Below are 57,671 nucleotides of genomic sequence, written 5' to 3' on the forward strand. Positions count from 1 at the left end.
GCGACCTTCATGCCGCAGACCGGGTCCGTCGCCTTTGGGCCAGTTGCCCCGGATTCATGCGCGCCGTGGGCATGACCGGAATGATCGTGAGAATGCTCTGCCATGGCCTGTTCCTGCGCTTGATGGCAGAATACCTAAAGCTTCCCGTAACTGGAAGGTCAAGGGTCAGCTTCGGTTTCGGCTTGACCTTCCTTTTGCTGGAAGGTCTATGGTTGCCTGCGTGCAAACCACATCCGTCCAATCGAAGCGCGGGAACAACAAAAAGAGAAAGTCGCCGCATGGACCAGATCACGCGCCGTCAGTTCAACCGGACACTTGACTCAACCGGACACTTGGCGCCGCAGCCGCCATGACCGTGGTCGCCGGGACCGGTCGCGCCGGTGCGCCGGATTTGCTAACCAAATAGCTTTTTATTATGCGCCTGCATGAAGAGCAGCGCGGAGAGGTAGGCCATGCGCGGGCATTTGGTGGTGCATCGTGTTTTGCGGCGGAATCGGGCGAGATGATGACGGACGTTGGCGTTGAGGCTTTCGAGCCGTTGCGTGTGCATCTTGCCGGTGAAATGTGCGCCTTTCGGCAGCACGGCCGCGTAGGCGGCGAGATCGTCGGTGAAGGTGATCCGACCTTGAGCCTGGGGAAACGATTTGAGAAAGCCCTTCAGGTCGTCGGCGCTTCGTCCGCCCACATGAACGCCGAGGATGCATCTTGTGAGATAACACATCGATATCCACAGCCAGCATTCGTTTTTTTGGCATGAACGAAGTGCCACATCTCGTCGATCATCGCGATCTTCGGCGGCGGACCGGGCCTGCGCATCCGCTCGACCTCCTCGCCAAAAGCCCGGATCCATTTGAGAACCGCGACATTTGAAACACCCAGAACCCGCCCGATCGCGCGAAAGCCCATGCCCTCGAGATAGAGCTGCAACGCCCGACGCCTGATCCCGTCACCCATCCCGTGCCTCGTACTGCGCGTATATTTGCAGCCGCACGACTTGCACAACCAACGCTGAACCTCACCGATAAACCCCGCCTTCGTCCGGACCTCCGAACCACATTTCGGACAATGCATCATATTCCCCCGCTCAGCCACTCTACGCGAAATGTAGCAAAAAATCAGCCGGAAGGCTATAACGTTAGCAAAGCCGGTGCGCCAGAGGCTCCCGGCCGGCCATTGTCACACGACCGATCGGGCACGGCCGGTGCGCTTGGCCTCATAGAGCTTCGTATCGGCGATCTCCAGCAGTTCAGTCAGCCCCATGTGACCATCTTCGCTACTTGCCCCTCCGATGGAGATTGTCAGGTATCGCCCGGATCCCAGATGGGGGTGGGGAATCCGGAGATCGAAAACCGCGTCGATGAAACAATCGGCGGTCGATTTGAGATCGAGGATATCGCGGTGCGTCAACAGGACGACGAATTCCTCGCCGCCCACACGTCCAACGAAACCATGTCCCAGACGATCCAGCGTGGATGTCAGAGCCTCGCCGATGCGGATCAGGGCTTCATCGCCTTTCAGATGCCCTCGACTATCATTGTATTCCTTGAAATGATCCACATCGCAAAATAAAATCGTCATATGGGAGCCGTTCGTCTTCGCTTCCTCAATCAAGGTGGCGGCCCGGTCAAGTATTGTCCTGCGATTACAGACACCCGTCAACGGATCCGTCGATGCGAGTTGCTCCAGCATCCTGTTGGCTTCGAGCAGTTCATGGGAGCGCTCCCGCACCGCATTCCTGAGCTCCACCTGCGGCGCCTCCATCCGGCGGGACCACCAGAGGTGGCCTCGGACGAGAGATACAATGGTCAGGATCACGATAATGGCGGCGAACCACCATGTTTCATAGTATTTCGGAAGTATGCGCAGGTTGATCTGCCGCAGAACCGGGCCCCAGTAGTGATTGGGGTCCCTGCTTCGGAGCTGCAACACATAGTTGCCGGCAGGGAGGGACGGCAAGGACAGCGTTCCCCAGGGTATATCCAGGATCGACCAGTTCTTTTCCGCGCGACCCCGCTCGAATATCCGATATCCGATCTGGCCGTTCCAGTCCGGCAGATGTCCGAGAGCTGCAAGATGCAGTCGAATTTCCCCATCGGAAGAACCGATCAGGATCGTCTCCGCATTCCAGGCCGGTGCTGGCCGTCCGGCCGCATCAAGCAGCGCATGAAGGTGTTCCGATTCGATGTCGACGATACTGACATCCGATACCGTATCGGGGACTTTCTCCTCAATGCGGGAAGTATTCATGACAGTCAAACCGAACGGCCGGCCGATGAAGACTTCGTCGCCATGCACTTCGCAATTGGCGTAGGAGGATACTCCGCTACCCATCCCCGATGCCGATGAATAGGTCGCGACCTCGTTGCGGTCCGGATCGAATCGCCCGATGCCGATTGCCGGAATGCTGAATATGATTCCACCGCGACTGTCAGCCACGATACAATAGGAAGCCAGCCGCGAGATGGATGGCTGGACATTGACCCTCGAAAGTTTTCCAGTCTTCGCATCGATCCGGGCGATACCCATTGTCGTCGCGGCCCAGATATTGTTCGACTCGTCTATCGCGATGTCGCGTACATAATCACTGTTGAGCGATGACGGATCATCCTTGTCATGGCGATAGTGGAGGAAACTTCCATCGTTCCAGTCGATCGAGATCAGTCCTTTGTTCTGCATCCCGACAAGTACGCGATGACTGGCCTCGTCGATGACCATCGCATTCTGGATGGTTCCCGACAGCAGGTCTCCGCCGCCGGAAATCGCCTGGATCTTCCGGCTTTTCCCCGTGTCCGGATCGACCTCCAGGACGCCATCCAGGCTTGCCAGCCATATCTTGCGATTGGGCAGTTCGACAGCCATCGTCAGATTGTCCAGTTCGAAACCGGACGGAGGATCGGCTATCTTCAGGCGAACGGCTTCAAGGCTGTCGACATCCATCTTCCAGGCGCCCCTGCCCTCCACGGTAAGAAGCAGTCCGCGATCCCGCAGGGGCCGCGCCTGGATTATCATGCCGTTGTCGATATTCCCGACGTCAACCTTCCTGAATGACAGATCATCGACCTGAGCGACAAATAGAGTGCCTCCGCCATTCACGATCCATATTCGTCCATCCTCCGTGAAGGTGATTTTCGTGACAAGGCCCAGAGACTGCCCGTTCTCGTCATTTATGAAATTGCTGAATATCGATGCCGAAGCATTGTAGTAGAACAGGCTGGGATGCACCCCGCCGAACCAGACCGTGCCATTGGCCGACGGCTCGATGGCAAACATCAGCGTCCTGATCGGCACGGGAAAATTGCTGTCTTCCAGAGGCATCCTCCGGATGGAATGATCCCCGAGACGATATTCCCCGATCCCTTCGTCATCCGCGAACCAGAGCCTGCCGGGTTCGACTTCCTCGATATGCCAGACCGCACCCGACGGGATCCGGTGCGGTGGAACGGCATGATTGGTCAGACGGTCGAAATGGAAGTCATGACAATCCACCCGATCGACATCCTGCGCGCAATTGACCCGATACATTCCTCCCCATGTGCCAATCCACAACTGGTCCGTTGAATCGATCTGGACATACAGGATGCGCCTGTCGAAAGGCGGAATCAGTTTCCGGTCGTCGGCAATCGGTTCCCAGCTGTAGTCATCGGGATCGAAACGGTACAGTCCTCCCCAGGTTCCGACCCAGATCTTCCCGTCGCGATCCTCTTTCATCAACCACACGCGTGGATCGACCTCACCGGGGGCTCCTGACGGAATACGCTCGAAGTGCTGCCCATCCGCTTCGAGCCGGGCAATTCCGCCACCGAATGTCCCAACCCAAAGCTGTCCCTTGTGATCGACGAGCAAATCCTGAGGATTGTCGCTCGGCAGGGACGCCGGGTCGTCGGCAGCATGGCGGAAGGATCTGAACCGGTCGGTCAACGGGTCGTACAGTTGCAGTCCCGCTCCCCAGCCGCTGACCCAGATGCGGCCATCCTTGTCCTCGATGATCTTGTTGATGAAATTCGCACCCAGATCCCCCGGCCTGCCATCGGGCCGGTAGGCACGGAACCGCTTTCCGTCCAGCCGGGCGAGACCGCCATCGGTCCCGATCCAGATCCATCCACGGCTATCCTCGAAAATATCGTAAATGATACCCGATGGCAGTCCATCCTCCGTCGTCAATTGCTTGAAGAACGGATGGGCAACCCTGGAAGCCTTGGACTGGCCCGCAAGGCAGGTACCGACGGACAGATGGGCCAGCAGCATGCACTGCAACCATACCGGTATGAGACGAAACACGCCCCGAGCGAATGCAAACATGCTCAACAGTGAATTTGAGCGGTGCATCATTGTCGTTGCGGCCCAATATCACCAATCATCGAAAATCGGCCTGCCTTCCCCGATCCGCTTCCCGGCAAGAATGGAGGCCGCCCTCAACAGATGACTGTCTCCAGTTCTTGATCGTTGCATGCGATCCTCGCCGTCGACGTTATCATTTGCTCCCACGCGAGTATCATGGTCAAGAGAGTGTTCAAAGATGTTGTTCAACTCAATGGCGCGAAGAGTGCCTGTATGTCAGCTTCGTCGAGGCCAATCCCTCCCCCCTGCGCTCCCTCGAAAAGGCTGTCCGCAAGCGCCTGCTTCCTGACCTGAAGCTCGCGGATGGCGGCCTCGACCGAACCTTCGGCGATAAGCTTGTAGACGAAAACCGGCTTGTCCTGGCCTATCCGGTGGGTACGGTCCATGGCCTGCCGCTCGACGGCCGGATTCCACCAGGGGTCATAGATGATGACCGTGTCAGCGGCGGTCAGGTTGAGACCCACGCCACCGGCCTTCAGGCTGATCAGGAAGACCGGTACCTCACCCGACTGGAAGCGCTCGATCTGTTCTGCCCGCTTCTTCGTCTGGCCCGTCAACATGGCATAGTCGAGCTTGCGCGATTGCAGGTCTTTCTCGATCAATCGCAGCATTTCGACAAACTGGGAAAAAATGAGGACCTTGCGGCCTTCGAGGAGCAACTCGTCCAGCATTTCCAGCAGACGTTCCCGCTTGGCGCTCTCCTTGACCTTCCTGGCCACGTCAAGATTGACCAGCGCAGGGTCGCAGCACGCCTGCCGCATCTTCAAAAGCGCGTCGAGAACCGTTATCTGGGTGGCGTTCAGCCCCCGGCTGGCAATGGCTTCCCGCACGCGCTGATCCATGGCGACCCGCACGGATTCGTAAAGATCGCGTTGCTTGCCGTTGAGCGTGATGATCTCGTCGATCTCCGTCTTGGGTGGCAGGTCGGTGGCGACATCTTCCTTGGTGCGCCGCAGGAGAAACGGCCGGATGCGGGTTGCCAGTACCTGTTGTGCGGCTGCGTTGCCGCCCTGTTCGATCGGGGAACGGAAGGTCGACCGAAAGGTCTTGCGGTTCCCCAGAAGGCCGGGGACAACCCAGTCGTAGAGCGACCAGAGCTCTTCCAGGTTGTTTTCGATCGGGGTGCCGGTCAGCGCAAGGCGCTGGCATGCCTTGAGGTTGCGGATGAGCTTTGCCCCGGCACTGGCCGGATTCTTCACGGCCTGCGCCTCGTCGAGAATGACGAGTTCGTAGGGATGCTCGGCCAGGGCCTCGTGATCGCGATGCAGGAGCGGGTAGGTCGTGATGACCAGATGGTGTCCGGGAATGGACTCGAACTTCTGCCTGCGATCGGGACCATGCAGGACCAGCAGCTTGAGATCGGGAGCGAAGCGCGAGGCCTCCCTTGTCCAGTTGCTGATGAGGCTGGTCGGGATCACCAGCAGGCTCGGTCGGTCGACACTCTCCTCGATGTGGCGCTGGCAAAGCAGGGCCAGGGCCTGCACCGTCTTGCCGAGCCCCATGTCATCGGCCAGGACGCCGCCGAAGCCGGTCTCGCGAAGCGCGGAGAGCCAGCCATAGCCGACTTTCTGGTAGTGCCGGAGTTCGGCCTTCAGGCTCGGCGGCGGCTGGACCTCCTGCATGACCGTCAGCGCCTGAAGCTTGCGCCCGAGTTCAAGCAGGGCCTCGCCGCCCTGCCAGCGCACGCCCGAGCCCTCCAGCGCCTCGGCAAGGCCCTTTGCCTGCCCGGCCTCCCCCGGGTGGAATCCGTTCAGGAGCGTGTAGGCCCCGAGGCAGGCACGCACGAGCGATGCGAGTTGGCTCCCCTCGACGGGCGCCCGGCGGCCGTCGGGAAGTTCGAGGAACAGGACCATTTCTTCCAGCAGATCCTCCAGCACCACGCCTTCGGGCAGCTCGCCATGAGAATCGAGCGGCAAAATGCTGATGATCGAAAGGACCACCGGCAGCAGGTCCGCCTCCTGGTCGCCTGCGCTGGCGGTCAACGAGAAGGCGAACCAGTCGATGCGGTTCTGGTCGACGCCGGCCCGGAAGTTCAACGGCCCGTGATGGAAGCGATAGGGCCAGCTCTCCTCCACCACGATCCGCCACCCTTCGGCCTCAAGTGACGGCAGCATGTCCCGCGACAACTCGAACGCCAGATATTGAATCTCGGGCTCTGGTTGTTGTTCGCTGGCGACTTCCAGCATGAAATCGCGCGGGCGCGTCTGCTTGAGACTGTAGAGTTCACGCTCGATCTCGCCGATCTCGGTAATACCCAGGCTTTCGAGATTATCACCAAGTCGGGAAAGAACTGCCTGTTCGAATGTCCTGTCGCGCCGAATGGTGACCAGCTTGTCTTCAATCCGGTAATCGGGATCGTCGTCATTATGGAAACCGACCAGATGGCCATCGTAGTCGAAGCCCAGCCGCAGGACCGGAACGACGACAGGCTCCGGACCGCCGTATTGGTCCCGGTAATAGCTGTACAATCGAGGCAAACTGAGCCTTCCCTCCATGGCAAAGAGGCGCAGGACCGGTGTCGGGCGGACGTCGTCGCGAACGCTCAGTTCGATATGCCGGGGCAAGGGAGTCCTCGTTCCGAGCCGACCGAGCGCCTTGCCGATCTGCCGGGCCGCTTTGGGCGGCACCGGCGGCATCGTCACCAGCGCATGGGCAACCCGTGGCGGAGCCTCGCTCACGAGTTCGCCACAGCAACCGTCACGGGGATCGACGAACAATGGCGGGATCAGGGGCAGCACCCCGAGTTCGCGACCGTCGCTGTCGGTTGCCACGAGCTTCTGGGTGTTGTCATCGCGTTCCTGCCAGACGAAACGGATCCTGCGCGGCTCGCTCCATGTCAGGGCGGGATGCTGCAAGGTGAAGGCCCTGGCCCGCCCGGTGGCGATGATCTCCCTGACCAGCCGCGTCAGGCTGTCGTCGGGTATGTCGCTCGCCTGAATCCGCAGTCCCGTACCACTCCCCGACCCGCGGCGCTGGAGGTGCAGCAATCTTCCCAGAATGCCGATATCCGCCAAGTCGAGAAAGGCTGCGGTCGGAATATTGGAACCCAGCGAATAGCGCTGGGACTTCTTGCTCAACCCTCCGTCCTTGAGGATGCGCACGCGCATGAGTTCGATCTCCAGCGCGCCGGTGGGCGTCGGCCCGAGCAGGTAGAAGAGCTGTTCCGTTGCCGGTTTCTTCTCGGGCGGTTGCGACGGCACCGACAGCTCTCCCAGACGGGCGAGCCACCCTCCCAGATATCCCGTGACATCGGGATCGGCTGGTGCTCCGGTTGTCGCGACGGCTCCGGATGCGGGCTCGTTCAGCTTTGACAGCAGCGCGAGCATGACCGCCGCAACATGCTTGCAATTGGTCCCGACAGGGCAGGTACAGGCGCCGCGGATGCGCAGCAGGCCGCCATCCTTCCTCCACTCAAGCCGTATATCCTGCTTGTAGGAAGGTTGCCCGCTGCCGCGTACCGTGCCGGCGGCATGCCGGCGATCATCATCGAGATCGGCCGAGACCACCATGTGGCGCCGGAAATAGTCCGCGCCACGAGAGAAATCGGGTTCGCCGATGCATCGGCGCAGATCGTCGCGGGTCGTTGGCGAATGGGACATCGGGGCGGTCAGGCATATTGTTCGTGAAATGGCCGGGATGGAAGGTTCATAGCATCTGCTTCCGGTCACGGCGAGACCGCCTGCCCGAATGACCCGGTAGCACGAATGCGGGTTCCCCGTCGATCGCTCCGCATCGGCATCGAACTGCCGGTATGCAGCCTGCATGCCGGCGGCTAATGTGCCTTGATCGAGGAGGAGCGGATAATGGGTGGGTATTCTGTAGCGGTGGTCGGCGGCGGTATCGTCGGCGTGGCGACGGCCCTGACACTCCAGCTCGACGGCCACGCGGTACGCCTGTTCGATCCGCGCGAACCGGGGACCGCCACATCCTACGGCAATGCCGGCGGCATCGTCACCAACGGCTTCATTCCCAATGCCACGCCGGGCCTGTGGCGTCGCCTTCCGTCGATGTTGCTCGACCGGGACGGACCGTTCTCGCTCCGCCTGCGTCACCTTCCGCGCGCCCTTCCCTGGTTCAGTGCCTTTCTGGCCTGCAGCAGCGGGAAACGCTCGACGGCGATTGCAAGGGACATGGCGCCGCTTACCACGGCAGCGCTCGACGCCCACAGGGTTCTCGTGGAGAAGGCGAACGCCCAGTCCCATGTCCGGCCCGTGGGTTGGCTCAAGATCTACCGCGACCCGGCGACCGTGGCCGGAATGACGTTCGACCTCGGCCTGCTCGACCGCTTCGGCATGCGTTACGACATCCTCGGCGAAGACGAATTGCGCCAGCTCGAACCCGGCCTTTCCCGCGATTTCAAGGCCGCCCTGTTCTATCCGGACTCGGCCTTCGTCTCGACCCCGCTCGATCTGACCAGGGCCTATCTGCGCTGCTTCCTGGACCACGGCGGAAGCTGGATCCGCGAGAACGTCATCGATTTTGACGATGGCCCGGCCGGACCGCAGCAGCTTGTCACCGACAGCGGCCGGCACGGCTTCGACAGGCTGGTGATCTCGGCCGGTGCCTGGTCCGCACGGCTCACGCGAAAACTCGGGGTCCCGGTACCGCTCGACTGCGAGCGCGGCTACCACCTGCGCCTTGCATGGGATGGCGAAACACCGAAGCTCGGGCGTCCGGTGGTCGTCGGCGGACCGCAGTTCGTGCTCTGCCCGATGGCCAACGGCCTGCGCCTGACCGGCGGCGTCGAATTCGCCGGGATCGATGCCGTACCCGATTTCGCCCGCATCCGCCGCATGGTGCCCATCGCGCGCAAGGTTCTCCCGGGTCTTGGCGACGAAATTCTCGAGGAATGGATGGGCCATCGCCCCTCCCTGCCCGACTCCAAACCGGTCATCGGCCGCAGCACGATCCATGAACGGGTCTGGTTTGCCTTCGGCCACGGCCATACGGGATTGACTCTGTCGGCGATCACCGGCCGGATGGTTGCCGACGGGATTGCCGGCCGACAGGCGGGGATCCCCCTGGAACCCTTCCGCCCGGACCGGTTCAGGGGACCGCTGGCTCCGGCCGCCTGAGACGGGGAAAACAGCATCGGGGGAGGATTGTACATGCCGGATATCGTGATTGTCGGTGGAGGAATTTCGGGAACCTCGGCAGCTTTCGAACTTGCGCATGAGGGTCATGCGGTAACGCTGATCGAAGCCCGTGACCTGGCGGCCATGGCTTCGGGCTGGACCCTGGGCGGGGTCCGCCAGTCCGGCCGTCATCCCGCGGAGCTTCCGCTGGCCAGGGCAGCCGTGAAATTGTGGGAAACCATGGAGGAGCGGCTGGGTGTCCCTTCCGGCTACCGGCAGAAGGGCAATCTGCGCATCGCCCGCGACGAGGCCGAGGCCGGGGTCATCAAGGCCCTGGTCGAGGAACAGGGCAACCAGGGACTTGCCATCGAATGGCTGGATGATACGGCCGCCATTCGCGAGATCGCGCCTGCCGTGACAGGCAAAATCGTCGCCGCATCCTTCTGCGCCAGCGACGGACAGGCCGAGCCGTCCATGGCTGTGGCGGCTTTCGCGTCCGCCGCGCAGCGATACGGTGCGCGGATCAGGACAGGTACCCGCGCGGTCTCCTTGATGGTGGAAGGTGACCGTGTCCGCGGAGTCATGACGGACAAGGGGCCGGTGGAAGCCGATCGCGTTGTCGTGGCCGCCGGCGTTCACGCGCCGGAGTTGCTGCAGCCGCTCGGCCTGAACCTGCCGCTCGACCTGCGGCTGGTCTGTGCGCTCCAGAGCGAGCCCGTGGAACCGATGCTCGAACAGGTGCTGGGGGTCGCCAATGCCGATTGCGCGGGTCGCCAGCAGATGGATGGCCGCTTCCGGGTAACCTCCGGCATCGGCCCGTGGGGTGGCCGGCTCGATGGCTGGCGCGAGGAGGACCTGCACCCCCGCCCCGGCGACATCGCCGCCATCGCCGAACGGATCAGCGCGCTGATACCGCCTTTCGCGGAAATGCGCGTCGCCCGGATCTGGGGCGGCCTGATCGACATGACACCCGATGGCCTGCCCGTGCTCGATGTCGCGCAGGAGGTCGAAGGGCTCGTCATTGCCGCCGGCTTCTCGGGGCATGGCTTCTGCCTCGGTCCGGCCACCGGCGAAATCGTCGCCGACCTGGCGCTGGGACGGGAATGCCGCCATCCGATCGGGCCGTTCTCCTTGAAAAGGATGCACAATCTTGCGCCGGGAGGCGCGCCGCTCACGCTTCACGGGTGATCCGGCGTGCAGGTTCAGCGTTGCAATCCCCTTGCCGGATCGCAATACTCGCATCCATGAATTGGAAACTCAGGAGAGGAAGACATGCATACAAAAAAATTCCTCGGAGCCGTTGCCGCCGTTGCATTGCTGGCTTCGGCCGGAAGTGACGCATGGGCGGCCAAGACGACGCTCACCGTCGGCATGGCGTCCGCCGATGCCGGAAAGCTCGATCCGCACCTCACGGCCACCACACCGGACAAGGGCCTGCTGAACTGGATGTTCAACGGGCTGGTCCGCATTCAGCCGGGCCGGGCAAGTCCGGAGTTCATCGAACCGGACCTTGCCGAGAGCTGGGAGACGAGCGAGGACGGCCTGACATGGACATTCCACATCCGCAAGGGTGTGCAATGTCATCATGACTACGGCGAATTCACGGCGGAAGATGCCGCCTATTCGCTGCACCGTGCGGCCAACAAGGAAACGTCGAGCTTCTCCGCCGATTTCACGGCCATGGAGAGTGCGGAGGCAACGGACACCCATACCCTGGTCGTCACGTTCAAGGAGCACGTGCCGAGCGTGCTGGGCCTGCTCGCGAACTACCATGGCGGCAACATGGTCTGCAAGAAGGCCGCCGAGGAGGAAGGCGAGAACTTCATGAAGCGGCCGATCGGAACCGGTCCGTTCATGTTCGAGGAATACCAGCCGCAGCAATATGTGAAGCTGGTGGCCAACAAGGACTATTTCCGCGGGGAACCGCAGATCAAGGAAATCGTCTACCGCTACATCCCTTCCGATGCGAGCCGCGATCTGGCGTTCCAGTCGGGCGAGGTCGATCTGATCTACGGCAAGCAGGACCAGACCTGGGTCGACCGGATCAAGCAGATCGACGGGGCCGTGGTGGCCGCCATGGAGCCCGGCGAGCTTTCCAACATCAACCTCAACATCACGGTGAAGCCGCTTGACGACATCCGCGTGCGTCAGGCGATTGCCTATTCCGTTGATCGCGACGCCATGGTGGCCTTCCGCGGCGACGTGGTGACACGGCCGGCGGTGTCCGTGATCCCGTCGGGCTATCTGGGTACCGACGAGAATGCACCGCTCTACCCCTACGATCCGGACAAGGCCCGGGCGCTGCTGACCGAGGCCGGTTACCCCGATGGCCTCAGCATCAAGGCCATTCACACGACCCTGCCGGGCATGCTCACGACCATCGAGGCCATCCAGGCGCAACTGAAGAAGACGGGCATCGACTTGCAGATCGAGCCTGTCGAGCATGCGACCTTCCACGCACAGATCCGCGAGGACCTGTCGCCGGTGGTGCACTACTCGGCGGCACGTTTCCCCGTGGCCGACGTCTATCTGACCCAGTTCTTCGATTCCGCGGCAACGGTGGGAACGCCCACGGCCATCACCAACTTCTCGCACTGCAACGTCGCCGACGACGAGATCCGCGCGGCACGGGTCGAGACCGATCCCGACAAGCAGATAGCGCTGTGGAAGGAGGCGCAGGACAAGATCGTCAAGGCCGTCTGTGCCGTGCCGGTCTACGAGAACCTGCAGCTGTGGGCGTGGAAGGACGACCTCGACCTCGGCTACGAACTCAAGGGTTCGCTGAACCTGTCGCCGCCGATCACCGAGGCCACGCACTTCACCGACTGATGTCGCGGCCCTCCTGATCGGATTCCGTGCTGCTCCGTACAAGGGACGGGGCGGCACGGTTCCCCTGCAACCGTCGCGGTCCGGTTTGTTTTCATGACAGCCTTTATCATCAAGCGGTTATCGTCTGCCTTTGTCACCCTTTTCGCGGTGATGACGCTGGTGTTCGTGCTGGTGCGCATCGTTCCGGGCGATCCCGCACAGGTGGTCCTGGGCGACCAGGCGAGCAAGGAGGCCATCGAGGTCATGCGGACCCGCCTCGGCCTCGACCAGCCGATGTGGCAGCAATATGCCGACTTCATCGGCAACGCGCTCGTCGGCGACTGGGGCAATTCCATGGTCACCGGCCAGCCCGTGATCGGCGAGGTGCTCAAGGTGCTGCCATGGACCATCGAGCTCACCGTTGTATCGCTGGTGCTGGGTGCCGTCATCGGCATCCCGCTGGGGGTATGGGCCGCTGTCCGCCGCAACCGCTTCGTGGACTACGTCACCCGGGTGCTGTCCCTGCTGGGCCTGTCCTTCCCCGCCTTCGTGTCGGCGATCATGCTGCTGCTGTTCTTCGCCATCCAGCTGCACTGGTTCCCGGTGATCAGTTCGGGTGGCGATGGCAGCTTCGCCGACCGCCTGCGCAGCCTCGCCCTTCCGGCGATCAACCTGGGCCTCATCATGGCCGCCTACATCACCCGCGTGACGCGTTCGGCCATGCTGGAGGTGCTGGGCGAGGATTATGTGCGGACGGCAAGGGCCAAGGGCGTGCCGCAGGCGCCCGTGCTCTGGCGGCACGCGCTGCGCAATGCGCTCATCCCGGTGGTCACCGTGGTCGGTCTCTATCTGGGCATCCTCATCGGCAATTCGGTGCTGACCGAAGTCGTGTTCAACCGTCCCGGACTGGGCAAGCTCATCGTCGGCGCGCTGAACCAGCGTGACTACACCATGCTTCAGGGAATGATGGTCATCTACACCTTCGTCGTGGTGATCGTGAACCTCATCACCGATCTCACCTACGGGCTGATCGATCCTCGGGTGAAATTCAAATGAGCCAGCGCCGCCCCTCCGTCACGTCGAGCTTCGCCGCGGTCACGGCCTATGGCGCCCGCGCCACGATCAAGGCGTTCAACACCAACAAGACCTCATGGGTCGGTTTCGTCATCTTCATGGCCGTCGTGCTGATGGCCATATTCGCGCCGCTGCTGGCTCCGCACGATCCCCTCGAACAGGACCTTTTCTACCGCCTGAAGCCGCCCAACGAGACCTACTGGCTGGGCACCGACTATTACGGCCGCGACATCCTCTCGCGCCTGCTCTACGGCGCACGCATCTCGCTGGTCATCGGCCTGGTCGCCGTGCTCGCCGCCATGCTGATCGGCTCGGTCATCGGCATGGTCGCCGGCTACTACCGCGGCAAGACCGACCTGATCATCATGCAGGTCATGGACACGCTCTTGGCGTTTCCCTCGCTGATCCTCGGACTGATCATCGTCGCCATGCTGGGACCGTCGATCACCAACCTTGTGATCGCCATCGCCCTCACCGCCATACCGCCGTTCGCCCGCATCGCCCGGGCACCGACCATCAGCATGAAGGAACGCGAATTCGTCGAGGCCGCGCGATCGCTGGGCTTTTCCGATTTCCGCATCCTCATCCTGCATATCCTGCCCAACATCCTGCCCGAGATCCTGGTGATGGGTTCGCTGTGGCTGGCGACTGCCATTCGCGTGGAGGCATCGCTGGCCTTCATCGGCCTTGGCGTGCGCCCGCCGACAGCGACATGGGGCGGCATGATCCGCGAGGGTTTCGAGAACATCCTCGACTCCTACTGGCTGGCGCTGGCTCCCAGCGTCGCCATTCTCGTCATCGTCTTCGCCCTCAACCTCCTGGGTGATGGCCTGCGCGATGCCGTCGATCCCAAGCTTCGGAGCGGTGAATAGACGATGAGTGACACGGTCATTTCGCTGCGCAACCTCAAGACCTCGTTCCGGGTCGATGGCGTCTGGCGGCCGGCGGTCAACGATGTCAGCTTCGATGTCGCCAGAAACGAGACCGTCTCCGTCGTGGGAGAAAGCGGGTCGGGCAAGTCGGTCACCGCCCTGTCGATCATGCAGCTCATCCCCATGGCCAATGGCCGCATCGAGGGCGAGATCCGGTTCAAAGACCGCAACCTGCTGGAACTCGGCGAGACCGAGATGCGCAAGGTCCGCGGCAACGACATCTCGATGATCTTCCAGGAGCCGATGACCAGCCTCAACCCCGTGCTGACGGTGGGCTTCCAGGTGGCGGAGGCGCTGCGTTACCACCGTGGCATGGACAGGACCGAGGCGGACAGGGCGGCCCTCGAAATTCTCGATCAGGTACGCATTCCCAGCGCCAGAAGCCGGTTTCACGACTATCCCCATCTCTTCTCGGGAGGAATGCGCCAGCGGGTGATGATCGCCATGGCGCTTGCCTGCCGACCGGACCTGCTGATCGCCGACGAGCCGACCACGGCGCTGGATGTTACCATTCAGGCGCAAATCATCGAATTGATAAAGACGCTACAGCGCGAAATCGGCATGTCGGTCCTGTTCATCACCCACGACATGGGTGTGGTCGCGGAGATATCCGACAGGGTGATCGTGATGTATCACGGCGAGAAGGTCGAGGAAGGTCCCTCGGAGCAGATCTTCTCCAATCCGCAACATCGTTATACCCGCACCCTGCTGGCTGCCGTCCCGCGCCTGGGCTCGATGCAGGGTTTCAGCCGTCCGGTCAAATTCGCCGACATGGAAACGCCTGAACCTGCGGAAGAACCCGAACCCGAGGGATTGCGGAGTGCGGGCCCTCCCCTGCTTGAGGTGGCCGATCTGGTCACCCGCTTCGACATCACCGGCGGCGTCCTCAGCCGGCCGGTGGGACGCGTCCATGCCGTCGAGGGCGTGTCATTCACGCTTCATGCCGGCGAGACGCTGGCGCTCGTCGGCGAAAGCGGTTGCGGCAAGTCCACCACGGGCCGTAGCGTGCTGCGGCTGATCGAGCCCCGCTCCGGCGTCATACGCTTCGAGGGCGAGGATCTGCTCGGTGTCGACAGGGAGGCGCTCAAGCGCAAGCGCCGGCACATGCAGATGATCTTCCAGGATCCGTTCGCCAGCCTCAATCCGCGCAAGACGGTCGGATCGGCCATTGCCGAGCCGATGCTGGTCCATGGCGTGTGCGATCGCGAGGAGGCGGAGATCCGCGTCACCCGGCTGCTGGAACAGGTGGGACTGGACGCCAGCCATGCGCTGCGTTTTCCCCACGAGTTCTCCGGCGGCCAGCGGCAGCGGATCTGCATTGCCCGGGCGCTGGGTCTCTCTCCCCGGCTCATCGTCGCCGATGAATCGGTGTCGGCGCTGGACGTCTCCATCAAGGCGCAGGTCATCAACCTGATGCTCGACCTCCAGCGCGAACTGGGGCTGGCCTATCTGTTCATCAGCCATGACATCGCCGTGGTCGAGCGGGTCAGTCATCGGGTGGCAGTGATGTATCTGGGCGAAATCGTCGAGATCGGTCCGCGCGAGGCCATTTTCGAGCGTCCGGCCCATCCCTACACGAAAAAGCTCATGAGCGCGGTCCCCGTCCCTGATCCGGCCCGCCGCGGCATCCGCCGGGAAATCTCCAATGACGAAGTCCCGAGTCCCGTCCGCACGCTCGACTACCAGCCCCCTGCCCGCCCCATGATCGAGGTCGGGCCGGGTCATTTCATCCAGCAATTCGAGTAGGGCATCTCACCGCCGGATTGTCACGCCGATTGAGGATTCCGGCCGGACTCGTTACGCTGATGCGGTTCATCGAGTTCGAACCGGGTTCGAGGAAATTGCCGAAAGAGCCTCATAGACACGACGGGAATACCCTCCATAGGCGATGGTTGCCTATTGCCGTCATTCTTCTGCTCGTGTTGCAGAATGTCTCGTCGGCGGCAATGCCCGGTCGGATCGGCACTCCAGATGTGGATCGTGGGATTCCAGGACCCATCTGGATCTGCACGGCCGAGGGACTTGTTCCGCTCACCCCGAACCCGCCCGACCGTGACAACCGGGACCGCAGCGGCCACCAGGGTTGTCCCTGTTGCGTCCAGTCGACCTGCAACGGTGCCGGGCTGCTGCCTCCCCGGATCGACCAGTCCATCCGGCTGGCGGTCACGATGGCCGCCATGGTCGCGGTCCATCGATACCGCACGACCAGCCGGCGTGCTGTCGGCATTGCCCAGCCACGCGCTCCGCCATTTTCCGCCTTCGCTTGAATTTCCTCATTTCGACAGGACCAACGAAGGACGGGTCAATGAAGACAATCGTGCACGCAATCGCTGCTGGCCTGCTGCTGGCGGCAGCGACAACATTTCCGGTCAGGGCCCAGGAAGGCCCGGTGGCCACGGCAGGCGATCTGGCAATCAGTGCTCCATGGTCGCGCCAGACGGCGAAATCCGCCCGCAATGGTGCGGCATTCATGGCGATCACCAACAATGGCAGCGAGCCGGACCGCCTGGTGTCCGCGTCGAGCGATGTCGCCGGACGCGTCGAGTTGCACACTCACGCGATGGATAACGGTGTCATGAAAATGCGGCAGATCGAGGCGATCGACGTTCCCGCCGGGGAGACGGTGATGTTGCAGCCGGGTAGTCTGCACATCATGTTGATTGACCTCCATCAACCTCTGACGGAGGGGGAAAATTTCGAAATCGAACTGACCTTCGAGAAGGCTGGCAATGTGGAGACATCCGTCCCCGTGATGAGCGTGCGCTACATGCCCGACAGCCACACGGGCGGGGGCATGAAGCATGGCCACGGCATGAAGTCCGGCGGGAACTGACACTCCCCCGGATCACTCCGGCCGCTTGCGCTGCACGACAACACTCAGCAGCGCAAGCAGGCCGGAGCCGACCATCAGGAACACGGATACGGCGTTGAGTACCGGCGTGGAACCGACCTTGACCATGCGGTCATACATGGTGATCGTCAGGGGTGCTTCCGATCCGACCAGCATCAACGTCGTGTTGAAGTTCTCGAACGATACGAGAAAGGCGACAACGAAGGCCGAGAACAGGGCCGGGAACAGGAATGGCAGGGTAACGGTCGTCAGGACACGCAGGCGGCTGGCACCCAGGTTGAGGGCCGCTTCCTCAAGCGCCATGTCGAATTTCTGCAGGCGTGCGGAAATCACCAGCGAGGTAATGGTGGTGAGAAAGGAAAACTGTCCGAGGACGATCAGGGGGATGCCCGGTCGTAGCCACTGGGGGTTATACCCGGTCGCTTGATCGATGCCATTGGCGATCATGCTCGCAAAGACGAGAATCGATATACCGAGAATGACTCCGGGAATGACCAGCGGGATGACCATGAACACGTAGAGAATATTTTTGAATGGAAATGTTTTCCGTTCGAAGAGGAACGCATTGCAGGTCCCCGCCGCCACCGCCAGCGCCGAGACGATCGCGCCGATGAGCAGTGAGTTCTTCAATCCGCGCAATAATCTCTCGTCGTGGAACATGCCCAGCTTGGGTTCAGTGTCGTTGAAGAACCAATCCCAGGTGAAGCCTTGCCACGGAAGTGCAGGAAACAGCGAATCGTTGAACGCGAAAGCCCCCGCAGCAAGCAGTGGCGCGACGAGGTAGAGGAAGAAAATCACGATGTAGGCGCGATAGACCGCGGTCAGGAGCGGTGAGCGATTGGCCGTTGTCATCCGCCCTACTCCTTGGCCACGGTGGTTGCGAGGCTCTGGCCGGTCAGCCGCAGGCCCAGCCAGATCACCGCCGAGGTGAAGGCCAGCAGCAGGACGCCGAACGTGGCCCCTGCCTCCCAGTTGTACCGGGTGATGAACTGGTTGTAGATCTGCTCGGTGAACCAGCTCGAATTCTTGCCGCCCAGCAGGATGGGCGTCAGGTAACTGCCCGCCGTCAGCATGAAGGTGATGATGCAGCCTGCAACGATGCCCGGCATGGCATAGGGAACGATAATCCGGCGAAAGACCGTCAGGCGGCTGCCGCCCAGATTGTAGCCCGCCTCAAGCAGGGCATCGTCCATGCCTTCCAGCGTCGAGACCAGCGGCACGATCATGAACAGGATGACGGTGTAGACCAGACCGATCACCACCGTCACGTCGTTATAGAGGAACTCCACCGGCCCCGAGATCACGCCCAGCCACTGCAAGGCTCCCGATATCAGGCCGGTCTCGCGCAGGAGCACGATCCAGCCGAAGGCGCGCACCAGATCGCTGACCCATAGCGGGATCAGGCAGAGCAGGAACAGGGCGGCCTTGCTCCGCTGCCGGGCAATCTTGGCTATGTAATAGGCAACCGGGAATCCGACCAGCAGGGCAAGAGCGGTAACGAGGATGGACATCCACGCGGTTCGGAGCAAGGTGTTCCAGTAGATCGGCTCACGCAGGAAATCCATGTAGTTTCCGACGCCGAAGGTATATTGCCGCGGGCCGATCTTCTCGCGCAGGGAAACATATCCGATGCCGAGTTGTGGCAGCACGACGAGGAGCACGATCCACAGGGCGAAAGGTGTCATCAGCAGGATCAGCGAAAGCTTCGTGCTGTCCGAGCGCATTACGCCGCCTCTTTCGCAAAGCACAGGGCCTTTTCGCGAGGCCAGTGGATCCTCACCCCGTCACCTTCCGCGACACCGGCAAGTCCGCTCTGGTCGGCCACCTCGATCAGGCTCCCGCCGGCAGTACGCACGAGAATGCGGCTGTTGGCACCGTTGAACAGCAGGCTGTCGACCGTTCCGGACAATGTCGCCCCTTCGCTGCCCTCGCCGATCCCGATCACCTCGGGACGAACGAAGACTTCGACGGTACGGCGCTCGCCCAGCCCGCTCTCACCGATCCCGGCAAACACCTTGTCGCCATTGTCGAGCGTGACGGCCGCCATGCCGTCCGAGAGGTTGTCGATCCGGCCGGACCAGCGATTGCTGTCGCCGACGAAACCCGCGACGAAACCCGACACCGGACGGTCGTACAGCGCCTTGGGCGGGCCGACCTGTTCGAAACGGCCGGCATTCATCACCGCGACGTTGTCGGACATGACCAGGGCTTCGGACTGGTCGTGGGTGATGTAGAGGAACGTCGTTTCGAACTGGTGCTGAAGCTGTTTCAGCTCGATCTTCATATGCTCGCGCAACTTCAGGTCGAGCGCTCCCAGCGGCTCGTCGAGGAGCAGGACATCGGGTTCGAGGACCATGCAGCGGGCAATGGCGATGCGCTGCTTCTGCCCGCCCGAAAGCTGGGAGATCTTCTTGTCCTCGACACCGGGCAGCCCTACCCGTTCGAGGACATTCGCTACCTTGCGGGTAATGTCCGCGCGATTCTCGCCCCGGCAGCGCAGGCCGTAGGCAATGTTCTCGCCTACCGACATCATGGGGAAAAGTGCCAGATGCTGGAAGACCATCTTCACATTGCGCTTGTTGGGGGCAAGGTGAAGAACCGATTCGTCCTTGATGATGATGTCGCCCCGGCTCGGCGTTTCGAACCCGGCAATCATCCGCATGAGGGTCGTCTTGCCACAACCTGATGGACCCAGAATGGAGAAAAACGACCCGCTGGGAATATCAAACGAGACATCGGACACGGCCGTGAAGGTGCCGAATTTCTTGGTCACGTTGACACAGCAAAGGTCGTACATCGCCATCCTCCCGTCATGTCTTCAAGAAGGCCCGTGCCGCGGAAGGTGCGATGCACCTCCCACGGCTGCGGGTCCGGGGATATGCTTCCCCTTGCCATTTATTGGGCCGACGCGGCCTTGATGCGTTCGAGTGCGATACCTTCCATGTCCTCGAGTCCGGGAGGAATGTTGGCAAAGAACTTCAGATTGACCAGATCGTTCTCGTCGAATGCGGCCTGAACAGCGGCACGCTTGTCGTCGGGCAACAGCTCGATACCGTTCTTGACGGCGGAGATTGCACCGGTCGATGCCGACATGATGGTGACATTTTCGGGCCGGAGCACGAAGTTGATCCACTTGTATGCAGCATCGTCGGCCTCGCCGCCACGCGGGATGGCGAAGGTGTCGATCCAGGCGAGAGCCCCCGTCTCGGGCGGAATGAAGACGATATCCTTGTTCTGCGCGTAGAGCTTGAACGCGGTGGAATCCCATGTTTCAGAGACGATGACCTCGCCCGACAGCATGAGGCTGGAAAGATCGTCACCACCAGTCCAGTAGGTCTTGATGATGCTCTTGCAGGCGATGAGCTTGTCGGTGACCTTGTCGAGCATGTCCTGATAGGCAGCCGTGTCGGCATACAGCTCGAACGGGTTCATCCCCATGCCGAAGGCGGTGCCGAGCAGGATGGTCCGGCGAAGGCGCATCGAGGTGCGGCCCTTGTATTTCGGATCGCACAGATCGTTCCAGCCCTTGACGTCGGGAGCCTCGGCGATATTGGCCATGACGCCCGAGGTGCCCCACTGGTGCGGCACGGCATAGACATTGCCGTCGATGGTGGCGTTGGCCTTCACCCCTTCGAGCAGGCTCATTGCCATGACCGACGTGTCGATCTTCTCCAGATCGAGCGGTTTGTAGATGTCGTATTCCAGCTGGGCTGCGTAGATACGATCGTGGCTGGGCTGAGCCAGGTCGTAGCCGGAACCACCGGTGGCCCGCAGCTTGGCGATCATTTCCTCATTGTTGGAAAATGTCACCTCGACATCGATATCGGGGTTTTCGGCTTCGAACTTCTTGATCAGTTCTTCAGGTGCGTAGCTGCCCCAGGTGAGCAGGCGCAGGGTTTCCGCCGATGCCGACGATGTCATCAGCATCATGGCCGTTCCGGCAAGCATCAGCTTGAGTGGAGACTTCATCATGTCACTCCCGAGGTTATCGTCGTTGCTGGATTTGCGGTTCCGTCATGCGGATGACCGTATCGAAAATCGAGATTGCCGTCAGCGCCCTTTCCTCCTTGCTGTCCATTGGCACCGCCGCCCGCTCACAATCCCAGCCGGTCGCGCAGGCGGTAGAACTGGACCGCGGCCGGCAGGAACCACGGTTTTCCACTGTAAAACGGTCGTGTAGGGAAATCGGTCTCTCCCAGCCCGGTGGCGGCATCGGCCTGCCCGAGCACGGCCCGCCCCGTCTTCATGCCCAGGTAGCTGGCCATTCCGACGCCCGAGCCGCAATACCCCATGGCATGGTACACCCCGTCCTTCCTGCCGACATGCGCGAGGGTGTCGAACGTATAGCCGACCAGTCCCATCCAGGAGTGGGAAATCCTGCACGATTCAAGTTGCGGAAAGATGCGGACCATCTCCGCGTGGAGACGTTTCGCACTGGTGGCCGTATCGCTTTCGGCAGCGCTCACCCGTCCGCCGAAGACAATGCGACGCCGGTCGGGGGACGAACGGTAGTAGTAGACAACCTTTCTCGTATCGGAGAATACCCTGCCTTTGGGATCGAGTTCATCGACGAGCGCCTGCGGCAGTTCCTCGGTGGCGATGACATAGCTGCCGATGGGAATGATCCGGCGCCGGTGCCAGCCCGACACGGCATCCGTGTAGCCGTTGGTGGCGAGCACCACATCCCGGGTGCTGATCGTGCCGCGTGCGGTCTCGACCTTTGCGCCGGCGTCGCCGGTGGAAATGCGGGTCACGCGGGTCAAGGGCAGCATCGTCGCGCCTGCATGCCGGACAAGGTCGAGCAGACCGGCATGGTAGCGGCCCGGATCGATCGAGGCGTGCTCGTGGAAGACCACGCCGCCGTGATAGAGACCGCTGCCGATCTCCTCGCGTTGCGCATCCCGGCCGACCACCGTCACGCGTGTCTCAAAACCGGCGGGCTGGTTTTCGGCGTCGTGCCTGAGCTTCTCGAAACCGCGGGCCGAAAGGGCGGCATGAAACCGACCGCAGGGCGCAAAGGCGCAATCGAGGTTCTCGTCCGTGACGAATTTCTCGATGAACGAGCGGGACTGACGGCCATCGGCGAGAATGCGCCGCGCGGTCGCCTCGCCATATCGTCGCGTGAGCTCGCCATGGCCGGGCTTGACCGAATGGCTGATCTGGCCGCCATTGCGGGTCGAGCACCCCTCCCCGAGCCTCAGGGCGTCGACAACGACCACGCTGCGTCCGCCCCGGGCGATCTGCAGGGCCGCGTGCAGGCCGGTATAGCCGGAGCCGACGACCACCGCATCCGTGCTGGCCGGCACCTCGCCGGGAATGTCCTCGGCCGGGGGAAACCGGTCCCACCAATAGGGCGTCGTGCGGAAATCGGAGGTGAAAATGTCAGTCATGGGAAAAAATCCGAACGGCACCTTGAAACCATCCGCGAAATGGTCGTTTCGGCATCATTCGACCTCACTCACCTGATAACGGGATCGCGCCAGCCATTCCGGATCGATCTCGATTCCCCAGCCCGGAGCATCGCCGACATGCACTTTGCCGTCGACGACATCGTAGGGCGAGCGAACGAACAGACCTTCCTGCCAGGGGTAGTAATCCGGTCCCTCGATGGAGAATTCGAGATACCGGCCCGCATTCGGGATCGCCCGCAGGACATGCATGGTGAACAGCGTCACCAGCGAGAGGTTGGCGCAGTGTGGCGTGACCGGCAGCCCCGCCGCTCCGGCAAGGCGAGTGACCTCCAGCGTCCGCCCGATCCCCCCGATGTACATGACATCGGGCTGGACGATATCCACCGCGCGCATGTCGATCATCCGCCGCCATGTCGGGATCTGGCAATCCTGCTCGCCGCCCGTCACATCGATGGCCAGACCGGAAAGCGCCTGCGTGACCTCGCGGGTCTGCTCCAGTTCCCAGTAGGGGCATGGCTCCTCGTAGTGGCCGATCCCGTGATCATCGAGCATGCACCCGTATTCGATCGCCTGCTGCGGCGCAAAGCAGGAATTGGCGTCGGCCAGCAGTGCGATCCCCTCATCCCTGAACGCCCGGGAAACGGCGGGGATGATCTCCTCGGTTCGCCCTTCCCACTCGTCCCTGCCGCGCCCCACCTCGGCACCGATGCGGAACTTGAAGGCATCGAAACCGAACTCGCCGCGCAACCGGCGGAAGCGCTCGACCTCGTCCGCGGGCGTGATGTCGCGCTTCATCGACGACGCATAGGCCCGCAGCGGCCCCGGCGATCCTCCGAGAAGCGAGGTCACCGGCAGGCCCGCACGCTTGCCGCGCAGGTCCCAGATCGCGGTCTCCAGACCGCCCATCGCCCGGCAGACATAGGAGCCAGGAAACTTGTGCTCGCGTTCCTGAATGAAATTCAGATGATCATCGAGATCGTCGATCGGCCGGCCAAGGGTCCAGGGGGCCACCTGCCGGTGCAGCACCAGAGCCGTGATGTCCGAATGGTAGGTCGAGACCTGCCCCCAGCCGGACGCGCCGGTCTCATCCGTCACGCGGGTGAACCCGACGAATTCGTTGCAAAAGGTCTCGATCCGCCTGATCAGCATTCGCCTCGCCTCCGCCACAGGGTTTTGCCCAGAGAAGTGACGCAAAATCGTCCCGGTGAGAAGGTCCATTCGTCATGCGCGGACAATCCGGCGGGAAAGGATCCGTGTCCGGAAACACCGGCGACGCGTTGATCGCCATGCTGCCGGCCGATCGTGACGGTTCCGCGACAGTCGCCTCGACCGGCTTGTCACAATCACACAATTTTTACTGTAGAATAACCCCGCGCGAAGGCGTCAGGGAATGCCGGAGAGCGATTTTCCGAACACGGGGTGGGGTTTGCAGACCGGCAGCGGCCGCCTCGCCGACACGGGCCGCACGGGCGGCGGCGGCAGGTCGGGGAAATCGCCGGGCGGGAGCGCGCGGATGAGGCGCAGCTCGTCCGGCGCGAAGATGGCAAACGCTCCCGCCTGCGGGGTCGTCATCATCGCGTCGAGGATATGCTCGTGGAGACTTTTCAACAGGCGGGACCGTCCCCTTGCGCGGAGCCTTTCCTCCTCGCTGCGGGATTTCCTCGCCCTTGCGGGTTTCGCCGCTCCGGGAGTGTCCTTCGTGAGCGACCATGGCACCGGGCAGACATCCGGCACGTCGATCCCTCTGGCCACCGACTTCAGCAGCGAGGTGATGACATTCCCCATTCCCCTGCGTCCGGCACGATCCAGCCATGCCCTTTCGGCACCATCCGCCGAGGCGACGGATTGCGCCAGGGAGTTGTCCTGCAACCGACGGAACCAGTCGCGGGAGTGGAACAGCAGCAGACGGTGGAGGATCGCCCGAAGGCCATGTCCGCCATGTGGGGATAGTCCCGCCCGCATCGCCGACAGGACACCCGCCACATGCGGCAGATGTTCCAGCCCGTCGACCTCCGCCACATCAAGCCGGACCTGCGGCCCCGCCAGCACGCCGCGCCGCCCGGTCGCCACCAGCCAGCACACCTTCAGGAAACGAGGCGCGCCCCAGCGAAAGACCCGGCCGGCGAGTTTGCGCGGCGATGTGGGGGGTGTGGGAGAGGTGTGGGACATGGGGGGAGGTTATGATGGAAAGGTAGTACGAGAGTCAAGGAATTTTTTCATATAATGGTGCCGCTATACCTGCCTGTTTGCTGAACGCAGTCCTGCCAGCCTCATGCCTCGCCGATGTCTGAAAACTTTCAAGGGTACCACGCTGAGCCAAACTGCAATTTACACAAAATTTTATGTAACAATATTTGACGCGATGTAACACTCTGAGACAAACTCCTCATGTGTATAAATGTCACCTTATGGTTTAATGACGAGGTCTCGAATGGAATCGATCATCGACCAGATCATCGCCTGTGTCCGCCCCGGGCAGGTCATGGCCAATCCTGGCGGGGGCACCTCGCGAATCAAGCGCTCGGATCGTGAAACCCTGTCCTATATCCGCGGCCACTCCCGCATGTATCTGCCCATGGACGTGCTCGTTGCCGCCTATTGCAAGTGGTGCAACAAGCAGGTGACGTCGGCCGAACTGCGCGACTGGCGTCCCGATGTCTTCGATTCCTCCAGAGGCGGGCATTCCTGCAACTGCACGTTCTTCTTCATGGTCCTGCAGCAGGCCGGCCTTGCCGGCGATATCGAAGGTGCTGGAAAGGCGGGATCCCCCTTTTCGGTGAACGTGTTCGATCTTGCCGAGGTTGCAGCCGCCTGAGTCTCTGGCTGTTCAATTCCGCGGCTGTCTCCCTGCGACGGCCCTGCCCTGCTTCGAACCGCTCCGGGTCCTGTGAACCGGAGCGGTTTTTCATGATGGCGCACCCCATCGCCAGAGCGTTGACCATCGCCCGATCATTCCCTGCATCGAAAGACGGTCGCTGCAGTTTTCGGCGATATCAGCGATAGATGTGCGATGCCTGCAATTGTCCGGCCCGTACCCGTCATGCCGCCAACGGAATCGCGCACTGTCCGGCCCGAAGTGTTTCACTGTGAAACACTGTCGCTCCGAAAAGACAGCTCGACACGGCACAGCCAGGTGAACCGTCGAGCTGCTCGTGAACGACCGTGAATCTCTTTGGGTCCATTCCCGCTGCCTGCCGTCAAGCATTTGCCCTTGCGTTCAAGCGCCATGCAGGCTGTGCTCCCGGTCGGTCGCCAGAGTATCCCGTTCAGGCGGAATAGCCTGAACGATCAGGAAAGGCGTTGAAACAAACACTCTCGCCGCAGTCGCGGTTGTTTATCAGTGTCGAAAAGTTTTCCACAATATCTTGGATAGATCTGTCGATGAACCGGGGATGAACGGCGAATGGACGTGTTATTACGAGACCTTGCTGGCAAATGGGTCTCCACTGTATCCGACCGGCATGCGCCGAAGCGCGACTAAATCCCGAACGGCTGCCGGTGGTATGCTTAGGCCCGGCCCCGGATGAATCGGGCCTGTCCAGGAGGATGGGATCAGCCCCGGCCAGCGACGCGCCTGTGCGCCTTGTGTCCGGCCAGCGACACGACCGATCTCGGAGGTGCCGGAGGTGCGCTGGCATGGAGGATGACCCCCTCCTCGTCGACATCCACGCGCGCCTCCGGATAGACCAGGAGCGCATTCTGCAAGGCGTCGCGGAAGCGGTTGCGGAAATCCCGCTCGCGCGCATAGTTCGGGCCGAAGGCGCGATGCAGTGCCCTCCAGGAGATGGGTGTCGGGCGTGCGAGGACATGCAACCGGTAGGCCAACCACACATAGACATCCAGCGACAGGCTCTTGCCGGCCAGATGGCGTATGGCGGGCTCGAACAGGACGGCCGGATGCTGGAGCAAGGCGTTGTAGAAACTCTCCGACAATTCCACTGCCTGGGCAAACAGGTCGGGCTGGCGATCTTCTCCGATGTTGAAAGATCCGCGGATGATCGTGTCCTGCCACCGTTCGCGGGTCGTCTCGGTCTCGTAGGCCACGCTCACGAGGCACTGCTCGATACGCATGGCCTGCTCGCGTGCCGCCTTGTAGCCCTTGCCGCTGTTGTCGACGCCCATGGCACGCAGCCAGGCATGCATCGAATTCCCGAGTTCGACGCGTCTCGACCGGTTGCGGTAGGCTTCATTCTGCAGGAAGATCATCATCAGGCGTCCGGTAGGCCCGTAGGGGACGCCGCAATAGCGGCCACGCTCGTCCTTGGTCGGCTGGATCATCAAGGTCGCGCCATCGCCATTATGGCGCTGCCAGACGGCATCGGGAGCGGTCCTGCGATGGGGCAGGTAGATGGTGCAGAGAACGGAGTGAAGGAACGAGCGGGCTTCGGGACGTTCGGCGGATTGTTCGAGAATGTCGGCGGCAACGCGAAGGTTCGCACGTTCCTGACCACTCTGGGCCTCGCGCAGGGCATCGCTCAGACCCTTGTTCATGATCAGGTCATGCTCGACCGCCATCCACCGCTCCTCATGCCGCGTATAAAACCGTTGAGCGAATCGTCGCGACCGGGACGACGCAATCGCATCACCGATCACTCCAAGGACCGACTGACAGGATGAACCTAGCGGCTTTTTGCCTGCCGGTCGATTCGGGATTTTGTCGCGATTGGCAGGTAACATGCTGGACCCGCGACTGAATTCAATTTTTGAATCCATTTTGGATTCCCAGATATGGGGACCGCGACCATGTCCCGGACATTGCGCGACCATGTCCCGAAACCCCGCCTGCAAACGCGACCATATCCCGGAGGATAACCACGACATTCGCGACCATGTCCCGTGGGATGATCTACAGGCCGCGACGATATCCCGTGGGATAAGGATCGGGCCTTGCAGGCATGAACGGATGGAATGTGGCAATCGGATCGCAACAGGTGTGGTGATCATGTCTTGCGGGAGGAATCGGGATATCTCTCGAAGGCGATGTCTATGGCGTATGGATCTCGTGCCCTGCGCGACCATGTCCCGAGGTATAAAATCCGATAAAGTTGAGGCACGAGGAGCTGCGCGACCTGCCGGCGATGGCCGAACGGCCGGAGGTTTTTGCCGGGGCTCATGTCGTGCCGTTCGCTATCGAGCCTTGCGAATGCGTCGATGGCGGCGGAATCGTGGCGTTTCCTGACGATGCCGCAGCGTTGGAATCGTGCTTCGACGGTTGCCGATAACCGCTGTCGGCTCGCCGGTGCGGGTGTTTAACTGTTAAACACCCGGTGCGGGTCAGGTCGACGGCGCAGTGTCGATGGCGCGCCGGACGGCCTCGACGATCGATTCAATCTCTGCCGGTTCGAGGTCGGCGGCGAGATCGATGCTGTAACGTCCGTGGCGGTCGCGCCTGAACTGGCCGATGACCCGGCCGTCGGCCATGCGCAGCTGCCGCTTCTCCGATCGCTCGGCGGGGATGTGAGGCTGCGCCAGCTTGATGACCTGCCGGGCCCGCGCATCAGCGGAAGAGGCGGGCCTGATCTTGCCCCATCTCTCGGTGATGCGTTCGACACAGCGTTCGACATCCCCATCGAGGGCGGCCGCCAGGGCCTCAAGCGTGCGCATGCTCAAAGGACGTGGATCGCCGATGATCGCAATCAGCGGTTCCGGCAGTTCGGGCAGCCGGAGCAGGCGGCTGACATAGCCCGGCGAAAGGCCCATGCGCTTGCCCATCTGCCGGACGGAAAGATGCTCCGCCTGCCCGAGCGCGCGCATGAACCGGGCCCGCTCGTAGAGGCTCAGATCCTCCCGTTCCTCGTTTTCACGAATCATCAGACGGAGAAGTTCCTCATCGTCGAGCTGGCGGACCACAGCCCGGACCTTGCGTCCAAGCCGGCGGCAGGCCTCCCGGCGCCGACGGCCATAGGCAATCTCGAAACATTCCTCCCGCGAAGGATGGGGGCGGACCATGATGGGCTGGTCCTGACCATTCTCGTCAATGCTCTGGACAAGCGAATCGAAGGCCGAATCGGCGAATGCCTGAGGGACACGGTCGGCCGGGTAGCGATCGAGAACCCGCTCGGGATCGAGTTCGACGGTCACCTGGCCCTGTGAGCGCATTTCCTCCAGAGCGGCGCGCAGCTCGGCGTTCTCCTGAAGCAATCCCTGTCGCTGCTGTTCGACGAGGACGGCCGGTGCGCCGCCGACGCGCCCGAGCCGGTGGGGTCTGGATGCGTCGGCGGCGGCAGGCGCGGATTCGGCGCGCTCCGCAGTCTCCCCCGGGTCGGCGGGCGGGACGCTCCTTCCCGCATAGATGTCGGCCAGTCCGGCGCGGAGATCCTTGGGGCGTTTACGCTCAGGCATCGACTATGGTCTCCTGCGGCTGATGGTTGCGATTCGGCAGGCTGCGACGTCCCCAGGCCCGCCAGAGAATCGATTCGAGATCGAGGCAAAGCGCATCCAGCGCGTCCAGAGCCCGGTTATACGCCTTGCGCCTGCCGTCATCGGGTTCGTACTCGTAGAGCGTCTGCCACTGCGAGCCCGCATGCCCGAGTGCTGCGGTCTGGAGCATGGTCGTCCGGACGACCTGATCGGGCATGCGGGCCAGCATCCAGTGATAGCACTGCGCCTGGGCCGCCTGGGCCGGATCGAAACGGTTGACGATGAGCCGGACGAAATCGAGGTCGAGCTGCCGTTCATCGACACCGAGCTCCTGCAATTGCTCCAGCAGGAATGCCGAGAAGCGGAAGAATTCGCCCATGCTGGCAATGTCCAGCTGGCTCATGGTGACCGGTACGAAGATGCCACTGGACGCGACCAGCGCATTGAGAGTGCTCATGCCGAGGTCGGGACGGCAATCGAGCATGATCACGTCATAGGACTGGCTGATCTCGTCCAGTCCGCGCCGGAGGTAGTCGTGGATGGGCGTTGTCGCCTGAAGTTTGGCACGTCCGGCAATCTCGAAATCGGTCAGTGCCAACGCGAGATTCGCCGGAACGAGATCGAGGCCGGGCCAGTAGGTCCGGATCGGCAGTTCAGCGAACTTGCGATCCCCCGAAACATAGCCGTAAAATGTGGCGTCATCGGCCACGTCCTGCGACGGATTGAGACCGAAAAGGGTCGTTGCGGAAGCCTGCGGGTCGAGATCGACGAGCAGGACGCGATATCCGCGCAGGGCAAGGTATTGCGCAAGGTGCACGGCCAGCGTGGTCTTGCCCGTTCCACCCTTGAAGATCATCGACGCTATGACCTGACAGCGTTCGTCATCCCGCCGTCCCGGCTGGTAACGCGTGCTGCGGGGGCTGGCATGTGCCATGTGCCGTCGAACGGCTTCGATCTGTTCGGCGCTGAGCAGGAGTCCACCCCGTTTGCTCATGCGGCGCTGCTCTTCGGGAACCAGCCTTTCCTGCTCACAGACGTCACGCAGGCGAGGCACGCTCAATCCGATCCAGCGGGCTGCTTCCCGGGCCGTGAACAGGCGCAGGCGCTTGGTCGAGGCAGGTTCGAAGACCACTTCGAGAATGCGTTTCTGCAACTCGTTGACGTGATCTGCGACTTCCGCCAATTGCCGTGTCGTTGTCGTCATGCCGGCATCCGTCTCATCTGTGCAATGTTGTCTCGACGACAATGCAGCAGAAAACCGATAATCCGAAAACAACAACAATGGGCGCTGTTTTCGGAAAATGATAAAACGTGCTGGCAAGGCAACAGCATGCAACGGCCCGATCCGGGAAACCGGATCAGCGCCGGAATGCAGCGCACAACGGCATATTGATCTCAGCAATGCGCGAACGCGATGAGGATCATGGTACGGACAGGAACTGCCCGGCATCGGGACAAAATCCCGGGCGCGACAAAATCCCGAATCTAACTATCCGAAATTAAAGCATTCCTCGCGCGCGATACCATGCGGCCGTCTGCTCAAGGCCGTCGCGCATGCCGATCTTCGGCACATAGCCGAGCTCGTTGCGGGCCTTGCCGATGTCGTAACGGCGGTTGTTGATGAAGAAATCCACCCGGCGCCGGTAGATCGGCGGGTTGATGCCGAATGGCCGACAGATGATCTCGCAGAGATGCCCGAGCAGCCGAACCGGTTGTGCGGGGATCCTGATGGTCTTCTGATCCTTCCGCTCCAGCACATCGGCAAGCGTTGCGATCAACTCGTTGAGGGACGGTTGCTCCGCACCGCCGATGATATAGGCCTCGCCGGCCTTGCCGTGGCCGGTCGCCGCCAGCAGGAAAGCCTGAGCAAGGTCATCGACATGCACAAGATGATACCCCGCGCTGCCATCGCCGAGCATGACCAGGCGCCGTTTCCCGGCCATCCTGAACAACTTGAGAAGCCGGGTGTCGCCGGGACCGTAGATCGGTGTCGGTCGGAGGACGACCGTATCCACGCCGATCTCGCGGCCATACACACGGGCGATGCGGTCGCCTTCGGCCTTGGTGACCTCGTAGATGCCATCGGGAATGACGGGAGAGGCTTCAGTGGCCGGGGCGCCGGTGACGTTGCCGTGGATCCCGACCGTGCTGCAATGGACGACCCGGCGAACGCGGTGTCGCTTTGCTGCATCCAGCAACAGTCTCACTGCGTCGACATTGATCTGACGGTAACGATCGTCGGAAAGATTGGGCTCCCGGAAAGTGCCCGCGATTCCGAGGGCGCAGTCGACGCCGTCGACGGCCTTGTCCATCACCGCCGGATCGGTGATATCGCCGGTCACGATGTCGGTCACGCCGCCCAAGCCCACGGCGGCGAGCTTTGAGGGATCGCGAACGAGGACGCGCACATCATGCCCGTCGCCGATCAGCTTCCGTGCTACCGCCGAGCCCACGAAGCCGGTGGCGCCGGTGACGAGAACTTTCATCCGGACCTCTTCTGTCATGTCATTGCCTGCACATGGAAGGGAAGGGGAGTTCGGCTTCCCTTCCATGTGCGCCCGCTACATCCTGCGCGTGCGAAGCACCCGGGCAGGATTGCCAGCTGCGACGGAATAGGGCGGAATGCTCCTGTTGACAACGCTTCCGGCACCAATGACTGCGGCCTCGCCGATTTCGGCGCCGTCGAGCACGATGCAACCCATGCCGAACAGGCAACGGTCATGGATCCGGATCGGCCCCCTGGTGAAGCGCGCCTGGGCCCTTTGAGCCTGGTCGCCATCGGCGTCCTGTGGCGTGTCGTCGGCGTCGATCTGGAAAACGCCGCCACTGATCTTTGCTCCACCTCCGATGACGACTTCCTTGCCGATATAGGTGCCACCCTGGGAATGAACGATGCTCGAACTGCCGATGTCGCTATCGTCGCCGATATGCACCGGGCCGATCTTGGCCTGCACCATCACATCTCGGCTCAGGATGACCCGGGCGCCGATGACCACGCCTTCATGGCCGGCACCGCGCCCGTCGATGACGCATCCGTCGTCGAGAATGGTCTGGTCGCCGATCGATATGGACCGGCCATTGCGAATCACGAGGTCGCAGCCGAAAATCACGCCCCGCCCGCAATGTCTGAACAGCCTGGGATAGAAGATCCTGCGCAGGCCGAACCCCAGAGCGCCGGGGAGGCGGCCGAATAGCGTTGTGATGACCTCATGGATCAGGAGATCCCGATAGCTCGCGTCAACTCCCACCACCAGATCGGCGTAACGACGCAATGTCGACTTGTTTCCATCGAAAAGCTTGCCGCGTATGAATTCCTGCTCTTCGAGGGGCGATATTTCGGGGTCCGGTCCGGTCATAAGGGGCGTCGATCTCCATGCTGTCGGTCGCAGGGCCTTTCATCTCCCGATGACGGATATCATTTTGATCAATCTTCAGCTGAACAAGAGAAGAAAAATACACGCACAGATAGACAAAGGCCGATTTGACAACTAGTACCCACCCGACCTCCGCGCAATAGGGCGCGACATACGTGGTTGTGCGCAGGGGAATTTGCCGCAAGATTCGCCATGTTTGATTCTTGCGCCGGATAGGCTACCTGAGGGGCCACCATTCCCCGAATTGGCAAGGTGCAGATGTGGAATTTCGCTTCAGGCAGGATGAGCGGCGCTAATGTTCGCCTTTGCATACCTGGCGTGCCGATACGGGAGGCATATGCCGTTGCGCTCGAAGGGGTCGGCGCGCATTGTGCGGTGCGCCATGGCGAAAAACACGACCTTCCCACGACAGCCGAAGTGAGCGACACATGAACCAGGCGGCTTCGCTATCCGCGCATCACCTGCAGGCAGATCGCAAGTCCAATGCCGCAGCCAGGGTCGACGAACTGGCCAACATGGAGCTTGCCGCATGGTCCGAGCCGTTCGACTCCTTCTGGGAGGGGCCGGAGCACGACTTCGAGAGCGGGTATGGCAAGTTCTACCAGTTCTACAAGGTGAACTACCTGCCGCATGTGCCGGACAACCGGGACGCGCGCATTCTCGTGATTTCGTGCGGACCCGGCTATTTTGTCGAGATGCTGGCGAAGAACGGCTATCGGGATGTCGTCGGCATCGATTCCTTCGAGTCGAAGGTCGCGCATGCGCGGACCCACGATCTCGACTGCCGGCTTGAACGGGCGTTCCCCTTCGTCGCCCGGCATGAAGCCCATTTTGACGTCATCGTGTGCGAGCAGGAACTCAACCATCTCACCAAGGACGAGATGCGGGGCTTCCTCGAACTGGTCTACCGCGCGCTCAAGCCCGGCGGCCGCCTCATCTGCCACGGTCTCAACGGCGCCAATCCGATCACCGGACCCGAGGCGCTCGCGCAGAACATCGATCACTTCAACACGTTCACGGAATATTCGCTCCGCCAGATGCTGGATGGGGCGGGCTTCAAGGGGAGCAAGGTCTTTCCCCTGCACCTGTATGTTTTCTACAGGAACCCGATGAACTATGTCGCGTGGGGAATTTCCTCGGTCTTCCACATGTTCTTCAGGGCCTGCTTCGTTCTCTATGGAAAGCACAACAAGCTGTTCACCAAGAAGATCGCCGCTCATGCCGACAAGCCGGCGTGACCCGGGATTGCGGCGATGCCACAGCACCAGCCATCGGTCGCCATCCGATTGAACGCAGGATCGGGTCCTTCCCAGCCATGACTGAATCGACCGGGCCATCATCCCAGTGAAACGCCAAGTTGAACACCTGGAAGGTGAGAAATTCGACCTCGTCGTCATCGGTGGCGGTATCTTCGGTGCCTGTGTGGCATGGGACGCGGTTCTTCGTGGCATGCGGGTGGCCATGGTCGAAAGGCAGGATTTCGGCGGCCAGACATCCGCGAACTGCTTCAAGATGGTGCACGGCGGCATTCGCTACATGCAGCATGCGGACATCGTCCGCATTCGTGAATCCTGCCATGAGCGGCGTGCGCTGCTGCGGATCGCGCCGCATCTGGTTCAGCCTCTACCGATAGCGATACCCACATACGGGCATGGAATGAATGGCAAGCTGCTTCTGGCTGCCGGCATGTGGGGATATGACCTGCTCACCTGCGATCGCAACCGGGGGATTGCCGACCCCGGGCGTCATGTTCCCTTCGGGTATTTTCTATCCCGCGATGACATTCTCAAGTCCTTTCCCGATCTGCACGGGGATGGGCTGACCGGTGCGGCGGTGTTTCACGACGCGCAAATGTACAGTCCGGCGCGGCTGGTGCTTGCGTTCATCCGATCGGCGGTCGATCGCGGCGTGGTTGCGTGCAACTATGTCGAAGCGGGCGATCTCGTCGTGGAGAATGGACGGGTCCGTGGCCTGAACTGCCGCGATCTCCTTTGCGGCGAGTCGTTCACGATTCATGCCGATGCGGTGATCAATGCCACTGGTGGATATTCGGAAAGCCTGTTCCGCCGCTGGTTCGAGCCCGACCGTACGGGGAAGAGGACCTATTCCCGCGATGCCTGTTTCGTCGTCGATCGCCGCTTCGAATCGCCGATGGCCATAGCGCTCATGGGGCAGAGCCGGGACAGCGATGCGGTCCTGGCGCGCGAGGGGCGTCACCTTTTCATCTCTCCGTGGCGCGATGCCTCGCTGATCGGGGTCTGGCACAAGGTCCACGAGGGCGACCCACGGGATTTGCAGGTCGAAGACCGCGAAATCGAAACCTTCATCGACGAAATCAATGGCACGTATACCGGTCTGGACATCAGGCCGGACGAGGTGAGGCTCTGGCATTCCGGGTTGCTTCCCTTCGGCGATGCCAGGGACAGCGGCCGGGAACTCAGTTACGGCAAGCGTTCCATCTTCATCGATCACGGGCGCGAGCACGGTATTGGCGGGCTGGTGTCGGTGATCGGCATTCGCTACACCATGGGCAGGGGGGATGCGGCCCGTGCGGTGGACATGCTGCTGGCCGGTCAGGGTAAACGGACGCATCGGCCGGCAACCGACCGAATCGCCATTCACGGGGGGGAGGTCGAGGTGTTCGAGGATCTCGTCACGGAAATTCACCGCAGTGATGGCCTCCCTTCGGGCGGTGCGGTCGCGCGCGCGCTCGCCCACAATCATGGTTCGGCCTATCGCGGCGTGCTCGCCCACGCACGGAACACTCCTGCGATGCTGCAGCCGATCACCGGTACGGACGTCCTCGGCGTCGAGGTGCTGCATGCCATTCGCGACGAGATGGCCGTCAACCTGGCGGATATCGTTTTTCGTCGAACGGATCTTGCAACCGCAGGTCATCCGGGAGACGAGGCCCTTCGCATGGCGGCGGTCATCGCCGGACGAGAACTCGGCTGGAATGACGGGAAGGTACAAGAAGAGATTGATGGAGTCATGGATTGCTTCCCCGGATTTCCGAGAAGTTCGGGCCGTTTCCCCTCCGATCCATTGAATGCAGAGCTGACTCATGAAGATTCTGTTCTGTAATTATGAATACCCTCCTTTAGGTGGAGGTGGCGGGGTCATCAATGCACTGCTCGCCGAAGAGCTGGCCAAGCGGCACGACGTCTCGGTGATCACTTCGCGGTGCCTCGACCTGTCGCCGGAGGAGACCCGGAACGGCGTGCGCATCATGCGCGTCCCGGTCCCCTTCAGGAGACATATGGCTGCGGCAAATATTCCTTCGCTCGTGGCATTCGTTGCCCAGGGCATCCGGTATGGCCGCGATATCGTGCGCAGGGAACGCCCCGACATCATCAACACCCATTTTGCCCTGCCTTCGGGACCTGTTGGCGACGTTCTCGCGCAGGAGATCGGTTGCCCCAACATACTTTCCGTTCACGGCGGCGATCTCTATGATCCCAGCCGCTGGACCTCACCGCACAAGCACTGGTTACTGCGCAAATGGATCGCCCACCTGATGCGCAAGGCTGATCGTGTCGTCGGACAGTCCGCGGACACCGTGCGGCGTGCCCATACCTATTACGTTCCCGGATTGAAGACCGACCAGATCCCCCTGGGAATTGCACGACCGCCGCGGATCGACGCCGATCGCAAGGATTGGGGTTTCGGTGACGAGGATGTCATCCTGGTCACGGTCGGACGACTCGTTGGACGCAAGTCGATCGATCAGCTCATCGAAATGATGCCGCACCTGCCCGAAGGCGTGCGCCTGATGATTGTCGGCGATGGCCCGATGCGGCCCGAGCTCCAGGCACTGAGCGAGAGCCTCGGCATCAATCATCGGGTTCGTTTCATGGGGTCGGTGAGCGAACTGGACAAGTTCCGTCTCCTGAAGGTTTCCGACGTCTTCGTTTCGACAAGCCAGCATGAGGGGTTCGGTCTCGTTTTCCTCGAGGCGATGGCATCGAACCTGCCGGTTGTATCGTACGACAAGGGAGGACAGACGGACTTCCTTGAAGACGGGGTCACGGGCCGGCTGATCCGTGTCGGGCAGCGCGAGACCTTCAAGAAGGCACTGCTGGACCTGCTGGCCGATCCCGGGCGATACAAGGCGATGGCCCGCCGCAATCAGGAGATTGTCGAGGCCTTCTACATCGAGCACTGTGCACGGCAATATGAAGAACTCTTCGAGGCGACACTCGAAGGCAGACAGTAATGGCGCATTGCTGCGTTTCATGTATATCCACCGTGCAGGGGCGCGCGAATGCCGGCTCGGCAAGTCGAGGTTGCGCTTCAGGTGGCAGGATTGATTCTTTTTCCACCATCTTCATCCTTCGGTTCCGATTGCGGTTCGAACGCGCCAATCGCAATTGTCGTTGACACAATATCCAAATCCGCCCGGTCCTGAGAAATGCCCCAGAAGAACAATGTCGACTTCATCTATATTGGCGGTCCGCGGTGCGGATCGACATGGCTGGCCGCAATTCTGGCCGATCATCCCGGCATTTTCGTGCCACCGAGCAAGGAAGTCCATTTCTTCAACGACAGGATGCCTTATGACTTCGAGTATCGTTATCCCCATGGGATAGAATACTATCGCGAATTCTTTGCAGATGCCAAAGAGGGTCAGAAGATCGGGGATCTTTCACCTTTCTATTTTCTCGATCCGAATGCGGCGTGGCGCATCCATCATCACTTTCCCCATGTGAAGCTGATCGCCTTTTTGCGCGATCCTGTTGACATGCTCTATTCCCTCTATCTCCTGCTGCGGCAACGCGAAAGACGCGAGGCGACGTTCGAGCGCGAACTGGAAGTGCATCCGGAGCTCATCGACCTGTGCCGCTACGACCGGCTATTGCAGCCCTTCCACGATCTTTTCGACGCGGAGAATATCCTCGTCCTGATTCAAGATGACATCAAGGCCGACCCGAAGGCCGTTGCCCGCCGGGTCTATGACTTTCTCGGCGTCGATCCGCAGTTCGACCCGCCCTCGCTCGACAAGGCCTTCAATCTTGCCGTGGAGACGAAGCCGACGGCCGTAGGCCAGTCACGGGGGCTCGCGATCCGGTTGTTGAACCGGCCATTCCTGCGACCCGTGAAGGACTGGCTCGTCAAGCGTGGCGCGAAAGATATTCGCCGCTTCCATCAGGAAGAGCAGTTCAGCGACCAGCGCTATCGCGGACCGTCACCGGAAATCCGCGCCCAGTTGGGCACATTTCTCCAGCCCGACCTTGAGCGGCTGGAACGGAGAATCGGCCGGGATCTCGGCAACTGGCGAACCTACCGAAAGCGGGAGGCGTGAAACACGTCGTCCGGCTTGCCAAGCTGGCCCTTGCGGCGGCGATCATCCTGGTTCTTGTCCGCTCGCTCGACCTGGGGGCGGCGTTGGAGGCGCTCAAGCATGCCTCGCCGGCATGGGTTGCGGCCGCTGTTGCCCTCAACGGGGCGGGGATCGTGTTTTCGGCGTTTCGCTGGCACCGGCTGGCACGGATCCTTGCTCCCGACATCAGGTATCCCGATGCGATCCGGTTCTACTGGATAGGCTCGTTCTTCAGCACAGTGCTGCCATCCAGCATAGGCGGCGACGCCGTGCGGACCGCGTTGGCCAGGAAAAGCGGCTCGGTCGAGGCGATCCTGACGAGCGTGGTGATGGAGCGGGCGACGGGCCTGCTGATGGTCATGGTCATCGGCGCTGTCGGTCTGCTGATCTTTCCCGGTGCCGACCAGCGCATACCGATGTATCACCTGCTCCTTGTGGTCCTCATCGCCGCGGCGGTCCTGGGCCCGGTGATGCTTTTCGCCGGTGCCGGCTGGCTCGATCGCCGCATCGGCAGCATGAGTGGCTCGAAACCCGTCGTGACGGCGATTCTCGCCAAGCTGGCCATGGTGGCGAGAAGTACGCTGGCCTATCGCCGGTCGCTTCCGGTCCTGCTTGAAACCTGTGGCCTGTCGCTGGTCTTCTACCTCCTCGTGTTCATGATGCAGGCGGCGTTCATCATGGCCGTCGGTGGCAATGTCAGCCCGATGGGAGTGCTGGTGGCCGCCCCCGTGGTGCTGCTGGTCTCGGCACTGCCGATCTCGATTAACGGCATCGGTGTCAGCGAGGGGGCCTTCGTCCTGTTCTACGCGCAAGTGGGTGTGGATCCGGATGCAGCTTTTGCGGCCGCGATCCTGCGGCGGATCGTCATCACTCTGGTCGCTTCCTTCGGAGCGTTCTTCTGGATTCGCCAAAAGTAGCATTCCTCCCTTCAAGCCCATTCCCGCATGTGCGGACATGAGCCGGGTGATGACAACCTCAAGTGAAGATGTTCCTGAGAGGCGGGAGGAAGCGGTCGTGCGGTCCGCGGATCGCCATCGGCAGCGACCGATGAACGGACAGGTTCAAAAACGCCCGTTGCGCCACTATTCTCGGCGCACCGGCGAGATCGGCACCCGCCGGATAATCACGTGTTGGAGGAACGGCGCTTGGCACGAGAAGATCATCCCATGTGGCGCGGTCCACGCCATCATTTCGACAGCGACCATACCAGCGACCATGTCCACTGGGTCGAGTTGTTCTACGATCTGATCCATGTCGTGACGATCTTCCTGTTGGGAAATTACCTGAGTCATCACTCGGGGCCTGGAGGCTTCGTCGTCTTTGCCGGGCTGTTCGTCGCGATCTGGTCCGCCTGGTCCGATTCGAGCGTGTTCGCTTCACTCTACGTCAGCACCGACTGGGTGCACCGTGTAACGATGGCCCTGCAGATCTGCACGGCCATGTTCGTTGCGGCGTCGATACCGAACATTCCGGGAGCCGGCTGGCCGATTTTCGCCGTGGCCTTTGGCGCCAATCGCGCGATCACCGCCTTTCTCTATTGGCGGGCGATCTGCGTGGGAGCCGAGACGACTTCGCTGGCGTACGAAATGGCGCGGAATTTCGGTGTGCTGGCGATAATCTTCGTCATATCGGGATTTCTGCCGCTGCCTTACGGGTACCTGCTGTTCGCGGCAGGTATCGTCTCGATCCAGTTGCTCTACATGCTGCCAAAGGTTGGGGTGCTGCGGCATGAGCGGTTTCGCCCACGACTGGGGCATATCGCTGAACGTATGGCGTTGCTGGTTCTCATCGTGCTCGGCGAAGGCTTCTTCAAGCTGGTGATCACCCTTTCGGAGAAGGGTATCTACAAGGCAGCGCCCGACGTGCTGATCAATTTCGTCATGGGTGGATTCTCGATCTTCCTGCTCTGCTGGACGTATTTCGACTTTGTCGGAAATGCCAAAGTGAAGGTTCTCTCCATTGGTGAAATGGTCCGCTGGTGGCTGGCCCATCTCATATTGATGATGGGGGGCGTGATGATCGGGGTGGCGCTGGCAGGCGAGGTCAAGGTCGGATTCCTCGAACCCTATCCCATCGAATATGGCTGGCTCGGCGGTGTGGGGCTCGCGATCTTCCTGCTGGCGCTCATGGTCATCCAGAATGCCGTCGAGCCTCGACTGGCGCATCGGTATGCCACCTGGCGACTGCGGCTTTTCGGGGCGGTCGTGTCATTGGTCATGGTCGGGGTCGTGCCCTTCGTGCCATCGCTCGTCGGTAATCTCCTGTGGTTCATCGCCATCGGCTCGCAGATCCTGATGCCGTTGATGTGGGGCTATCGCGATCTCGTTCTGAAAAAGGCGGGCTAGCCGGCCATGCGCCAGATAGTCTACGCTTGGATGGAGCGGACGGATCACGGGCAGCCTGGTGCTCGCTGGTTGCAGATGGCGATCATCGCCCTGATCGCCATCAATGTCCTCGCGGTGACGCTTGAGACCGATCAGGATCTCTACAACGCCCACGCGCGGTGGTTTCACCTGTTCGATGTCATCTCCGTCGCGATCTTCTCGGTCGAGTACGCCATTCGCCTGTGGGTTTGTGTCGAGGCGCCGGAGGCTCAGGGGCACCGGTTTCCCCGGTTGCGCTACATGGTCACGCCGATGGCGGTGATCGATCTGCTGGCGATCCTGCCTTTCTACCTTACTGCGATCTTCCATGTCGATCTCCGCTTCCTGCGGGCTCTGCGACTGTTGCGGATTTTCAAGCTTACCCGCTATTCGACGACGATGACCATCTTGCTTGAGGTCTTCCGCGAAGAGGCGAGTACATTCTTTGCGAGTTTTTTCATCCTTTTCATCCTGCTGATCCTGACGGCCAGTGGCGCCTATCTTGTCGAGCACGAGGTACAGCCCGACAAGTTCGGCTCCGTCCCGATGGCCATGTGGTGGGCGGTGGTCACATTGACCACCGTGGGATATGGCGATGTCACGCCGATCACGGCTGCCGGCAAGGTCTTCGGTGCGTTCGCGACCGTCATCGGGGTGGGGATGGCCGCCATGCCCGCCGGCATTCTCGCCAGCGGGCTTGCCGATCATCTGCACCGACGCCGCGATTATCTGCGCAGCCGGTTCCGCATCGCCCTGGAGGACGGTTACATCGACCGGCAGGAGGGGGGTGAGATCGAGACGTTGCGCAAGCAGCTTGGCATCAGCCGCGAAACGGCGCGAATGATTCGCGAAGAAGTGCTGGAGCAGCATCGCTCCAATGCTCCCATGACGATGACCTGCCCGCACTGCAGCAGAACCTGCACCATCAATCCGAGGGAGGCGGTGAAGTGAACGACCCGACAGGACATGCCGATGACGGGCAATGACCGGGTCCGGCAGAACCGGACCCGGCAGAAGGAGAGTATGAAATGTCATGCAAAGGACAAATGCACCTCAGCAGGATCATCAGGGCCTTCGCATTCGTAAAAATTACGTTCCCGTGTCCTTCCCATTGCCGGGCATCGAACCGGCCGAACACGGTGGTTCTCAACCCCACTCGTTGAATTCCCTTACCCGGGGCATCGCATCCCAATAAGGAAAATCTTCGCTCAACAATAATACGAATGGGATAAAAACCTCAATATGAAGACATCATTATCAAATGTAAATTGGATATATCAACCAATAAAATTTAGTATTCATGTTTAAATTCCCCTAATTTTCAACAAAATCCATGCGAAAATTGGCATGAATATTTGTTGTTCTTCTTCAACCTGACGATTTTTCAACGCCGAGATTTTTAGATTTGGCCAGGATAATCCCTTTGTTCGAAATCATCTGCAAGCCACATCTTTGTTCTATTCCTTTCGCGGGAAAGCATGCGTGAAATATACGTGAATTAAAGAAAAGTTTAGGTAAATTTAATCCATGAGCTACCGCCGATGACCCATCGGAATTCCGGGCGGGATGCGGGCGCCAAAGGGTCGTGGTCCGCTATCCTTTGACGTTTTCTTGCGGATTTTGATGGGCTACACCGATTCGGACACGATTGACGGTGCCGGTTCCGGCCCGTGTCACAGGGGAGGGCGTCGTGAAGAATCCTGTCGGAATCATTTCGATGCAGTTTGTCCGTCCATTCACCATGGGTGATCTCGGGTTGTTTGAGCACGCCCGCAAGTTGGGTTTCGATTTTGTCGAACTGCTAGTGCCGGAACGCGAAGACGGGCTCGACCTGGCCGCCGTCCGCGCCGCCGCCGATGCCGCCGGACAATTCATCGTGCTTGCCGCGCGGGTCAATGCCGGGCGGTCCATTGCCAGCCTTGATGCGGATGCACGACGGGGCGGCGAGGAGTACCTGCGCTATACATTCGAGGTCGCGAACGCTCTCGGGGCGAGGATCGTCGGTGGTCCCGTCTACGGCGAGCCCCTGGTGTTTTCCGGGCGCGCACCCCAGGCGATGAGCGCCGAACAGATGCGCAGACGTCGCGATCACTGTGTCGAGGGACTTTCGCGCCTTGCGCCGCTGGCATCGGCAGCTGGTGTCGTCATGGCGCTCGAACCGCTCAACAGATTCGAAACGGACATGATCAGCACCACCCGGCAGGCGGTGGAGGTGGCCAGCCTGGTCGATCAGCCGGGGCTTGGCCTCCTGCTCGATACCTTCCACATGAACATGGAGGAGAGGTCGATCGCCGATGCCATACGTGAAGCCGGATCGTGGCTCGTCCATTTCCAGGCCAACGAGAACCACAGGGGCTTTCCGGGCACCGGCCATATCGACTGGACAGCGGTCATGCGCGCATTGTTCGATGTCGGGTACAACGGCCCGGTGTCGCTCGAACCGTTCCGGCGCAACGACGACCGGGCCGGCCTGCCGATCGCCTTCTGGCGGCCGCCGGAGGAGGATGAGGGGGACAGGCTGCGTGCGGCGGCGTCATTCGTCCGCTCGCAACTCACCATGGCGGAGTACCGTCAATGAGCCTGCGTCTGGGGTGGATCGGTTGCGGGCGGCATGCGCGGCGGATGCTGCTGCCGCAGATGGCATCGGCCGGCATGCGCGTGGAGGCGGTCTGCGATCGCGATCCTCTCAGCGCGGCAAAGGTTGCCGATGCCTATGGCATCGGGGCTGTATACAGCGACTATCGGCAACTCATGGGCCATCCCGGCCTTGACGCGGTCGGCATGGCGGTCGGGCCGGCGCTGCATGTCGAGGCCGGCTGTGCGGCTCTCGGACGGGGTTTGCCGGTCTTTGTCGAAAAGCCCCCTTCGGCGGATGCTGCCGGTGCGTCGAGACTTGCCGAAGCCTCGGCGCGCACCGGGCTGCCGGTCCTGCTGGGGTTCATGAAGCGCTATTCGACGGGCAACCGCATGGCGAAAGCGATTCTCGCAGGCGCAAAATTCGGCGAGGTCCTGGGAATTACCGCAACCTACATGACGGGACCGGCCTATTTTGCCGGCGAGCCGGACCACGACGGGTTCTACCTGCACCATTGTGTGCATTACATGGATCTCGTGCCGTGGCTTGCCGGTTCGGAGATGACGGACATGGCGATAAGACAAGTGGAGCCCGGACCGGGCCGCCTGCTGTTCCACCTGAATACCACTTTCGCCAGTGGTGCCATCGCGACCATCATCATGGGAACGGTGCAATCGCGGGGCAATCCGGTCGAACATCTCACCATCATGGGCGATCACCAGCGCATCGAGGTCGACAATGTGATCGACATCACCTGGTATCGCGATCCGCCCTTCAAGGCCGACGATCCCGACGCGATCCTGGATGATGCGTGCGATGCGCTGACCTGGAAGCCCAACTTCACGGCTGCAGCCAATGAGGACCACAAGGGATACCAGGCATTGCTCACCGATGTCGCGGTGGCCCTTCGCGGCGATATCAGTCCGGCACCGACGATTGCCGATGGGGTGCTGGCGATGCAGCGGCTCGAACGGATGCGGGCCTTGCTGGGGCATTGAAGGAGAGGTCTACGCGGAGCGATTTCCGGCCACGGACTTGCCGAATCGGGCCGTCATCTCGCGGGCCTGCGCGAACTGGGTCGCATATTCGCCAGGGAGCGGGGCAGGGGAGACGATCCTGCCCTTGACGGGCGCGTCGATGACCTGGCCGGCGCCTTCGGCGGCAAGCAGGGCGGTGCCCAGCGCAGTCAATTCCGATTGTTCCGAGACAATCAGTTCGCGTTCGAGGCAATTTGCGAGGAACTGGCAGAAATATCCGTTGGCGGACATTCCGCCATCGATGGAGATCGGGCCCTTCACCTCCTGGTGAAGGGCCATGGCCCCGATCACCTCGGCCATGCGAAAGGCGACGCCTTCCAGCAGCGCCTGAACCATGTCCCCCGGTCCTGTATCCAGTGCCAGGCCGAACCAGCTTCCGCGAGCATGCCGCTGCCAGTGCGGGCAGGCGAGGCCCGCCAGCGCGGGAACGAAGAACATTCCCCGGCTGCACGCCGGAGCGTTGGCGAACGTGGAAATATCGGCAAACGAGGAAAAAAGGCCCAGGTTGCGGGCCCAGTTCACGGCCGACGATGCACTGTATACACCTCCGTCAAGGGCATATTCCGTACTGGCGCCGGCCTTGCGCCAGGCAACGGTCGGCAGCGCTCCCCTGCCGTCGCCGCAGGCAGGTCCGTTGGTGAGGGCCAGCGCGAAGGCACCGGTGCCGAAGGTGATCTTCGCATCGCCCGGCTGTCGGCAACCGTGGCCATAAAGGGCTGCCTGCTGGTCCGTGACCATGGCCGAAAGTGGTATCATGCGGTCACCGCATTCGATCAGCCCCTGAATACCGGTGGTATCGACAATCTCCGGCAGGGTCTCGACGGGAACGCCGAAGACCTCGCAGAGCTGCGGGTCCCAGTCGCAGGAACGGAGGTTCATCAGGGAGGTTCTCGAAGCGGTGGAAACATCGGTGACGAACCGGCCTGCCAGCGAATCGAGGAAGAAGGCGTCGGTGGTGCCCATGCGCAGGCGTCCGGCTGCATGCAGGTCGCGCGCACGTTCGTTGTGGACAAGGATCCAGGCCAGCTTGGAGGCGGAGAAATACGGATCGAGCGGCAATCCCGCCCGACCGGCCACCAGCTCCGCGATCCCCGATGCTTCGAGCCGGGCGATGGTGTCACGGGTGCGATCATCCTGCCAGACGATGACAGGACCCACCGGTTGACGGGTGAGGGCATCCCACGCCAGGCAGCTTTCCCCCTGATTGTCGAGGCCGATGGCGGCGAGATCGTCGAGCCCTGCTGCAGCGTCGATGCAGGCCCGGACGTTGCGCAGGAGTTCGGCCGGATCATGCTCGACCCGACCGGGTGCCGGGTAGGATTGGGCATGGCTGAAACTGGCGATCGGGGTATATTGTCCCGCTTCGTCGAATGTCAGCGCGCGGGTACTGGTGGTGCCCTGATCGATGGCCAGAATTTTCATGCGACGCATTCCTCCACCGTCACCTCGACGACAGGGTACCCGTCGAGCGCGATGTCGGCGAGGGGCAGCAGGATGCGACGCTCGGGACGCGAGCGTAACGGACGACTGTATACAATCCGCCCGCCCGCTCGCATCACCAGATTCCCGACGACGGGACGGACAACGCGCAATTGCAGCGCATTCATCCGCAGACCGTCGAAGCTGCGGGTGAGCTCCGGCAACCTCTGCGGCATCGCGTATTTCAGGATGTCTCCGGTCAGGCGCAGGCGGCTCGCCGGCTCCGGGTCGGGCAGGCCACCCTCCAGCGACCGGGCGATCAGGCGTCCCGCGCGCCGCCCCTCGTTCCAGCTCCATCCGGCGGTTTCCACCGGTCGCAGGAGATTGCCAGCCGCGAAAAAGGCGGGATCGCTGCAACGGAACCACGGATCGACTGCCGGTCCGCCGGTACGGCCATCGAATTCGAGGCTGCTTTCCCGAACGAGCGACGATTCGGGCAGAAATTCTCCCGAAACGACCACGCCGTCGGTCGCAAGGACATGCGTCGTACCGCCCGCATCGATGACCTCGACGTTGCTGACCCGCCGTGTTCCCCGAATGGCGCCAACCCTGTGCCGCAGCAGCAGCGGAACGCCCATGATGCGAGCGAGCGCGGCCACCGGCCAGCGGGCGGTTGCCGTGGCATGGGGCTCGATCATGGCCACCGGCCTGATACCGGCATGGCGGCAGGTCAGGAGGGCGGAAAAGGCAACCAGTTCACTGCCAAGGATCACCGGTCGCTCGAAGGGCCGCATCTTCTGCAGGTAGACCAGCCCCTGCAGGGCGCCGGTCGACATGATGCCGCCCGGCTTGGTGCCGCCGATCAATCGTGCCGCCCGGCTGCTCTCGCGCACGCCCGTCGCGAGCAGGACACGGTCGGCCTGTATGGAAGCCAGGCCGTTCCCGGTCGCGATATCGACCGTACCACCCGCATGGAGCTTCGTGACGGAGGTGGAGGGACGAATTTCGGCGCCTGCGGCATCGGCCCGGTCGGCCAGACGCCGTGCATAGTCCGGGCCGCGAAGTACGCGTTTCAGTTCGCGCATGCCGAAGGGATAGTGGCCGCAATGCCTGGGGATGCCGCCTGCTTCGGGCTCCCGATCGAGCACCACGACCTTTCCTGCGCCATTCGCGCGCAGTTCACGGGCGGCAGCGAGTCCAGCAGGCCCGCCGCCGACGATCAGCACGTCCACCCGCTCTACCGTTGCGTTCATGCCGGGGGCTCCGGTGCGCCGATCGGAACGGCAATCGGGCGGGCAAAGCGGTCCCTGGTCAGGGCAGCCAGCCCGGCGGAACAGTAGAACCCCTGACAGCGGCCCATGGTGACCCGGGTGCGTCGCTTGAGGCCGGCCAGGCTGCGGGCGGCAAGCGGCCCGCTCAGGGCATCTTCGATCTCCCGGCGGGTGACCATCTCGCAATGACAGACAATGCCGCCATGACCAGATTGCTGCCAGTCGCGCGGCGCCGGTTCGCAGATGGATCGCGGTCGTGGCCAGCGGATATCGGAGGACGGGGTGGTGTCGAGCCCCATCTGCATACAGAGGTCGTGGACATGCCGGGCAATTCCCAGGGCGGCACTGAGCCCGGTTGAACGAATGCCGCCAACCGTCACATACTGGCGATCGGCATGGGCCTTGATGCGATAGGCCTTGATCTCGCTGGCGGGACGCAGTCCGGCATAGACCGTGGTGATCCCATGGGAGGGGAGGTCGGGCAGGATTTCTGCCCCCCGCTTGCAGAGCGCCTGCAGGGCATTCCCGGTCACCTCCGCATTCTCCCGGTCGTCCTGTTCTTCGGCCGTCGGGCCGACCAGCAGATTGCCGAAAGCCGTCCGACAGACCACGACGCCCTTGGTAATTTCGGTCGGAACGGGCAGCAGGATATGGGTTGCCAGGGATGCTGCCGACTTGTCGAATATCACGAACTGGCCCTTGCGTGGCCGGATGACGAATTCGCTCGTTCCGGTCAGTCGTCGCTCGACGATATCGCCGAACAATCCGGCAGCATTGACGACGAAACGGGCGACCACGGGACCGTTGTCCGTGGTCAGTGTCCAGAAATCGCCATCAAACTCGCCCGAGCGGACCTCGCAGCCCCGAAGGAGGACGGCCCCCATCTCGATCGCTTGCAGGACATAGGCATAGGGCGCGGTCCAGGGGTCCATCAGGCTCTCGTCAGGGATCCGGAACCCGCTGCGGACCTGCGCCGAAAGATGCGGTTCCAGTCGAAGGATGCTGTCGCGGGAGAGCGGCTCGACATTGTCGATGCCATTGCCGCGCGCATGTTCCATCAGGTCATCGAGCCGCGCCTCCTCCTCCCGGTTCCATGCCAGCACCAGCGCGCCGCAGCGGATCAACGGCAGCCCGAGCCGTTCGTGGATGTCGAGATATTCGGCATGGCCGTCGCGGATACACCGCAGTTCAAGCGAATCCGCGGGGGCATCGAAACCTGTATGCAGGATGGCGCTGTTGCCCTTGGAGGCTCCGTCGAGGATGTCGTCCGCGCGTTCGAGGATGACGACGCGCGCGCCTTCGAGCGTCAGGCGTCGGGCGATGGCGCAACCCACCACACCGCTGCCGATGACGGCAACATCGAAACGATCACGACTTCCCCGCTGCGTGTTGTGCATCGATCCAGGAATGATGGCTGACCGGGACTTTGCCCGAATGGCTGAATTCGCTTCAACACCTGAGCCGAGTGTTGCGTGGAAATGCCCGAAAAGTCAATTACTGACATGATTGATGCCCGTATTCACAGAAAATTGACGCATTCGCCGTTGACAGATGCCCGAACGGGAGGATTAGCTGAAGCCAAGCTTTCGCGGAAGTCGAACGAATGAGGCGCAAGGACAGGCAGTCAAAGATAGCCGACACGGTCCGCAAGAGGGGAAAGATATCCTCTTTGGACCTTGCTGCCGAGTTGAACGTCTCGGTGGAGACCGTTCGTCGCGACCTTGTCGACCTGGCGGAGCGCGGGCTCGTCCAGAAGGTCCATGGTGGTGCAAAGCGGCCGCGGCTCTTCGAGGAAAGTTCGTTCAGCGAGCGGCTTGCGATCCATGAGAGCGGCAAGCGGCAGATCGCCCGCAAGCTGCTCTCGGTGATCGAGCCCGGCGATACGCTTTTCCTCGATACAGGCTCGACAACGTTGATGTGTGCCGAAACGCTGGTCGAACTGCAGAAGTTGACGATCATTACCAATTCGGTTGCGATAGCGCAGGTCTTCGCGCAGTCGCCGGGGACCGCCGATGTCTACCTGCTGGGAGGAGCCTTCCGTGCCGACAACCGTCAGACCGTGGGACCACTCGCAATCGACCAGGTGGGAGAATTCCGGGCCGATCACGCCGTTCTGGCGGTGGCGGCGATCGACGCGCAGGGCGGAGCCATGGATGCCGCGTTCGACGAGGCACGGGTGGCCCGGGCGATGATCGACAATGCGGGAAGTGTCGTGGTCCTCGCGGATGCATCCAAGATCGGGCGCAAGGCTGCCTTCCATGTCTGCGACCTGCGCGAGATCGACGTCTTTGTCAGTGACCGCGAGCCGACACCGGAACTCGCCCTCGCCCTGAACCATGCCGGAGCCGTCTGCCCATGAGTGATGCCGCTGCCGCCACGCCAGCCACGGCCATGGAGGAGGTGCTGCCACCTGCCGCCGCCCGCTATGTCCGTATCGTCGACATGATCAGCGACAGGGTGGGACTGGTCTCCATGTATCTCATCTACGCGATGGTGGGCATTCTGCTGCTCGATGCCATCACCCGCAATGTGCTGATGATCCCCCTGCACTGGTGCATCGAACTCGCCCAGTTCACTCTGGCGGCCTATTATTTTTCCGGCGGCCCGGTCACGTTGAAGAACGATGACCATGTGCGCATGGACTTGTTCTATTCGCGGCTTTCCGAACGGGGCAAGGCGCGGCTCGACCTCGTGACGGTCGGCTGCCTGCTGTTCTACCTCGTTGTGCTGTTCATCGGTTCCATTTCCAGTCTCGAATACGCGATTGCGACGAACGAGCGGCGCTTCTCGATGTGGAACCCGTCGATGATCCCCATCAAGTCACTGATGGTGGCGTGCATATTTCTCATGATTCTCCAGGCGATCTCGATGATTCTCAAGCATGTCGCCGTCCTGCGCGGGGCGCGCGTCTCATGAGTTACGAGATGATCGCGATCACGATGTTCGCGACGATGCTGGTGCTTCTGCTCACCGGGCAGCGGGTTTTCGCGGCCATCGGCTTCGTTGCCGCCGGCGCCGCGCTGTTGCTCTACGGGCAGGGCGCGATCGAGATGCCGTTCAATGCGGTGTTCAAGCTGTTCAACTGGTTCCCGATGCTGACCCTGCCCCTGTTCATCTACATGGGCTATATCCTGTCGGAATCGGGGATTGCCGAAGACCTCTACCGGATGTTGCACGTCTGGTTCGGGCGGGTCAGCGGCGGTCTGGCGGTGGGCACCATCTTCCTGATGGTGATCATCTCCGCGATGAACGGGCTGTCGGTGGCGGGCATGGCCATCGGTGCCACCATCGCCCTGCCGGAAATGTTGCGTCGTGGCTATGACAAGGTGCTGATTACCGGTGTCGTGCAGGGAGGTTCCTCACTCGGCATCCTCGTGCCTCCCAGCGTCGTGCTGGTCCTCTACGGGATGATCGCCCGGCAGCCGGTAAGCCAGCTCTGGCTGGCCGGGGTGTTCCCCGGCCTGATCATGGCGGGGCTCTTCGTCATCTATGTCATGATGCGCGCGAAGCTGAACCCGTCCCTGGCGCCACGGGTGTCCGACGAGGACCTGGCGATGCCGATGGGCGAAAAGCTCAAGCTGCTTCAAGCCGGCATCATTCCCTTCCTCATCTTCTTCCTGATGACGGGACTGTTCGTCATGGGATACACGAGCCTCGTCGAAAGTGCGGCGGTCGGTGCGTCCTCGGCAACTCTGGCCGCATGGATCAAGGGGCGCCTGTCCCTGCGCCTGATGCACGAGACTGCGCGCAAGACGCTGGCGATCTCGTGCATGTTCCTGTGGCTCATTCTCGCCGCCCTTGCGTTCGGCGCGGTATTCGACGGGATCGGTGCTGTCAGGGCGATCGAATCACTGTTCATCACCAACTGGGAACTGTCGCCATGGCAGGTGCTGATCATGATGCAGGTTTCCTTCATCGTCATGGGTATGTTCCTCGACGACACGGCGATGCTGGTGATCGTGGCGCCGCTGTATATTCCGCTGGTGAAGGTACTGCAGTTCGACCTGGTCTGGTTTGGCGTGCTGTACACGATGACCTGCCAGATCGCCTACATCACGCCGCCCTTCGGCTACAACCTGTTCCTGATGCGGGCCCTTGCGCCCCGGGAAATCAGCCTGGTGGACATCTATCGCTCGATCTGGCCATTCGTGGCGATGATGGTGGCGACGATCGTCCTGGTCATGCTGTTTCCGCAACTGGCGCTGTGGCTGCCGCAGACGGTGAGCGGCCGGTAGGAAGTGGCGGGAATTGCCGGGGGTCGACACCGGTAACCCCGCCGGACGACCCGATCAACAAAGGAGAGATCATCATGACAGGGATCATCAAGGCACCCGGGGACAATAATGCGGGAAGCCGCCGTTCCTTCATCAAGACGGCCGGTGTCGGCAGTGCTGCCGCTGCCGCTGCCGCCGGCTCGGTGATCGCTGCGCCGGCCATCGTCAGGGCCCAGGCACCGATCAAGTGGCGCCTGCAAAGCTATTCGGGCGCGCCGCTCGGTGCGCATGTCATCAAGCCGCATATCGATGCCTTCAACAAGGCGGCCAATGGCGAGATGGAGATCGAGCTGTATTACGCCGATCAGCTCGTCCCCACGGCAGAGCTGTTTCGAGCCCTGCAGAATGGCACGATCGATGCCGTTCAGTCGGACGATGCGACCATGGCGTCGCCGGCGGATGTCGGCGTCTTCGGTGGCTATTTTCCCTTCTCCTGCCGCTTCAGCCTCGATCTGCCGGTGATGTTCGAGCGCTATGGCCTCAAGGAGATCTGGAAGGAGGCCTATGACGAGATCGATGGTGTGGAATGGCTAAGCGCCGGTGCCTGGGACCCGCTGCATATCTTTACCCGCGAACCGATCAAGTCGCTGGCCGACATGAACGGCAAGCGCGTGTTCGGTGTGCCGACGGCCGGCCGTTTCCTGTCCCGCTACGGGCTCATCCCCGTCACCGTACCGTGGGATGATGTCGAGGTGGCGATCCAGACCGGAGAACTCGATGGTGTCGCCTGGTGCGGCTTCACCGAGGCGTACGAGGTGGGCTGGGCGGATGTCTGCTCTTACGCGCTCACCAACAATATCTGCGGCGCCTGGTGCGGTTCCTACTTCGCCAATACCGACAGCTGGGCGAAAGTTCCCGACCATCTCAAGCAACTCTTCCTCTCCACCGCGGACCAGTCGCACTACTACAGGCAGGTCTGGTATTGGGGCGGCGAGGCGCAGTTGAGGGTCACCGGCGACAAGATGGAACTGACGCGCATTCCGGAAGAGGAATGGGCCCAGGTCACGCGCGACGCCGAGGAATTCTGGGATGAGATCGCGGCAACCAGCGATCGCGCTGCCCGCGTCGTCCAGATCTACAAGGAATACACAAAGGTTCAGGAGGCCGCGGGCTTCCCCTATCGTTGAATCATTCGACCGGCCGGGACAGCTTCTCCCGGCCGGGTCATATCTGCGACATCAAGCATCGCGAGTACTCGATATCTTCCCAAGCGACAATAATTTTGCTTGAGCAACCCTGAGGATATGCTAGATCATGCTTTGTCTTTTATGGAAATCAGTATTACTGCATCCGACGGCTCATCTTGTCATGCCTGCCCGTATTCAGGCGGTTTGATCTGAGCGGCAGGAACTCCAGTTGATCCGGAATATTGGCAAGCGGTGATTGTAGCTCCCGTTCTGGAGGTCTTGCAGGGCAAGGAGTTCAGGGAATGATGGTTGAGATGGCGTCTACCGACAGTTGCATACGTCGTGGCGCTCTGGAGTTGTATCAAATTCTTGATACTCCACCGGAAGATGCTTTTGATCGGATTGTCAGGCTTGTAGCCAGTCATTTCGGCTCGGAATATTCTTCGATTTCATTCCTTGATTATGATCGTATCTGGTTCAAGGCAAAGCAGGGGTTCTGTACGGCGGCGATTATTGCCCGGGACAGTTTCTGTCGCGATGTCGTGCAATCGGTACAACCCGTGGTGGTTCTCGACGCGACCCGGGATGAACGGTTCAAGGATTCGGGGCTCGTTACCGGCATGGGAGTGCGATTTTATGCCGGTTATCCGCTGGTCACGCCGGCAGGTATCGTGGTTGGTTCCGTTTGTGCGTTTTCGCAAACTCCAAGGACACGGTTCGAGACGTCCGAGATGGCCGCGCTCGCCGATTTTTCAGCAATCGTCATGGACCTCATGGAACTGCGGCGGGTAAAGCTGGCCGAACGAGGGCTGCGCTGGAACATCGACAATCTGTCGGCGGTTCTGGGTGACGGGGTCCTGTGTGTCGATACCTCCGGACGGATAAATTTCTGGAACGCTGCGGCCGAGAATATCTTTGGTTATCGCAGCGAGGAAATCATTGGCAAACCCGTAGAGCTACTGGTTGGTGATTCGCCATCACCGTTCAACCTTGAAACAATGCCGGTGGCCGACCTGGTGCGTACCGGCGGGGTCCAGAGCGAGTTTGTCGGTCGATGCAAGAGCGGAAGGCTCATATGCGTCGAAGCGAGCATTTCGGCATGGCGGGACCCCGATGGCCTGCATGTTGCCAGCGTTTTTCGCGATATCAGCGCTCGCCGGCGTGACGAGGATCGAATCCGGTATCTCGCGGAGCACGACGATCTTACCGGTCTCATCAATCGTGGAGCGATGGAACGCCTGATCGACGAAGGCGCGGCATGGCCAGCCGATGAAACCCGGCGCAAAGTACTGATCACGCTCGACCTTGACGGGTTCAAGGAAGTCAATGACACGCTGGGTCACGCCTGCGGCGACCAGCTTCTGGTAGCGGTCGTCAACCGCTTGCGCAACGTCGTGGGTCCGGCGGTTGTGATGGCCCGTGTCGGCGGTGACGGTTTCGCGGCTCTTGTCGACGAGGGCACCGTCGCCGATAGGGCTCGCAATATCGCCGAGCGAATGCTGGGCGTCATATCCGAACATCCCTTCGTCTTCGATCGTCAGGCAGTCTACGTCCGTGCGAGCGCGGGGCTGGCATGCTTTCCTCAACATGGGCGATCCGGCAACGAATTGCTTGCCAACGCCGATCTTGCCCTGCATAGGGCCAAGAAGTCGGGTCGGCAGCGAATCTCGTATTATGAACCGGAAATCCGGGCACAGATTGCCCGGCGCCGCACGCTCCATGTCGAGTTGCAGCGCGCGATGGAGCAATCCGAATTCGTGCTCTATTACCAGCCGCAGGTGTCCCTTCAGGATCTGACGATTGTCGGAGCGGAAGCGCTTGTACGCTGGAATCACCCGGAACGCGGGCTGGTTCTCCCCGGTGAATTCATCTCCGTGCTCAATGCCAGTCCGCTTGCCAGCCAGTTCAGCCGTTGGGTCATGGAGACGGCGTGCCGGCAGGCGCGGGAGTGGCATGATCTCGGATATCCCATTCGTGTCGGAGTGAATGTATCGCAGGGTGAATTTCGAGCCGGACTGTTGCGGGATTCGATAGAATCCGTCCTCGTGGAGGCGAAGCTGCCGGCATGCCTGATCGAGATCGAGGTCACCGAGGATGTCGTTCTCGACCATGGTGATGAAACGGTCTCGATGCTGCATTCGCTGCGGGAGCAGGGAGTGAGCATCGCGTTCGACGATTTCGGTACGGGCTATGCGAGCCTTGTCTATCTCAAGCGGTTTCCGCTTGACCGGCTCAAGGTCGACCGGTCGTTTGTTGGCGAGATCGGTCTGGACCGTGAGGACGAGGCGATTGTGCGCAGCATCATCGATCTTGGCAGGCATCTTAATCTTGAGATTATCGCCGAAGGTGTGGAAACTTCCGCCCAGGCGGAATTCCTCCGCGGACTGGGTTGTCGTCAGGCACAAGGTTTCCATTTTGGCGGTGCTGTTCCCGCGGCCGAATTTGAAGCGCTGGTTGTCACGCAGGCGACAACCACTGACCAGCGTCGGACTTCTCTGGGTAATCCTTTTCCCGGGCGTCGACACAATGTCGACCACAAATCGTAGAACTGTATACAGATCGAACAGTCCGTATACATTCAGTTCGATACCGGTGGAGTTCGTCTCGACCCATTTCCATAACGCGACAGGAGGATTCGCATCATGTCCGAAATGCACCTGCCCAAGGCCAGCCGGGAACTTGCCGGGAGACGTCATGCCCTGGCACCGGAGGTCGAGGACGCCTTCCTTGCATTCTCAAAGGCGACATTCGCCGAGGGGGCGCTGGATGCGCGTACCAAACAGCTCATCGCCGTCGCGGTCGCGCATGTGACCCAGTGTCCCTGGTGCATCGAGGGGCATGTGAAGGCGGCACGCCGGGCAGGGGCCAGTGACGAGCAGGTGATGGAGGCGATCTGGGTGGCGGCCGAAATGCGTGCCGGTGCGACCTGGGCGCATTCGCTCAAGGCGGTCGAACTGATGCAGCCCGCCGATCCGGCCTGAGCGCCCGCCTATTTCACTGCACCGGCGGCCATCCCCTTGATGATGTAGCGTTCGAGCAGGATGCCGATGACGATCAGCGGCAGGATCGCGGCAAACGAGAGAGCGGCCATCGACCACCACGAGATGCCCTGGCTGCCTGTCTGGCTTGCGACCATTACCGGCATGGTAACGGCATCCGTGGACGTCAGGAGGGCCGCGAAGAAATACTCGTTCCAGGTGAGCACGAGGCTGAGGATGAAGGCCGCGACCATGCCGGGCAGGGCGATGGGCAGCACGATCGTGGCGAACGCTCCCCAGACGGAAAGCCCATCGACCAGGGCGGCTTCCTCAAGTTCGACCGGGATCGAGGCGAACTGATCACGCATGATCCAGATGACGATGGGCAGAACGGTGAGTGTATACAGGAGGATCAGTCCTGCATGCGTGTCGAGCAGGGCGAGTTCCTTGTAGAGGACGAGGAAGGGCAGGGCGAGGACCACGGGCGGCAGGATCAACTGGCTGAGGAAGAAGAACAGGATATCCGAATTGCGCATGAACCCGAAGCGGTAGGAAAAGCGCGACAGGCCATAGGCGGCGAGACTGCCCAGGACAACCGCGAGTGCCGACGATGAGACCGAGGCGATGGTGGAATTGGCAAACCGCTTGAGGAATTCCGCGCGCACGGTGCTTTCCGCACCGATGGTATCGGGCGACAGCCCGAGCGACTTCCAGCCCAGCCATTTCGGAGTGAAATCGATCCACGGAAGAATCGCACCCTTCATGACATCGGGCGCCATCTTGAAGGATGTGGTGATGGTCCAGAAGATCGGGAACAGGCAGATCACGGCCCAGAGGAGAAGTGCGCCGTATACAGCCGTGCGGCTCAACCACCACTGGCCGCTGTGGCGGCGGTCGGCTTCACTGTCGTGGAAGATCTGTTCGGTCATCGCTGGTATTTCGGGTTGGTCCATCGGTCGGCGAATTTCATCAGCACGGTCATGGCAATGATGATCAACACAAGGTAGACCATGGCGAGCAATGTGCCGTAGCCGACATTCGAGCGATCCCGGTATTCGCGGAAGATGAAGCTGGTGACGCTGTCGGTTGCCCCGCCGGGCCCGCCGGAGGTGACGTTGATGATGATATCGGCGAGCTTCAGCTTGAAGATGATGCGGATCATGATGGCGGTGATCGAGACCGGCAGCATCAGCGGAAAGGTGATCTTCCAGAAATTCTGCCAGGGTGTCGCGCCATCGACATAGGCGGCTTCGTTCAATTCCCTTGGGATCGCCTGCAGGCCCGCGAGAATCATGATCATCATGAACGGAATGAACGTCCATGCGTCCATCATCATGATCATCGCCCGGGCAATCTCCGGTGTGCCGAAGAAGGACGGGTTTTCCCAGCCGAGCCAGCGGACGAGCCGGGCGATCGGGCCGAAGCGGGCTTCGAGCATGGACTTGCCGACCATCCAGCTCACCGCGACCGGGCTCAGCATGAGCGGCATGAGGAAGGCGACGCGGAAGAACTTGCGCGCCCGGATCTGGCCGTTGAGGAGAATCGCTAGTCCGAAGGCGATGCCGTATTCGATGATGATGGCAAGCGAATACCAGATCATGTTGGTAAGCGCGTTCCAGAAGAACGGATCTTCCCACATCTGTCGGATATTGCCCAGACCGTTAAAATGACCGCCCTGCAACGAGGCGAGATTCCAGTCCGTGAACGCGATCGTCAGGCCGAAGACCAGCGGGAACACGACCATGGCCACGGTGAACAGCGCGGCGGGCAGGACGAAGACAAGGCGTTTGCCGTGCTCTCCCTTGAGCAGGACCTGACCTGTACACAGACACACACACCACAGGACGTAGGCATAGAGCGTCGGCCGCCAGGATGTGAAACCGGGGTCGATCCAGCCGAGCATCCATGCGGCCTGTGCGAAGGCCACGAGCACGAGCAGGCCAGCGCTCCCATGCATGAGGAGCAGGCCGAATCCACGCCTTTGCGGCGTGATATTGTCTGCCGTGACGACGTGCAGCCGATCACCTTCACTGGCCAAGGGCAAATCCTCAAGATGAAGACGGCCGGCAGATGAAGACAGCCGGCCGTGTCAGCATTCTGCCGATCAGAGACCGAGCGATTCCTTGTAGAGCGCGATCTGCTGCTCGCGCCCGATCTGGTCGGTGATCTTCTCCCAGGCCGCAGCAATGGCATCCGCGGTTTCCTGAGCTGATCCGTACTGACCGGCATAACCCTTGGCAAGTTCGTCCTCTGCCACCGAGTAATACTGGAAGATTCCGGGGATACGCGGCTCGATGGCGGCGTTGGGGTGATTGTAGCTGTCGAGGTTGGAACCGAGATAGTCCTCGATATAGGCGCGGTCGTAACCGGCAGCTTCCCACTCGTCGTACTGAAAGTGGGAATTGCGATAAGGCTGGAAGCCGGAAGGGTAGGCCGACAGCCACAGCGACAGGTCCTTGCCGCCCAGATGCGCTGCCGCCGACCATGCGGCCTTCTTCTTTTGCTCGTCACCTTCGACCGTGGACATCACATAGACGCCCCAGCCGATATAGGCCATGTTCGGGGCCTCGTTGTAGGTCTGCTCCCACTCGCCGGTGTTCGAGTTGTAGACGTCGTCCGAGCCCGGCAGGATGCGGAAGGCGACCACGTCGCCAACCACCGAGCTGTCGGACGTGCGCGCATTCGAGCCGATATCGCCCCACCAGGACAGCATCGAGCCGGTACCGGCGAGGAACTGCTGGAAGCCAGTCGTGCCGGGGTCGGCATTGATCTGGTCAGCCGGCTGGTCGGGCATGATGTCGAGCACGTCCTGAATGGCGCGGACGAAGGCCGGATTGTTGACCCTCGGTTTCATCGTTTCGGGGTCGAACAGCCAGGCCGGATCTCCCGGATATTTCGCATAGGCTGTCGCCCGACTCTCAAGAAAGTAAAAGCCGAAGCCGCCCCAGCCCTTGAGCGGGTCGAGGTAACCGTGCGCGGGCAGGCCGCTCAGCGGGTCGGTCTTGCCCGCGAGGAACTTGCTGATCTCCTGCACCTGCTGCCAGGTTCCGGGCGGCGCGAACTCGCCCTCGTGTCCTTCGGCCG

At 61.6% G+C, this 57,671-nt stretch carries 46 protein-coding genes (2 of these 46 cut by a window edge); 24 read left to right on the top strand and 22 right to left on the bottom strand.

What is annotated here, in order from left to right; all coding sequences use genetic code 11:
* The 4 genes from H6851_20520 to H6851_20535 all read right to left on the bottom strand — a co-directional run.
* Nucleotides 1–104, bottom strand: partial view of a heavy metal translocating P-type ATPase gene (locus tag H6851_20520; protein MCB9945990.1) — the start only. The gene continues 2,248 nt to the left of window position 1, outside the view; only the first 104 of its 2,352 coding nucleotides appear in the window; the start codon lies at nucleotides 102–104; its stop codon lies beyond the left edge, outside the window.
* Between the two features lie 290 nt (nucleotides 105–394).
* On the bottom strand, nucleotides 395–850 hold the full coding sequence (locus H6851_20525; GenBank protein ID MCB9945991.1) for an IS1 family transposase: 456 nt from the start codon (nucleotides 848–850) through the stop codon (nucleotides 395–397).
* Between the two features lie 326 nt (nucleotides 851–1,176).
* Nucleotides 1,177–4,245, bottom strand: a complete 3,069-nt coding sequence (locus tag H6851_20530; protein MCB9945992.1) for a diguanylate cyclase — start codon at nucleotides 4,243–4,245, stop codon at nucleotides 1,177–1,179.
* Nucleotides 4,246–4,523: 278 nt separating this feature from the next.
* The gene (locus tag H6851_20535) at nucleotides 4,524–7,937 is read right to left on the bottom strand and encodes a DEAD/DEAH box helicase family protein (GenBank protein MCB9945993.1); all 3,414 of its coding nucleotides are present in this window, start codon (nucleotides 7,935–7,937) and stop codon (nucleotides 4,524–4,526) included.
* Nucleotides 7,938–8,141: 204 nt separating this feature from the next.
* On the opposite strand from H6851_20535, the gene H6851_20540 reads away from it, so the two are divergent.
* The 8 genes from H6851_20540 (at nucleotide 8,142) to H6851_20575 (ending at nucleotide 17,060) form a co-directional block, all read left to right on the top strand.
* On the top strand, nucleotides 8,142–9,413 hold the full coding sequence (locus H6851_20540; protein MCB9945994.1) for an FAD-binding oxidoreductase: 1,272 nt from the start codon (nucleotides 8,142–8,144) through the stop codon (nucleotides 9,411–9,413).
* A 33-nt stretch (nucleotides 9,414–9,446) separates the two neighbouring features.
* Nucleotides 9,447–10,601, top strand: coding sequence for an FAD-binding oxidoreductase (locus tag H6851_20545; protein MCB9945995.1), 1,155 nt, complete (start codon nucleotides 9,447–9,449; stop codon nucleotides 10,599–10,601).
* An 84-nt stretch (nucleotides 10,602–10,685) separates the two neighbouring features.
* On the top strand, nucleotides 10,686–12,242 hold the full coding sequence (locus tag H6851_20550) for a polyamine ABC transporter substrate-binding protein (GenBank protein ID MCB9945996.1): 1,557 nt from the start codon (nucleotides 10,686–10,688) through the stop codon (nucleotides 12,240–12,242).
* A gap of 93 nt (nucleotides 12,243–12,335) precedes the next feature.
* Nucleotides 12,336–13,277, top strand: a complete 942-nt coding sequence (locus H6851_20555) for an ABC transporter permease (protein ID MCB9945997.1) — start codon at nucleotides 12,336–12,338, stop codon at nucleotides 13,275–13,277.
* A complete protein-coding gene (locus H6851_20560; GenBank protein MCB9945998.1) occupies nucleotides 13,274–14,167 on the top strand; it encodes an ABC transporter permease in 894 nt (297 codons plus the stop codon). The genes H6851_20555 and H6851_20560 overlap by 4 nt, the downstream gene beginning before the upstream one ends.
* Nucleotides 14,168–14,170: 3 nt before the next feature.
* Entirely contained in the window at nucleotides 14,171–15,973 is a 1,803-nt protein-coding gene (locus H6851_20565) for an ABC transporter ATP-binding protein (GenBank protein MCB9945999.1), read from the top strand.
* 146 nt (nucleotides 15,974–16,119) lie between these two features.
* Nucleotides 16,120–16,494: a hypothetical protein gene (locus H6851_20570; GenBank protein ID MCB9946000.1), complete on the top strand. Its 375-nt coding sequence runs from the start codon at nucleotides 16,120–16,122 to the stop codon at nucleotides 16,492–16,494.
* 38 nt (nucleotides 16,495–16,532) lie between these two features.
* A complete protein-coding gene (locus tag H6851_20575) occupies nucleotides 16,533–17,060 on the top strand; it encodes a copper chaperone PCu(A)C (protein ID MCB9946001.1) in 528 nt (175 codons plus the stop codon).
* Between the two features lie 12 nt (nucleotides 17,061–17,072).
* Here H6851_20575 and H6851_20580 read toward each other — a convergent pair whose 3' ends face one another.
* From H6851_20580 to H6851_20610, 7 genes are all read right to left on the bottom strand, one after another.
* On the bottom strand, nucleotides 17,073–17,930 hold the full coding sequence (locus tag H6851_20580; protein ID MCB9946002.1) for an ABC transporter permease: 858 nt from the start codon (nucleotides 17,928–17,930) through the stop codon (nucleotides 17,073–17,075).
* Between the two features lie 5 nt (nucleotides 17,931–17,935).
* Nucleotides 17,936–18,802 (bottom strand): ABC transporter permease, encoded by an 867-nt coding sequence (locus H6851_20585; protein ID MCB9946003.1) that lies wholly within the window; start codon nucleotides 18,800–18,802, stop codon nucleotides 17,936–17,938.
* Nucleotides 18,802–19,881: an ABC transporter ATP-binding protein gene (locus H6851_20590; GenBank protein MCB9946004.1), complete on the bottom strand. Its 1,080-nt coding sequence runs from the start codon at nucleotides 19,879–19,881 to the stop codon at nucleotides 18,802–18,804. The genes H6851_20585 and H6851_20590 overlap by 1 nt, the downstream gene beginning before the upstream one ends.
* A gap of 92 nt (nucleotides 19,882–19,973) precedes the next feature.
* Entirely contained in the window at nucleotides 19,974–21,047 is a 1,074-nt protein-coding gene (locus tag H6851_20595; protein ID MCB9946005.1) for an extracellular solute-binding protein, read from the bottom strand.
* A gap of 125 nt (nucleotides 21,048–21,172) precedes the next feature.
* Entirely contained in the window at nucleotides 21,173–22,468 is a 1,296-nt protein-coding gene (locus H6851_20600; protein MCB9946006.1) for an FAD-binding oxidoreductase, read from the bottom strand.
* Nucleotides 22,469–22,522: 54 nt separating this feature from the next.
* Nucleotides 22,523–23,638: a mandelate racemase/muconate lactonizing enzyme family protein gene (locus H6851_20605; GenBank protein ID MCB9946007.1), complete on the bottom strand. Its 1,116-nt coding sequence runs from the start codon at nucleotides 23,636–23,638 to the stop codon at nucleotides 22,523–22,525.
* 234 nt (nucleotides 23,639–23,872) lie between these two features.
* Complete coding sequence (locus H6851_20610) at nucleotides 23,873–24,658, bottom strand: hypothetical protein (protein ID MCB9946008.1); 786 nt, start codon at nucleotides 24,656–24,658, stop codon at nucleotides 23,873–23,875.
* Between the two features lie 262 nt (nucleotides 24,659–24,920).
* On the opposite strand from H6851_20610, the gene H6851_20615 reads away from it, so the two are divergent.
* Nucleotides 24,921–25,304, top strand: coding sequence for a hypothetical protein (locus H6851_20615; GenBank protein ID MCB9946009.1), 384 nt, complete (start codon nucleotides 24,921–24,923; stop codon nucleotides 25,302–25,304).
* Between the two features lie 737 nt (nucleotides 25,305–26,041).
* Here the strand turns inward: H6851_20615 and H6851_20620 are convergent.
* The 5 genes from H6851_20620 to H6851_20640 all read right to left on the bottom strand — a co-directional run bounded on the left by H6851_20620 (nucleotide 26,042) and on the right by H6851_20640 (nucleotide 32,205).
* Nucleotides 26,042–27,004 (bottom strand): pirin, encoded by a 963-nt coding sequence (locus H6851_20620; GenBank protein MCB9946010.1) that lies wholly within the window; start codon nucleotides 27,002–27,004, stop codon nucleotides 26,042–26,044.
* 759 nt (nucleotides 27,005–27,763) lie between these two features.
* The gene (locus H6851_20625; protein MCB9946011.1) at nucleotides 27,764–28,831 is read right to left on the bottom strand and encodes a ParB/RepB/Spo0J family partition protein; all 1,068 of its coding nucleotides are present in this window, start codon (nucleotides 28,829–28,831) and stop codon (nucleotides 27,764–27,766) included.
* Nucleotides 28,824–29,705: an AAA family ATPase gene (locus H6851_20630; protein MCB9946012.1), complete on the bottom strand. Its 882-nt coding sequence runs from the start codon at nucleotides 29,703–29,705 to the stop codon at nucleotides 28,824–28,826. The genes H6851_20625 and H6851_20630 overlap by 8 nt, the downstream gene beginning before the upstream one ends.
* 643 nt (nucleotides 29,706–30,348) lie before the next feature.
* A complete protein-coding gene (locus H6851_20635; protein MCB9946013.1) occupies nucleotides 30,349–31,353 on the bottom strand; it encodes an NAD-dependent epimerase/dehydratase family protein in 1,005 nt (334 codons plus the stop codon).
* Between the two features lie 57 nt (nucleotides 31,354–31,410).
* On the bottom strand, nucleotides 31,411–32,205 hold the full coding sequence (locus H6851_20640; GenBank protein MCB9946014.1) for an acyltransferase: 795 nt from the start codon (nucleotides 32,203–32,205) through the stop codon (nucleotides 31,411–31,413).
* A gap of 446 nt (nucleotides 32,206–32,651) precedes the next feature.
* On the opposite strand from H6851_20640, the gene H6851_20645 reads away from it, so the two are divergent.
* The 9 genes from H6851_20645 to H6851_20685 all read left to right on the top strand — a co-directional run bounded on the left by H6851_20645 (nucleotide 32,652) and on the right by H6851_20685 (nucleotide 43,479).
* On the top strand, nucleotides 32,652–33,461 hold the full coding sequence (locus H6851_20645) for a class I SAM-dependent methyltransferase (GenBank protein ID MCB9946015.1): 810 nt from the start codon (nucleotides 32,652–32,654) through the stop codon (nucleotides 33,459–33,461).
* 106 nt (nucleotides 33,462–33,567) lie between these two features.
* Nucleotides 33,568–35,307 (top strand): glycerol-3-phosphate dehydrogenase/oxidase, encoded by a 1,740-nt coding sequence (locus H6851_20650; GenBank protein MCB9946016.1) that lies wholly within the window; start codon nucleotides 33,568–33,570, stop codon nucleotides 35,305–35,307.
* The gene (locus tag H6851_20655) at nucleotides 35,288–36,439 is read left to right on the top strand and encodes a glycosyltransferase family 4 protein (GenBank protein ID MCB9946017.1); all 1,152 of its coding nucleotides are present in this window, start codon (nucleotides 35,288–35,290) and stop codon (nucleotides 36,437–36,439) included. The genes H6851_20650 and H6851_20655 overlap by 20 nt, the downstream gene beginning before the upstream one ends.
* A gap of 195 nt (nucleotides 36,440–36,634) precedes the next feature.
* Nucleotides 36,635–37,525 carry a sulfotransferase gene (locus H6851_20660; GenBank protein MCB9946018.1) on the top strand — a complete coding sequence of 297 codons (891 nt, stop codon included), beginning with the start codon at nucleotides 36,635–36,637 and terminating at the stop codon, nucleotides 37,523–37,525.
* Nucleotides 37,522–38,460 (top strand): flippase-like domain-containing protein, encoded by a 939-nt coding sequence (locus H6851_20665; GenBank protein MCB9946019.1) that lies wholly within the window; start codon nucleotides 37,522–37,524, stop codon nucleotides 38,458–38,460. Before H6851_20660 ends, H6851_20665 begins: the two co-directional genes overlap by 4 nt.
* Nucleotides 38,461–38,709: 249 nt before the next feature.
* On the top strand, nucleotides 38,710–39,888 hold the full coding sequence (locus tag H6851_20670) for a low temperature requirement protein A (protein ID MCB9946020.1): 1,179 nt from the start codon (nucleotides 38,710–38,712) through the stop codon (nucleotides 39,886–39,888).
* A 6-nt stretch (nucleotides 39,889–39,894) separates the two neighbouring features.
* Entirely contained in the window at nucleotides 39,895–40,857 is a 963-nt protein-coding gene (locus H6851_20675; GenBank protein ID MCB9946021.1) for an ion transporter, read from the top strand.
* Nucleotides 40,858–41,596: 739 nt separating this feature from the next.
* Nucleotides 41,597–42,484, top strand: a complete 888-nt coding sequence (locus H6851_20680) for a sugar phosphate isomerase/epimerase (GenBank protein MCB9946022.1) — start codon at nucleotides 41,597–41,599, stop codon at nucleotides 42,482–42,484.
* A complete protein-coding gene (locus H6851_20685; protein MCB9946023.1) occupies nucleotides 42,481–43,479 on the top strand; it encodes a Gfo/Idh/MocA family oxidoreductase in 999 nt (332 codons plus the stop codon). Before H6851_20680 ends, H6851_20685 begins: the two co-directional genes overlap by 4 nt.
* A gap of 9 nt (nucleotides 43,480–43,488) precedes the next feature.
* Here H6851_20685 and H6851_20690 read toward each other — a convergent pair whose 3' ends face one another.
* The 3 genes from H6851_20690 to H6851_20700 are packed head-to-tail and all read right to left on the bottom strand — an operon-like array spanning nucleotide 43,489 to nucleotide 47,605.
* Nucleotides 43,489–44,940, bottom strand: coding sequence for a glycerol kinase (locus H6851_20690; protein ID MCB9946024.1), 1,452 nt, complete (start codon nucleotides 44,938–44,940; stop codon nucleotides 43,489–43,491).
* Nucleotides 44,937–46,190, bottom strand: a complete 1,254-nt coding sequence (locus H6851_20695; protein ID MCB9946025.1) for an FAD-dependent oxidoreductase — start codon at nucleotides 46,188–46,190, stop codon at nucleotides 44,937–44,939. Before H6851_20695 ends, H6851_20690 begins: the two co-directional genes overlap by 4 nt.
* The gene (locus tag H6851_20700; GenBank protein MCB9946026.1) at nucleotides 46,187–47,605 is read right to left on the bottom strand and encodes an NAD(P)/FAD-dependent oxidoreductase; all 1,419 of its coding nucleotides are present in this window, start codon (nucleotides 47,603–47,605) and stop codon (nucleotides 46,187–46,189) included. The genes H6851_20695 and H6851_20700 overlap by 4 nt, the downstream gene beginning before the upstream one ends.
* Nucleotides 47,606–47,811: 206 nt before the next feature.
* On the opposite strand from H6851_20700, the gene H6851_20705 reads away from it, so the two are divergent.
* The 6 genes from H6851_20705 (at nucleotide 47,812) to H6851_20730 (ending at nucleotide 54,590) form a co-directional block, all read left to right on the top strand.
* Nucleotides 47,812–48,567, top strand: a complete 756-nt coding sequence (locus tag H6851_20705; protein MCB9946027.1) for a DeoR/GlpR transcriptional regulator — start codon at nucleotides 47,812–47,814, stop codon at nucleotides 48,565–48,567.
* Between the two features lie 32 nt (nucleotides 48,568–48,599).
* Nucleotides 48,600–49,124 carry a TRAP transporter small permease subunit gene (locus H6851_20710; protein ID MCB9946028.1) on the top strand — a complete coding sequence of 175 codons (525 nt, stop codon included), beginning with the start codon at nucleotides 48,600–48,602 and terminating at the stop codon, nucleotides 49,122–49,124.
* Nucleotides 49,121–50,443 (top strand): TRAP transporter large permease subunit, encoded by a 1,323-nt coding sequence (locus tag H6851_20715; protein MCB9946029.1) that lies wholly within the window; start codon nucleotides 49,121–49,123, stop codon nucleotides 50,441–50,443. Before H6851_20710 ends, H6851_20715 begins: the two co-directional genes overlap by 4 nt.
* Before the next feature lie 74 nt (nucleotides 50,444–50,517).
* A complete protein-coding gene (gene dctP, locus H6851_20720) occupies nucleotides 50,518–51,609 on the top strand; it encodes a TRAP transporter substrate-binding protein DctP (protein ID MCB9946030.1) in 1,092 nt (363 codons plus the stop codon).
* 302 nt (nucleotides 51,610–51,911) lie between these two features.
* Nucleotides 51,912–54,155 (top strand): EAL domain-containing protein, encoded by a 2,244-nt coding sequence (locus H6851_20725; protein MCB9946031.1) that lies wholly within the window; start codon nucleotides 51,912–51,914, stop codon nucleotides 54,153–54,155.
* 96 nt (nucleotides 54,156–54,251) lie between these two features.
* Complete coding sequence (locus H6851_20730; protein MCB9946032.1) at nucleotides 54,252–54,590, top strand: carboxymuconolactone decarboxylase family protein; 339 nt, start codon at nucleotides 54,252–54,254, stop codon at nucleotides 54,588–54,590.
* Between the two features lie 8 nt (nucleotides 54,591–54,598).
* Here the strand turns inward: H6851_20730 and H6851_20735 are convergent, their stop codons facing one another.
* The 3 genes from H6851_20735 to H6851_20745 all read right to left on the bottom strand — a co-directional run.
* Entirely contained in the window at nucleotides 54,599–55,516 is a 918-nt protein-coding gene (locus H6851_20735; protein ID MCB9946033.1) for a carbohydrate ABC transporter permease, read from the bottom strand.
* Nucleotides 55,513–56,544, bottom strand: a complete 1,032-nt coding sequence (locus tag H6851_20740; protein ID MCB9946034.1) for a sugar ABC transporter permease — start codon at nucleotides 56,542–56,544, stop codon at nucleotides 55,513–55,515. Before H6851_20740 ends, H6851_20735 begins: the two co-directional genes overlap by 4 nt.
* A gap of 147 nt (nucleotides 56,545–56,691) precedes the next feature.
* Nucleotides 56,692–57,671, bottom strand: the 3' portion of a protein-coding gene (locus tag H6851_20745) for an extracellular solute-binding protein (GenBank protein ID MCB9946035.1). Its footprint extends 676 nt past the window's final position; only the last 980 of its 1,656 coding nucleotides appear in the window; its start codon lies beyond the right edge, outside the window; the stop codon is at nucleotides 56,692–56,694.

The organism is Geminicoccaceae bacterium (genome assembly GCA_020638465.1).
Classification (GTDB): Bacteria; Pseudomonadota; Alphaproteobacteria; order Geminicoccales; family Geminicoccaceae; genus JAGREO01.

Excerpts from the sequence above, each read along its gene's own strand:
- H6851_20715 (MCB9946029.1), top strand. The coding sequence starts at position 49,121 with ATGAGTTACGAGATGATCGCGATCACGATGTTCGCGACGATGCTGGTG.
- H6851_20530 (MCB9945992.1), bottom strand. The coding sequence starts at position 4,245 with ATGCTGCTGGCCCATCTGTCCGTCGGTACCTGCCTTGCGGGCCAGTCC.
- H6851_20655 (MCB9946017.1), top strand. The coding sequence starts at position 35,288 with ATGAAGATTCTGTTCTGTAATTATGAATACCCTCCTTTAGGTGGAGGT.
- H6851_20605 (MCB9946007.1), bottom strand. The coding sequence starts at position 23,638 with ATGCTGATCAGGCGGATCGAGACCTTTTGCAACGAATTCGTCGGGTTC.
- H6851_20630 (MCB9946012.1), bottom strand. The coding sequence starts at position 29,705 with ATGATCTTCAAGGGTGGAACGGGCAAGACCACGCTGGCCGTGCACCTT.
- H6851_20565 (MCB9945999.1), top strand. The coding sequence starts at position 14,171 with ATGAGTGACACGGTCATTTCGCTGCGCAACCTCAAGACCTCGTTCCGG.
- H6851_20545 (MCB9945995.1), top strand. The coding sequence starts at position 9,447 with ATGCCGGATATCGTGATTGTCGGTGGAGGAATTTCGGGAACCTCGGCA.
- H6851_20675 (MCB9946021.1), top strand. The coding sequence starts at position 39,895 with ATGCGCCAGATAGTCTACGCTTGGATGGAGCGGACGGATCACGGGCAG.
- H6851_20550 (MCB9945996.1), top strand. The coding sequence starts at position 10,686 with ATGCATACAAAAAAATTCCTCGGAGCCGTTGCCGCCGTTGCATTGCTG.
- dctP (MCB9946030.1), top strand. The coding sequence starts at position 50,518 with ATGACAGGGATCATCAAGGCACCCGGGGACAATAATGCGGGAAGCCGC.
- H6851_20540 (MCB9945994.1), top strand. The coding sequence starts at position 8,142 with ATGGGTGGGTATTCTGTAGCGGTGGTCGGCGGCGGTATCGTCGGCGTG.
- H6851_20535 (MCB9945993.1), bottom strand. The coding sequence starts at position 7,937 with ATGTCCCATTCGCCAACGACCCGCGACGATCTGCGCCGATGCATCGGC.
- H6851_20625 (MCB9946011.1), bottom strand. The coding sequence starts at position 28,831 with ATGCCTGAGCGTAAACGCCCCAAGGATCTCCGCGCCGGACTGGCCGAC.
- H6851_20700 (MCB9946026.1), bottom strand. The coding sequence starts at position 47,605 with ATGCACAACACGCAGCGGGGAAGTCGTGATCGTTTCGATGTTGCCGTC.
- H6851_20740 (MCB9946034.1), bottom strand. The coding sequence starts at position 56,544 with ATGCATGGGAGCGCTGGCCTGCTCGTGCTCGTGGCCTTCGCACAGGCC.
- H6851_20620 (MCB9946010.1), bottom strand. The coding sequence starts at position 27,004 with ATGGCGGTCGAGCATGACCTGATCATGAACAAGGGTCTGAGCGATGCC.
- H6851_20685 (MCB9946023.1), top strand. The coding sequence starts at position 42,481 with ATGAGCCTGCGTCTGGGGTGGATCGGTTGCGGGCGGCATGCGCGGCGG.
- H6851_20600 (MCB9946006.1), bottom strand. The coding sequence starts at position 22,468 with ATGACTGACATTTTCACCTCCGATTTCCGCACGACGCCCTATTGGTGG.
- H6851_20555 (MCB9945997.1), top strand. The coding sequence starts at position 12,336 with ATGACAGCCTTTATCATCAAGCGGTTATCGTCTGCCTTTGTCACCCTT.
- H6851_20690 (MCB9946024.1), bottom strand. The coding sequence starts at position 44,940 with ATGAAAATTCTGGCCATCGATCAGGGCACCACCAGTACCCGCGCGCTG.
- H6851_20590 (MCB9946004.1), bottom strand. The coding sequence starts at position 19,881 with ATGGCGATGTACGACCTTTGCTGTGTCAACGTGACCAAGAAATTCGGC.
- H6851_20635 (MCB9946013.1), bottom strand. The coding sequence starts at position 31,353 with ATGACAGAAGAGGTCCGGATGAAAGTTCTCGTCACCGGCGCCACCGGC.
- H6851_20710 (MCB9946028.1), top strand. The coding sequence starts at position 48,600 with ATGGAGGAGGTGCTGCCACCTGCCGCCGCCCGCTATGTCCGTATCGTC.
- H6851_20695 (MCB9946025.1), bottom strand. The coding sequence starts at position 46,190 with ATGAACGCAACGGTAGAGCGGGTGGACGTGCTGATCGTCGGCGGCGGG.
- H6851_20575 (MCB9946001.1), top strand. The coding sequence starts at position 16,533 with ATGAAGACAATCGTGCACGCAATCGCTGCTGGCCTGCTGCTGGCGGCA.
- H6851_20525 (MCB9945991.1), bottom strand. The coding sequence starts at position 850 with ATGGATCCGGGCTTTTGGCGAGGAGGTCGAGCGGATGCGCAGGCCCGG.
- H6851_20585 (MCB9946003.1), bottom strand. The coding sequence starts at position 18,802 with ATGCGCTCGGACAGCACGAAGCTTTCGCTGATCCTGCTGATGACACCT.
- H6851_20735 (MCB9946033.1), bottom strand. The coding sequence starts at position 55,516 with ATGACCGAACAGATCTTCCACGACAGTGAAGCCGACCGCCGCCACAGC.
- H6851_20725 (MCB9946031.1), top strand. The coding sequence starts at position 51,912 with ATGATGGTTGAGATGGCGTCTACCGACAGTTGCATACGTCGTGGCGCT.
- H6851_20705 (MCB9946027.1), top strand. The coding sequence starts at position 47,812 with ATGAGGCGCAAGGACAGGCAGTCAAAGATAGCCGACACGGTCCGCAAG.
- H6851_20560 (MCB9945998.1), top strand. The coding sequence starts at position 13,274 with ATGAGCCAGCGCCGCCCCTCCGTCACGTCGAGCTTCGCCGCGGTCACG.
- H6851_20610 (MCB9946008.1), bottom strand. The coding sequence starts at position 24,658 with ATGTCCCACACCTCTCCCACACCCCCCACATCGCCGCGCAAACTCGCC.
- H6851_20640 (MCB9946014.1), bottom strand. The coding sequence starts at position 32,205 with ATGACCGGACCGGACCCCGAAATATCGCCCCTCGAAGAGCAGGAATTC.
- H6851_20730 (MCB9946032.1), top strand. The coding sequence starts at position 54,252 with ATGTCCGAAATGCACCTGCCCAAGGCCAGCCGGGAACTTGCCGGGAGA.
- H6851_20670 (MCB9946020.1), top strand. The coding sequence starts at position 38,710 with ATGTGGCGCGGTCCACGCCATCATTTCGACAGCGACCATACCAGCGAC.
- H6851_20660 (MCB9946018.1), top strand. The coding sequence starts at position 36,635 with ATGCCCCAGAAGAACAATGTCGACTTCATCTATATTGGCGGTCCGCGG.
- H6851_20645 (MCB9946015.1), top strand. The coding sequence starts at position 32,652 with ATGAACCAGGCGGCTTCGCTATCCGCGCATCACCTGCAGGCAGATCGC.
- H6851_20595 (MCB9946005.1), bottom strand. The coding sequence starts at position 21,047 with ATGAAGTCTCCACTCAAGCTGATGCTTGCCGGAACGGCCATGATGCTG.
- H6851_20615 (MCB9946009.1), top strand. The coding sequence starts at position 24,921 with ATGGAATCGATCATCGACCAGATCATCGCCTGTGTCCGCCCCGGGCAG.
- H6851_20580 (MCB9946002.1), bottom strand. The coding sequence starts at position 17,930 with ATGACAACGGCCAATCGCTCACCGCTCCTGACCGCGGTCTATCGCGCC.